A 57,671-nucleotide genomic window follows, 5' to 3' on the forward strand; every position below is an offset into this window, starting at 1 on the left:
CGTGCTCGGCAGCAAACGCTTCGCTGGATCTGTTCGAGCAGACTCCTTACGAAGTCGGCAACATCGAGACCATCCTTCGCGAAAGGTTGTTCGTGCTGCGAGACGTTGACAACGTTGCCGACGTGCGATGTTTTGGGGCGATCGGAGTCGTTCAGTTACGCGATCCGCCCAACATGCAAACGGTTCAGGACGAGTTGGTTCGGCGAGGTGTCTGGCTGCGTCCGTTTGGCGATTGCTTGTACACGACTCCGCCGTTGTGCATCGGCGATGAATCGTTGCATCAGGTCTGCGACGCGATGATTGAGGCAACCCACGCGGTCATGCCACAAAACAATTCGCGTGAAGTCAATCAGTTGCGGTAGCGTTCGTGACATTGATTGCAGGCCTGCTTGAGTCGAGCCATCGACTCGCGCAATTCCTGCCAGTCCTCTCGTTCGACTTGGGATTCCATGCCATGAACCAAACGAACGGAATCGTGCATCCACGGACGCATTTCTTCGTTGCAAACGCGGTGTGACTCTCGCAAAGCCTCTTGCAGCAACCGAACGTCGCTCACCTTCCATTCGTTGGTCTTCATCGAATCCGACAGGACTTCGTACTGCAACGATGTATCGACCATGTGAGAGGCCAGCGTGCTGATTTCGGCGACTTCGACCAACTTGGGCAGTTCAGCCGAAGTTGGTTGCGGTCGAAAGCCATCGACGTCTCGCCAAAGACCCGCGTACTGCGAACCGGTGCCCGCTTTTTTAAGAAGTTCGACGGCTTGTTTGCGGTCCAGCCAACCGGCCGACTGCGCGATCACGGCGGCCATCGCCGGCCCGCGGTGTTTGCCGTGATGGCAGTGCACGTACATGGGATCTTTGATCTGTTTGGTCAATGCTGCCGCGGCTTTGCAGGCATATTCGTGGACGCCGTCATACCCAATCGGAATGTGGATGTAACGCAGTCCGTATTTGCGAGCGATTTCGATCTCGGGGCGTTGTCCATCCACGCTGACGACGACCTTCAAACCCAACTTGGCGAGCTCAGCAAAAGCTTCCTCGCCGTCCGGCGCAGCACCAGACATCAGTTGCGGATGAATCTCGATTCGGTTCTCAAGAACGGATTCTTGTGACTTTGCTGGATCGTCGGCGATGGTGTGGACCGTGCCCACGAAAAATGCAAAGAGAAGGAATGCGACGAGCGTGCAAGACCAACCCAAAACCCGAATGATGCGACGTTGTGAATGAAACATGCGACATAGAATACCGCATTTTGAAACGCTGGTGAAAGCTTGCACATGCAAAGAGGAACGACGCTCCGATGACGCCTGAGAACGTGTGTCCTCAGGCGTCATCGGTGCGACTTGCGACGGATCGCTTACCGTTCTCTTCCGTTGATAGAAGCCATGGCGAGGCGGCTACTTTCAGTTCATCGGTCTTTTCGGCAAACAATTTGCTCGCTGTTTCAACGAGCAATCGAAAGCAGAGATGCCTATGACTTCATCAGTTCGATGGTGACGCTGTTTTCGCCTTCGCTGACAACCGCCTGGATATCGGTAGTCGTTTCGTTCCAGTACTTCTCTGGAACGGATTCGTCAATTTTGACGGCTTCGGGAGAACCTTCTTCCATCGGAACGGTCTTCGGCGCAAGGTACACGTTGTAGGTTCCGCTTGGAATGGGATCCTTGAGTGCGAATTGGCCTCCGTCACCAATATCCGTTCCGGCGGCTTGGCCGGTGGAAGAGTCCAAGAACATCACCGCGGCGTCATCGTATGGCTTGCCGTTCAAGCTGACGGTTCCTTCCACCGTGCCGACGGGAGGTGTGTCGCTGCATCCGAGTGAAAGTGTTGAAAGACAAGCTATTGCGGAAAGTAGAAATGTGGATCGGATCGACGTGAACGTTTTTTGAGTCATCTGAGGAATCGCTTTGCTTCGAAAAAGTTGAATTAGTTGATGGCGGTCGCGGGATCGCCGGTTGAGTCGACGAGTCCCGCGTGTCTTTCCGCCGGCTGAACATGTGTCATGCGAAAACTATTGCGGGAAGGTGGTGACTTCACCGTCGTAGCGGCAACACAGTTGTTTCAGCAGCAAGAAGTCGATCGAATCGGTTATGAATTGAACGCTCGCATCGCCCATCACCACATTGATTCCGCCGGTGTGCATGGAGTTGATCACGGTGTTGTTTCGGTACATGCGATCGGTCGCCCCCGTTTGCACGATCTGCGAGTTCGGCGCAAACCGAACGCAGGTTGTTCCGGTTTGCCAAAGGTCCCAGCTGCTCGGTCCGTCAACTGGGCGAGGGTGCCTCGAACCCATCCAACCGCCGTAGTAGTTGGATGTTCGATTGACTCCGTCGACCCAGCCGGATTGCTCGGCAATCATGATTGCGTTGGTCGTTCCGTCGACGACGTCTCGCATTTTGATTTTGCCGTTGGCGAACAACATTCCGTTGTTGGATGACCATCCGTGACCAAGGTCAGCGGTCCCTTTGTTAGGGTCACCGCCGGGAACAGGGCGAGCGGCACCTTGAATTCCGACATACATGACATTCATCGCACCTTCGGAATTGTTTGACACCGGTGCGTTCTCAAACATATCGATGGCGGACGAAGGGCACGCGTAAGTTGGCACGGCGAGATACTTCAGGATTTCGTTGCCGAGAAGTGCATCTGCACCGGCGGCTCCACCGGCCATGAAGTGGGATGAGTAGCTGAACTCAAGTTGTTCGTGGATGTTGCCTTGTTCGATGAATGGCAGAATCAACGCGCGCCAGTTCGATCCGCTGGCGGGCCATGCTTCTCGAAGGTTATAGGAACCAAGAGGAAAGCTTGACATCGTGTCGTGATAGTTGTGCATCGCTAAACCAAGTTGTTTCATGTTGTTCGAACAACTCATTCTTCTGGCGGCTTCTCTCGCAGATTGGACTGCGGGAAGAAGGAGTCCAACCAAGACACCGATGATCGCTATGACAACCAATAGCTCGACCAAGGTGAATCCAGAGTTTCCATGTTGCTTCTGACGCATCGACAATTCCTTAGGTGAGAGATTCGATGCCGTGATTGGACACGTGCAATCGAAACATAAGGTGAAGGAGGGAAGAATCCTTCCCGAAAGATCGCTTCGTCGAGTGAGTTTTGGACTCCGCCCATTCACTTGCACCACTCAGGCGAAGAGGTTGCGAAGGCAAAGGCAATGCCAAAGCACCACGGAGCTGGTCAGAACCAACGGAAGAGGTATGCGGCGGGAAGATGAGGCGCGGTGCGGACGCGCAATGCTGTCTCAGGGACCGTTAGCACTGAGCGGACAAGGAAGAAATCAAGCGTGTCGCGAATCGTTTGCTGCCTATGACATGCGCACGGTCGTAGCATGCGCGTCTTAATTGTGAGCAGCCCCCCGCATCGGTCGGATGCATCTGCACAGTATGCGTCAACGTCGTCGTCGGACGACTGAGTTGACTTGGCGTTTTGGGTAGATTGTGAACGCTTGTTTCAGACCATTAGGCTGCTTTGCCTGACATGTACAAGCAATCAAAGCGTTGACATTTCCACGTGCTTAGACTTGTCCAGTCGCGGCTGACTCAAACGCATCAAAGAGGCTCAGTTGGACGGACTTGGGACGCAATCGGTCACGCAGTCCAACGCTGTCCAGGCTGAGTGGTTCCGGATGACGATCGGCGGTGATCAGGAAAGGGCGAGCCTTTTTGTACGACACGCCGATTCGAATCAAATCTTCATCTCGGATGGAGTGGTGACGGCGTGTGTTGAGAATTCGTTTGACACCTCGTTCACCGATTCCCGGGACCCGCAGCAGCATCTCTCGCGACGCACGATTGACATCGATCGGGAACCGTTCGCGGTTGCGAAGTGCCCAGGCGAGTTTGGGGTCGATGTCCAAGTCCAGGTTTTGCGATTCCGGCGTGGTCAGTTCCGAAGCATCGAAACCGTAGAACCTCAGCAGCCAATCAGCTTGGTACAAACGATGTTCACGCACCAACGGAGGCGACATGCCCGGCAGGCGTGCATCCGCGTGCGGGATTGGGCTGTACGCCGAATAGTAGACCCGCCGCAATTGATGTGTACCGTACAGGACCGACGAAGTGTTCAAGATGTCTTGATCGGTCGAGTCGGTTGCACCAACGATCATTTGGGTGCTCTGACCCGCTGGCACAAACTGCGGCACACGCAAGCCTCGTTTGCGATCCGATGTGATCTCGTCCCGTTTGACTTTGATCCGATCCATCGATTGTTCGATCGCCGGACGCTTCTTTTCTGGAGCGAGCGTTTTCAAATCGCCGACGGTTGGCAGCTCGATGTTGATGCTCAATCGGTCGGCGTATTGTCCCGCCGTTTCGATCAAGTCATCCGCCGCGTTCGGAATGGTTTTCAAGTGGATGTAGCCGCGAAACAATTCTCGTTCGCGAAGAGTTTTTGCAACCTCGATCATTTGCCCCATGGTGTAGTCGGAGTCCTGAATGATTCCGCTGCTGAGAAACAAACCTTCGATGTAGTTGCGACGGTAGAAATCCATCGTCAGCTTGACGACTTGTTCCGGTGTGAACCGTGCGCGTGGGGTGTCGCTGCTGATTCGGTTGACACAGTACTGGCAATCGTAGATGCAGTAGTTCGTCAGCAATATTTTCAGCAAAGAAACACAGCGTCCGTCGGGTGTGTAGGAGTGGCAAATTCCCATGCCTTCGGTGCTGCCCAGGCCGCCCTTCGACTCTCGTTTGGATCCGCTGCTGGCGCAGGAAGCATCGTATTTTGCTGCGTCGGCGAGGATCGCCAGTTTTCCGTTGATGTCTGATGGTGACGGCATGAAGTCTCGCGTTGAGTGGATACCGCAGGATCGTTTCCGCGGCGGATTCCGTTGGCACGGCGAACTTGCAAACCCCGCGCCTGATGGTCAGGTCAAAAGTTGGTCTGATCAAATGTATCGGAGCGTCGAGAGTCGAACGCCGTCCATCCCGTAGAACCGTTAAAACCGGGCCGAGTTGACAGTTCGGGATGGTCGAAGTGGCGGTTTTTTCGAGAATCCTTTGACGCCGTCGAAAAGATTGGGTTTGCTGATGACTGGCCGCTGAAACTACGACGGCCGGTGCTCAACGAACAAGGATTCAATTTGTCTTTCTACGTCTTTTTGCTGGTCTTGGTATCGCTCTGCTGCGGTTCCGCCCCTGGTTGGTCGGAACCGTCGTTCCGGTCGGTGATGGCCAGCGTCGCGTTGGTGGCGGGATGGACAATCCTGTGTCACACGGCCGCTCGGATGATGGTTTTGCAGGTCAAGCGAGGACACATGCGAATTCGCGATGCGAGCCGGATGCTTGAGATTCAGCTGGACATTTTTCGCTGGCTGGGACTGCCCGTCGTGCTGACTTGCCTCGGTGCGTTTTCATTGGCCGCTTGGTCTCGCGAACAACCGATTCTGGAATCCAGCATGATGCTGCAATCCATCGTTTTGCTGATGCCTGGTATCACCATTCTGCTTGCGACCTGGTCCGCCGAGCATGTCTTCGGGGCTCGGTTGGGCCTGACTGACTCGTCTCTACGAAACTACTTTGTTTCGTTGTGGTCTGGACTTCGTGCCGGTCCCGTTTGGTTGATCATTCCAACCATGCTCTTTTTGTTGCTGGGTGATTTGGCAGAATGGAGCCAACCGATCGCGACGGGCAACGCGGTAGCAATCGGTATCGGCGTCGGCATCGCGGTGATCGCATTTGTGCTGCCGTGGATCGTTGGCCGAGTCATCCGGCAAGAAACAATGTCGACCACCGATCGCGAATCGATCACGTTGTGGCTCGACCGAGTCGGCGTAAAAACCGAAGGATGGACTGCGATGCGGATTGTCCGTTGGAACACAAACGGACGTGTCTTCAACGCGTTGGTGGCGGGTTTGTTTCGTCCCGGTCGGATGCTGCTGTTGTCCGATCGCGTGTTGGATGAATTGCCCCGTGGTCAGTTGTTGATGGTCGTCATGCACGAGGTCGCTCATGTGCGTCGCTGGCACGTTCCAATTCGGATGGCTGCTGTCGCTCCAGCATGGTTTGTTTCGATCTGGGTTGGATCCTTGTTCACAAATGAATCTTGGGGGGCAACCGTTGGCGGGCTGACTGGATTGTTGTTGACCGTGGGAACGTTGAGTGCCGTGGCGTATTTGACGGAATGGGACGCCGACGCGGTCGCTTGCAAGTTGGCTGTCAAAGCCGGCGGACAAGCTGAAGGGATGCCGGCGACGGAAGCCGAAGCAGCGGGAATGATGGCTGCGGCCTTGGGACGAGTCACGGCCGGACACCCCGCCGCACGTCGAGCGAGCTGGTTGCACCCCAGTTTGGCGATGCGAGTCAAACGGTTGGCCAAACCACCTCGCATGCATCTGATTTGATCGAAACTTGCTCGCATCTTCATGATGGTCGAGCTCAGATGGGGAAGGACTTGTAGAGGGCTTTGAGTTAGAATCGTGGTCCCCCACACGTTTCCCACCTGAAGAAGAGCCCCTTGCATGCGTTCCCGCCATCTTCTGTGTTTGTTCGTTGGACTGATGGTTTGGTCCAATTCGTTCGCACCCATCCCAGCCAACTCGGCAGACTCCGCCCGCCAGCCAAACATCCTGTTTGTTTTGTACGACGATCTTGGTTGGGGCGATTTGGGGTGCTACTACCAGAACGAATCCAAGCACGACAGGACGCACCAAACACCGCATTGGGATGCGATGGCGGCAGAAGGCTTGCAGATGCGGAACCACTACTGCCCGGCCCCCGTGTGTGCTCCCAGTCGCGCGTCGCTGCTGACCGGTGTGCATCAAGGCCATGCGTCGATCCGAGACAACCAGTTTGACAAAGCGTTGCCAGACGTTCCGACGGTCGCATCGGTGTTGAAAGACGCTGGTTACACGACGGCTCTCGTCGGAAAGTATGGCTTGCAAGGCGAAGGCAGCAGTGCCGCCAATTGGCCGGCGTATCCGACCAAGCGTGGGTTTGACGAGTTCTTTGGCTACGTGCGTCACCGCGACGGCCACAACCATTATCCCGCCGACAAATGGCCGATCGCCAATGGCGAAGCCCACGCCAACCCGGTTGAATTGTGGCACAACGACGACGAAATCTCATCGCAACTGAAGGGCTGCTACACGGCGGACTTGTTCACCGCGAAAACGAAAAAGTTCTTGGTTGAACACAAATCGCAATCGGCTGACGAACCGTTCTTCGTGTTCCTTTCCTACGACACACCTCACGCATCGATCCAGTATCCATCGGCGCCCTATCCAGAAGGCATGGGCGTCAACGGTGGCGTGCAGTGGCTCGGCGAGACCGACAGGATGATCAACACGGTCGGGCCGATTGATTCGTACAAGCACCCTGACTATGCCAACCAAGGTTGGACGGATGCCGAAGTACGCTTCGCGACCAGCGTCCGACGGCTCGACGACTTGATGGGCGACCTGCTGCAAACGCTTCGCGATTTGGAACTCGACGAAAACACCCTGGTGGTCTTCTCCAGCGACAACGGTCCGCACAGCGAATCGTATATCCAAAACGTGAATTACGACCCGACATCGTTTCAATCGTACGGTCCGTTTGATGGGATGAAGCGAGATTGTTACGAGGGTGGGATCCGTGTTCCGACCATCGCTTGGTGGCCCGGAACGATTGCAGCTGGAATCGATCAAAGCCCAAGCCAATTCCACGATTGGTTGACCACGTTTGCCGATTTGGCGGGAGCGACCGTTCCCGCCCGAGCAGACGGTGTTTCGCTGGTTCCCACGCTGTTGAAAGATGGCGAACAAGCGACGCCGACGACCTACGTTGAGTATTTCAACGGCGGCAAGACTCCGAACTACAAAGACTACGAGCCGTCTCGCCGGGGAGCGCGTCGCGGTCAAATGCAAGCGATCTTCATGGACGGCTACAAAGGAGTTCGGCACAACATTCAATCGCACTCGGATCCGTTTGAGATCTACGACGTCGCGAAAGATCCCGGCGAAGCCAACAACTTAGCCGGAACGTCTCCCGAAATGAAAAAGCTGCAACAACGGATGCGCGACCGCGTGCTTCAGCTTCGTTCAGCCAACGCGACCGCCGAGCGTCCCTACGACGGCGAACCCATTCCCGCGGACGATTCCCTGAATGCGGACGACGCGATGGTGGTCACGTATTGTCCAACCAAGACATCCTTTGTTTCGCGTTTGGACCCGGCACAATCGACCAAGGTGGATGTCGAAGGATTGGATCTCGCCGACGCAGTTCGCTCCGCCGGCAAAGGCAACGCACGCGTGCAAACGGTTTTGAATGTCGCGAAAACTGGGCGATACGAGTTGCGATTGACGGCGACCGGCGATGCTGTTTTGCGTTTGCACGACGCGGCTTTGATCGACACGACCGGTCAGGACAAGACGGATGCATCGGTGGAAGTCACACTGCAAGCCGGCACGCACCCGGTTGACATGATCGTCCGTTTGGCGGGCAATGATTCCGTTCCCGCATTGGAACTGAACGAGCTGCCAGACGCTCCGAAAAAGTCACGCAAACCAGCAAAGAAGAAAAGGAACTCCAAATGAATGCTCCCGCCGAACCACTTCGTTATGCAATTCTAGGAAGTGGTGCGGTGGGCGGTTTGTATGGAGCCATGCTGGCCCGATCCGGATGCGACGTGCACTTCTTGTTGCATTCGGATTTTGACCACGTACGGGAAAATGGGTTTCGAATCGACAGCGTGCTCGGCGACTTTGTTTTGGAGTCGCCTCAAGTCTACGATTCGGTTGAAACGATGCCGAAATGCGATGTTGTGATCATCGCGTTGAAGTCGACTCGCAATGCGTTGTTGGACGAGTGGCTACCGCAAGTGGTCGCTGACGACGGCGTGGTGTTGACGCTGCAAAACGGGTTGGATGTCGAAGCCGACGTGCGACGGACGGTTCCCGCCGGACGAGTTCTCGGTGGATGCTGTTTTTTGTGCAGCAACAAGGTCGGACCGGGGCACATCCATCACTTGGATTACGGGCGGATCGCGTTCGGTGCCTACCAGGAAACCGGTGTCGATCCATCGCGTGCCAATGAGGTGGGGCGCCGCATCGAGACGGACATGCAATCAGCGGGGATTGACGCGAATTGGAGCGACGATCTGGCCAAGACTCGCTGGCGAAAGTTGATGTGGAACATCCCTTTCAACGGATTGTCGGTGGTCCTCGATGCGTCGACGGATCGAATCATTGGATCTCAACCTGGGCGAGACTTGGCGAACCAACTGATTGCCGAAGTTCACGCCGGCGCCGCTGCTTGCGGCGTTGAGATTGATGAAAAGGCGATTCGGGCGACGATGGAACACACTGAGACGATGGTTCCGTACGACAGCAGCATGCGGTTAGACTTCTTGGCCAAACGCCCCATGGAAGTCGAAGCGATCTTTGGTAACCCGCTGCGAGCGATCGGAGAACGTGCGAGCGAGATTGCCCCGTCGATTTCAATGCTGTATCAGCAACTCGCGTTTTTCAACGAAGCGATTTGCCAAGACGCTTGAAGGTCAACCAAGAGCCTTCTTGGAGACCGCGATGCGTTTGCGATCCAGGTCAATCTCGAGGACTTTGACTTTGACCACGTCGCCGACCGAAACGACCTCGGAAGGATCGCTAACGAATTGGTTGGCCAACTGAGAGACGTGGATCAACCCGTCTTGGTGGACACCGAGGTCGATGAATGCGCCGAAGTGCGTCACGTTGGTGATGACGCCTTCCAGCACCATTCCTTCGCGAAGATCTTCCATCGATTGGACGGATTCATCGAACTGGGCGACTTTGAATTCGCTTCGAGGGTCGCGACCGGGTTTGCCAAGTTCCGCGATGATGTCACGGATGGTTGGAATGCCGAAGCGATCATCGACAAACGAATCAGGTTGCAGTTTCTGGCTGAGCGTCGCATTGCCAACGAGCGTTTTCACATCGGCATGCAATTGCTTGGCCATGCGGCTGACCAGCGTGTAGCTTTCGGGGTGCACGGCTGAATTGTCCAGCGGCTCATCACCGCCGCGAATTCGCAGAAAGCCGGCTGCTTGTTCGAATGCCTTCTTTCCAAGTTTGGGAACCTTCGTCAGTTCCTTACGGCTGCCGAAACGCCCGTTCGTGTCTCGGTATTGAACGATGTTCTCGGCCAATTTCGGTCCGATGCCGGCGACTCGTGACAACAATGGGACGCTGGCCATGTTGAGGTCCACGCCGACGTGGTTCACGCAGCTTTCGACGGTTCGATCAAGGCACTTGCGAAGCTGGGTTTGATTCACGTCGTGTTGGTACTGTCCGACACCGATCGATTTGGGGTCTGTTTTGACGAGCTCTGCCAGCGGATCTTGAAGGCGACGCGCGATGCTGATGGCGCCTCGAACGGTGACGTCCAAATCAGGGAACTCCTTCCCTGCCAGTTCGCTGGCCGAATAGATTGACGCCCCCGATTCGCTGACCATCACCTTGGTGACATCCAACTTGTGATCGCGAATCAATTGGCCGACAAAGGCATCGGTTTCTCTAGAGGCGGTGCCGTTGCCAATCGCAATCAGCTCAACATGGTGTTTCTGTATCAGGGCCAAAAGCTGCTTTGAGGCTCCGGCGGTGTCGGATTTGGGAGGCGTCGGATAGATCGTTGTGTTGGCCAGGAACTTTCCAGTGCCATCGACCACGGCGACTTTGCAACCAGTGCGAAAACCAGGGTCGATGCCGATCGTCACGCGAGGTCCGGCGGGAGGCGACATCAGCAGTTCGTGCAGATTCTTGCCAAACACATCGATGGCTTCTTCGTCGGCCTTCTCCTTCAACATTTGCAGCACGGTCGACTGCGTTGCCGGTTGAAGCAAGCGTTGAAAACAGTCTTCCGCGGCTGATTCAAGTTCTCGAGCGAATTCGAACGAGTGGTTTTGGATGAACGTGGATTTGACGTGCGAGATGGCACGGTCTTCCTCCATTTTCAGCCCGACACGCAGGATGCCTTCCGCTTCGCCACGCAACATTGCGAGCAATCGGTGACCGGGAATGCGAGCGGCTGATTCAGCACGATCCAGGTAGGCTTCGTATTTGTCCGCTTCGTCCTTCTTGCCGCGTTTGACCGCTGAAGTGATCTGCCCAAACTTGGTTCCCTTCTCGACCATCCACTCACGAACCGACGCATCTTCGCTCCATTGTTCAGCAACGATGTCGAGTGCGCCGGCCAGAGCCGCGTCGGTGTCGGCGACATCCAAATCTTGATTGACAAATCCTTGGAGTGTTTGCTGTTTCGATTGAGGCAGCTTGGTTTGTTTGAGAAGCAGATCAGCCAGCGGTTGAAGCCCTTTTTCGCGTGCGATCGTTGCTCGCGTGCGGCGTTTCGGTTTGTAGGGCAGGTACAAAGCCTCGAGTGATCGCAGATCCGTGCAGGCGTCAATCTGTTTGCGAAGCTCAGCGGTCAACGCACCTTGTTCTTCGATCGTTTTGAGAACGGTTGCCTTTCGAGCGAGCAGGGCATTGTGCTTTTCGAGAGCATCTTCGATCGCGCGCAGAGCGATTTCGTCCAAACCGCCGGTGACCTCTTTGCGATACCGGGCGATGAAGGGAATCGTGTTGCCGGCTTCGAGTAGCTCGATGACCGCGGCGACTTGTTTCTCTGGAAGATTCAGTTCACGAGCGATGGATTGCATAGGACGAATTGTCAGTGCTGCGAAAGGTTGCGAAGTCGATGGTGGATCGGTGAATCATGTCGGATGAAACGATCGAGCGGCAGTGATACTCAAGCGTGTCGTCGTTGTGCCATCTCAAAATGGTGTTTCACGGCGCGGCCGCTGATGGTTGTCTTTTCTAACAGCTCTTTGGTGATCGCGCGGATCGCTTCGAGGTTGGCTTCGTCGTTGAGAATGTGTTCTGTTTTGGAAAGCATGCGTTTGAGCAGTGTTTCATGCTGTCGCTGTGACGCGGCTCGTGTGCACAACCGTGCCGAGACCTCTCGCAAGTCCTGCGACGCACCCGCCGGGCAATAGACACCTGTGAAACGCGATTCGGAAACCATCCCGGCCAGCAAAACCAGCACGTCGTCTTCGAGTTGGTCCTTGCTGCCTTTGGATCGGCCCTTTTTGATTTCGCAGGTGCCAAGACGTGATCCACCGAACTGCAGCTTGCCGGGAGCAATGGTGACCTTTTGAATGCTTCGTCCGACGGCCATCGCCATCACCGCGTGGCCGGCTTCGTGATACGCGGTCGCGATGGTTTCTTTGGAAGCGGTGGGGGAGGGAGGTGATTCCCCGTTTTCGGTCGTGTCTTCGTTCGGTTTCATCGCGGCAGTATAGGTCAGTTGGGTTGCAGCAGCGATCACCTGATCATTGGCCTCATTCTTGCCATGGCCGCCGGAGCGAGGAGCTTTTCCCAGTGTTGTGAATTGAGTTTCAAACCAATGTACTGAGATGGGGTGTTCCGGAGGATTTGGGACGAACTTCCCTCGCGTTTTTCCGGGGCGACGTTGGTGGCAACGCCGGGATGCTCCGCTCTGTTAAAATGTGCGGTCCAGGGGATCTGCCACGTGCCGATTCCCCCGCGTCTGTTTGGTCGCTCCCATCCCCATCCCCACTCAGAAGATTGCCATGGAACGCCGTTCTTTTCTCGCCGCCAGTGCCGCTGCTGCCACCGTTGTTGCCACTCAATCAAATTCCGCTCAAGCAGCGAAAAACGACGACCTCGCCGCGTCGCCTTGATCGGATGCGGTTGGTACGGCAAATGTGATTTGCTGCAGCTGATCAACATCGAGCCTGTTGAAGTGGTGTCGTTGTGCGACGTCGATCAAAAGTTGCTGGATGAATGTGCCGATCTGATCGCCTCTCGACAGAAGTCCGGCAACCGCCCCGAAACATTCGCGAATTACGAAGACTTGCTCGCCAAGAAGAACATGGACATCGTCTTGGTTGACACGCCCGATCACTGGCACGCGCTGCCGATGATCGCCGCGGTTGAAGCAGGCGCCGACGTCTACGTGCAAAAGCCAACGGGTGTCGACACGCTCGAAAGCAAAGCGATGTTGGATGCGGCACGCCGGACCGGACGCGTTGTCCAAGTCGGCACCCAGCGCCGTAGTACGCCGCACTTAATTGATGCGAAGAAGAACGTTGTCGATGCAGGGTTGCTGGGCAACGTCGCTTTCGCCGAAGTCTGCTGCTATTACCACATGCGAGCCAATTCGAATCCACCTGCGATCGATCCGCCTCCGCATTTTGACTACGAAGCTTGGACAGGTCCGGCCCCAATGCGTCCCTACACCGAGCTGACTCATCCACGCAAATGGCGAGCGTTCATGGAATATGGAAACGGCATCGTCGGCGACATGTGTGTCCACATGTTGGACTTGGTACGTTGGCAATTGGATCTTGGTTGGCCCAAGCGAATCAGCAGCGTGGGTGGCATCATGGTGCAGAAGGACTCACTCGCCAACATCACGGACACACAAACGGCGACGTTTGACTTTGATGGCTTGGACGTGGTCTGGACGCACCGAAGTTGGGGCAGTGCTCCCGACCCCGAGTACCCGTGGGCGGCCAAAATCTACGGCGACAAAGGCACGTTGAAGTTGAGCGTGAATAAGTTTGAGTTTGAACCACGCGGTGGCGGCAAGAAATTGTCCGGCGAAGCGGTCATCGAGACTGACAAATACCCGACCGATGTCACCGACAAAGAGAAGTGGGCGTTGGAGCTGCACGTTGCCTCGGCAATTCGCGGTCACATGCGAGACTTTCTCGACGCGATTGATAACCGTTCCAAACCGGTTGCTGACATCGAACAAGGTCACATCAGCAGCGCGTCATGCTTCATGGCGAACGTGGCAATGGAACTCGGTCGAACACTTGAATTTGATCCGAAATCGCACACGATCGTGGGTGACGAGGAAGCGACCAAGGCGATCAAGCGACCTTACCGTGCACCGTACCAGCATCCTGCGGAGCGAGCATGATAAATCGGTGGTCTGGTTTTGAAGATTGATCGCCAATGTTTCTGACGAACAAGACGCAAGCTAAAGTTCGGTGGTTTGGCCGAGATAGGACGCGGGAATCGGTGGTTTAGCTCAGTCTGCTACCATCCATCGTGCTACCAGAAGACCAATGTTGTTTGTAAAGTTCCAGACCGATGTCGCTGTTCTTTGATTCACTTGTCCGACCATACACCGAACTCGTTTCCGGACGGTTCGGTGAAGTGGAAACGGCGGCCTCCGGGGAAGGAGAAGATGTCCTGGATCACGGCTCCACCCGACGTCTGGACTTTCGCCATCGTTGCTTCCAAATCATCGCTATAGAATACGACGAGCGCGGCGCCGTTCGACGTCAGCGATGATTTGTCGGACTGATAGAAACCACCGTCCAGTCCTGTCGATTTGTCGAACGCGGTGTATTCGGGGCCGTAGTCGGTGAACTTCCAACCAAAACAGGTTTCAAAGAAAGCCTTGGTTTTCGCCATGTCTTTGGCGGGGATCTCGATGTAGTTGATCGATTCGTGTTGGTTGCTCATGCGAAGTCCTCAGGCGTGGAAGGGAAACGACGCCGCAAACCTAGCAGGCGAATTGCCGACAGGGCACACCGGATTCATTCGACCTGCATCAAGTAAGCAATCAAGTCGGCCATCGCCTGCGGATCGAGTTGTTCTTCCAGGCCTTCCGGCATGATGGACATCCCGGTGCTTTGCAATCGTTCGATGTCGACTCGAAGCAGCGAATCTTTGGCCGATTCGGCACGCTGCAGCGTGATCGAAGTCGCTGATTCTTCGGTGATCATTCCTGTCAGCGTTCGTCCATCGACGTCCAAGGCAACATAGTTCAGATACTGAGGGTTCACCTCGCGGTTGGGATCCAAGACGTTGGTGAGGATGAAGTCGGCTCCGCGAGTTTTGACCGTCGCCAAATTCGGACCGATCTCATGACCGCGGTTTTCGAGTCGATGGCAATTGGCACAATGTTTCGAGAAGAGCTTGCTGCCACGAGCGACATCAGCTGACAATTGCAGTGACTCTTGGTAGGCCTGGACAACTTGTTCACGGTTCTTTGAACCGCTTGATTCGAGCAGCTCGGACGCGAGTCTCTGAGTCGATGAGTCGGTCGATTTGGCAGCGAGTTGCAAACGCGATCTGGAGACTTCGCTGAGAGGGATATCTGCCGATTCGATCGCGTTTAACAAACCAAGCAAACGGTCAGGCCGCGAAAACAGGATTTCACTGGCCGTTTCGCGAAGGCTGGGGCTGAGGCTGCTCCACTGCGACAACAAGGTTTCGGTGATGTCGCTGGAATCAAAACGGCCCCAAGTGATCATGGCCGCTCGTTGGATCGCGATGGGATGACGGCTGTCGATCAAGTTTGGCAAAACAGCTGACGCCCGAGACGCGGAGGCGTAACGCAAACTCTCAACCGCGCGGACGCGAACATCGACAGGTTCGGATTCATCGAGTGTGACTCGCTCAAGTCGTTCGAGCATCTCGCTCATCACGCGATCAATCTTGGTTAGCTCACCGGATTCTTCGAGTTGATGAAGCAGCGTGTCCTTTCGTGAGCGAGATTCCAGTAGCTTGCCGAGAATCGGAAGAGCAAAGTCGCCATTGTCGGGTGTCAGGTTCGACACCGCTGCGATCGCCATGCGGATATCGGTTGGACTGTTCTGCTGAGTGATCTGAGACGCCAAACGACCGACAAATTCGCTGAGTCGGTGATCGAACGGCGTTGTGAGTAGCTCGGCAAACAATTCACCAGCCCCGTCGGCAACGGAACTTTGCACCGCTGTTTGCATCCATCGGTCAGTGGGATTTCGGCGAATGATCTTGGCAAGCGTTTGCGTCTTCTCGAATCCGACGATCGATCCCGCGGTGAAAGCGAGCTGGTAGCGGACTTCAATCGATAAATCGTCGGTTCGTTCCGCGAGTTTGTTTCGCAAAGCTTCGCTGGACGGCAGTTTCTCCGTCAAGCGAATCGCTTGTTTTCGAATGGAAGGATGAGGATCGTTCAGTCTCGGAAGAATGGTTTGTTCATCGAGTTGTTCGAGACCGTCCAGGACTGCCAACGCGTGCAAGCGTCCCAGCGGTGTTTCGGGGTGGTTGGCGACCTGTTTTAGTTCGGCGATGCACTCCGATTGTCGTTCGAACAACAGACGGCTTGCCGTTTCGCGATGCCAGGCGTTGGGGTGAGCAAGCAGATCGACCAATTCGAAATCGCTTGCACGATTCAGATTCGGAGTTGGGCGATGTTGGAATTCATTTGGCACGAGTCGGTACAGACGGCCTCGATCGCGTCCCGAGGTCAGGTCCAAGTGCTGCTTGATTTCAGCAGGCAGACTTTTGGGGTGTTCAATGACTTCGCGACAAACATCGATGATGTGCAGCGAACCATCCGGCGCATTTGCGAACTGAGCCGGCCGGAACCAGATGTCGGTGGAGGTGACCAGTTCGCTGTTGGTGTCGACTCGTTTGCCGACCCATTTTAATCCGTTGGGATGGAGTCGTTTGCGATGGATGAGGTTGCTTCCCACATCGCCGATGATTGCCATACCTTGAAAAGCCTCAGGCCAAGCGTCTCCGCGCACAATTGTGACTCCGGTGGCACCGGTGAAGTAGCCCGCCGCTCGACCGCCACCTTCAATCGGGCCGCGTGCCTTGCCGCTGACTCGCAAACGCGTGCGGACAATCCGCCAAGGTTCCACGGGGCTGGTTCGAAACACTTCGGCCTGCGGTCCGTCTTCGGCAATCGACACTCTCGCTGCAGCGGGCTGCAACAGTGGATTGCGACCGATGTAGTGATCTTTGTACATGACCTGCTGAAGGTGATCGCTGTTGGACGACACAAATTTGCGACCCCAATCATCGAAACACATTCCGTGTTGAGCCGCACCGCTGGTCAGTTCAAATTCACCGGTCCGGGGATCCAACGCGATGTCACGGCCTCGAACATTGATCGCGTCCGATTCAGGTTGGCCCGGCCGCCGAATCATTCCGCCCGTGCTGCTGCACGCGATGTGAATACGATTGTCGAGTCCCCATCGAAACGAGTTCATGAGGCCCTGGACGTTAAATGTGCCGAATCCGGTTAAGACGGTGTCGCGCTGATCCGCTTTACCGTCGCCGTCCGTGTCCCGAAAATAATAGAGGTTGGGGGCATCACCGACGAACAGTCCACCGTCCCACGGGAACAAACCGGTCGGCCAAAGAAGCCCTTCCGCAAAGATGGTGCTCGAGTCATAGACTCCGTCTTGGTTCACGTCCCGCAAATGAGAAATTCGCGAGATGCCTTTGTCACGATCTTCGCTGTAGCCTCGCATTTCGCAAACGAAAAGCGATCCATCCGCGGCCCATTCCATGGCCACGGGGCTGGTCACCAACGGTTCACTGGCGATCAATTGGATTTGAAAACCATCGGCAACTTGGAATTCTTGTAGTGTTTCTGAGGGAGGAGTTGGTGGTACACGAGGAAGCTCGTCGGAGTAGTCATCCTGCGTGAATGCTGAAACGCTCACCAGCGAGAACGCGATGGAAAGGCTGGCGATGAACGTGCGAAGCAGCAAAGAACGATTGGCTAGCATCATCGTGTTTCAACCTCTACTGACGCCGAGGTTTCGGTCTCGACAGTTGGCTCTTCGACTGATTCTTCGGCGTTGACTTCCAGAAGCTCTCTCACGCCATCCATCAGGACACTTTCGACTTCGGGAGCCACCTTGGATGCACGCTGGCTCGTTTCGTAGCCGCCTTGTCCATAGGCTTCCTCGGTTCCGATGTATCCCGGCCCGTAGTCGCCGTACGCTGCCATAGCAATTTTCAAGTCTGGTCGCATTGCCTTCGCGGCCAATTGATATTCAACGAATAGCTCGCCTGGCATGTGCAACAGTCGAACGTCGGCGATCGACAGACAACTCAGTTCAACCTTGTGTCCGTTCTGGCAACGCAGCAGCCACGCCAAGTCATCGGGACTGCCCCAATAGTCGGTCGTGTTCCAATCACCCAACTTTTGTCGCAGTGTATCGGCGTCCAAGTGAGGAGCCGGTGGAAGCGAAACTGGTGTGAACGTCCAGTCAATATCATCTGTCGTGATGGCAAACTTCGTTGTGTTGTCGGCTGCCTCTTCCATCGCATCCGCGACACGATGAGCCAGCCTCATGCGGTTGGCAGGCGAACCATCGTTGTACTTGCCCGCGCCAATGTTTCCGCCGGCACCATTGAAATGAACGTGAAGCACATTGGGGCGTGCTTGCCCACGAATGAATCGAGCCAAGCCGGGGAAATCGGGGCTGGGGACACCCGTTCGATAATAGCTTTGAGGATGACACGCGTAGTGCGTGATCACCGCGAGGGCTTTGTCGCCATTGAAAAACGTCAGCGAAGTCAATTCGGGATCGATCGTTCCAACGGGAGCGGCGATCATCTTGGGATCACGGCAAGCGGTGTAACGAGTCGCGATGACCTTGCCCGTCTCGTCTTGTAGACGGCGGTTGGATGCGACGTCCTTCACTTCAGCCGATCCCCAACCCGCGTGCGTGACCTCGGTCGCTCCGTTGATTCCTTCCTTGACCGCATCGGACAATCGATTCAAGACTTCACGTGCGAGTGAACTGTCATATGGTCCCAGGTCAGACTTTCCCGCTTCGTTGACCAGCCGTTCAGCGGTGAAATCACAACGAGGTGCGTCGTGTTGATGAAGCGTGTGCACAGCGACTCGCTCGGGAGTTGTACCTGCGGCTGCCGCCAATCGACTGCGAAATTGGTCGTGTCCTTCGTTTCCAATCCCAATCCAATCGACCGCACACAGCACGATTGGATCATCAGCACCGAGAAGGACGATGCCGCGAGCCCGAAGTGTCATTTCCTCGACCCGTTTGACACGGTCGTAGGCCATCATCGAGCCGACCGTTGGCGTCGCATCGACGTCGAATTTCGCCAACCGAATTGTGGAAGCTTCGGTCACCGGGGTCGGTGCTTCGTCCTGTGCCGACACGTTGTTCGGAACGATTAACGCGGTCACTATCCAAGCGACCAGTACGTTGGCGACAAGGACGCTCAATGGAGGACGGGATGTCATGGTGGGTCTCCGGGCATGTCGCCACACTCGTAGAAAACCGACGAACTCCGCAGCGAGCTTTTCAACACAACTAAACTCAATTGAGATCGTGTGTGTGTTGAGGGTGCCAAACTGACGAGCTTCGTCGTTCCATTGAAGATGGATGGCGATCAGGGGTGGGACTTGAGGCGGGAGCCACCGCTCGAACAAATGGAGTTCCATTGCACCAGCGGGCTGGTCTTATAGTAGCAGATCGCATCCTATGAGATGGGGCGATGTACGCAACTTTGCGTTTGCCGAACGATTGCTCAGCCATGAAAGAAAGGTGCGTCACAAACGGAGGCAGCAGCGGCATTGATGATCGACGAATGCGAATGCAACGTCACCAAATGCGAAGGGGCGGCCAGATAGCCGCCCCGATGAGCAGTTGATGACAACTGCCTTTGGAATGAGTGAAGACTGACAAGCAGACTTGGCGCGTTGATATGGCGATGCCTCAACCAAGTCTGCTCGATCGTTCTTGGAACTTGATCAGATCAGTTTCGTTTTGCCTGGGATGGCGTAGCTAGGCTCAGGACGACTGCCGTCCCACTGCAAGTCTTTGGGGAAGAGATCCAGTTCTGATTCGTTGGCGACGAAGTCCCAAGTTACTTTCTTGCCGGTGTAAGCAGCCATGCGGCCCATGACGGCAGTCAGCGAACTCTTCGCGGTTTCGAGCAACTCGACGATTGGTTCGCCGCTTCGGATTGAATCGATCAAGTCCTTGTGCTCTTGGCGGTAGGCATCCGCGATGCTTCCTTCGAGCTTCAAAGTTTCCTTGCCGTTGCGGTCCAAGAAGGTTGATCCGCTGCTGCCGGCACCGATGACGGCGAAGCCCTTGGTTCCGCGAACTGTGCTGCCGTTTTCGGCGGTTGAACCAGGGATTTGGCGACACATGAACGAAACCGGACGCTCGTCGGAGTACATGTAGTCGATCGACATGCTGTCCCACATTTCGCTGTCGTCGGGACGGGTGAAGCGTCCGCCGGAACCGTAGGCGCTGACCGGTGGTCCTTGCATGACCCAGTTCATCAGGTCGATGTTGTGAACGGCTTGCTCCGCAATTTGGTCTCCGGACAACCAAATGAAGTGCATCCAGTTGTTGAGTTGGTATTGCGTGTCGCTGACGCCTTCGGCTCGGTTCTTGTACCAAATGCCTTGGCTGCAGTAACGCGAGGTCATGCCGATGATGTCACCAATCTCACCGTCGTGAATCCGTTTGACCGCTTCCATGTAGTTGGATTGGCGACGGTACTGGGTTCCGGTGACGATGGCCGTGCCGTTCTTCTCGGCTTCTTCGTGTGCGGCGACGCAGATCCGATATCCGGCGGGATCGACGCAGGAGGGTTTCTCAGCGAAGACATGTTTGCCGGCTTTGACAGCTTCGGCGATGTGAGATGGACGGAAGGCTGGTGAAGTCGTCAAGAACACAACTTCGACTTCAGGGTCTTCTAGAACCGCCTTGTAAGCATCCAAGCCTGAGTGAATGCGATCGTCGGCGACATTGATCTTGTCGCCGTGACGACGAGTCATTCCCTTGCGAAGTCGTTCCGCGTTGCCAGGATCCAAGTCCGCGATGGTGACCAGTTCGATGTTGTCGTTGATCGAGAACGAGTCGTTGACCGCACCCGTTCCACGTCCGCCCGCACCGACGATTCCGATTTTGATCTTGCGATTGGGATCAGCGGACGCGGCGTGAGTGTGAACCATTTGGCTGGCACCAACCGTTGCTGCCAACGCGGCGGAAGCGGAAGCACCGCGTCGCAGAACTTCGCGACGGGAGGTGGTTGGTTGATCAGAAGTGGTGCGGTTCAGCTTGTCATTCATATCAGGCTCACTCGGAAACAATCACAGGGAAGAACTGCGGGACGCAATTCGGAAGGTTGGAAATCAGGTGGGATGAAGGCGGAGAAGAATCTGGTGGGAGGGAAGTAATGCGAATGGGAATCGGACGAGGCCACCGGTCATCTTCGGGAGCAAATCAAGCTGTCTTGGTGACCTCGTCCATCCCATCCGATTGGTCCACAAAGTGGGCCAACCGAAGTTCAGTTTAGTTGGGGTTTCTGGATAGGCGGCGTTTGGTTGGATTGGCTGTTCGGGCGTTCGGTATGGTTTTGTTGCTGGAACCGGGGCTAACGCCCAAACGGCTGACTCGGTCGAGATGCTGGCCCGCTAAGTCGTGCGTCTAAGTACTAATGGTTTCGTTGGTTTCTAGTTCGATGGTTTTGCCCGTTCGGAAGGATTCGTCCGCAGCCGCGACAATTTTCATTGAGTTGACGGCGTCTTGCAGGTGGGCAGTCAAATCGTTGTCTTGTTGTATCGCGTCAAGGAAGAACTGTTGTTCTCGATGGCACAGACCGTCGTGATCGGGTTCGTCTTCCAGATGGATCCATTCGTCGTCGCGGGCGAAGTTGCCTTCCGCGTTCAACTTTCCATGGTGCAAACGAATGGACTCTGTTTTGGTGTGAGCATCCACGTTGTCGCTTTGTCCCGTTGAAGAGGCCGATTCAGCGACGATGGAAACCGAACCGTTTGGTCCGACAACGTCTTTCACGAAGAACGCGGTCTCGCTCATCATTGGCCCCCAACCGGCTTCGTACCAGCCAACTGAGCCATCTTCGAATGTGACCTGGAGTTGGCCGTAGTTGACCATGCCTTCGGGGAGTTCATCGGTCAGTCGCGCGCCGATTCCGGAAACTCGCACTGGACGCGAACCCGTCATTTGGCACATCACGTCGACGTAGTGAACACCGCAGTCGACGATGGGCGACACGGTCGACATCAATCGTTTGTGTGTTTCCCAAGTGGCACCCGATGATGATTGATTCAGGTTCATCCGCATCACCAACGGTTTGCCCAATGTGTGAGCGATCTCGATGAAACGGTTCCAACTCGGGTGATGTCGCAGGATGTAACCCACCACGACTTTGCGATTGGTCGCCAATGCGGTGGCCGCGATTTCTTCGGCGGCTTCGACGGAATCGGCCAAAGGCTTTTCAACAAACACGTGGCAGCCCGCTTCCAAAGCCGTTGTCACGAAGCGTGCGTGGGTGTCTGGCCAAGTCGAAACGCAAACGGCGTCTGGTTGGGTTGCCTGAAGTGCTTCGTCGAAGTCTTGATAGGTTGGGTAGTCGCTGCCGAGCTCTTCGTTCAGCTTTGCACCGGACTCTTTGGACCGAGTGCAGATGCCGACGATTTCAAACCCATCGATGGCTTGGTAGGCCAACGCATGAGACCGGCCCATGTTTCCGGCACCGACGCACAGGATGCGAACGCGTTCTTGGTTCGTAGCAGATTCACTCATCGGATTGTTTCTCCCAACGTGGCCGAGGACAAACAATCAGCCGCCGCGTCGTCGAGCAGGTATTGCACGTCGCCGTGTGTTTGCAAGTAGGTGGCAGGAATGGTGGAGCTGATCTGGCCCTCAATGGCTCGCTGGACGATGTCAGCTTTGTGTTCACCGAACGCGAGCAAGCGAATTCGGCGTGATTGCAGAATAGAATCGACTCCCATTGTGATCGCGAGCAGCGGAACATGCTCGATGCCGCCGAAGTCCTTGACCGCATCCAGACGAGTCAAATCATCCAGTTTGACCATTCGAGTCCGCGTGTCTCGCGTGGCACCCGGTTCATTGAATCCGATGTGCCCGGTGCGTCCGATCCCCAGCAATTGCAAATCAATTCCACCGGACGATGCGATCAGTTCGTCGTAATCTCGGCAGTACCCGGGAACCGCTTCCAACTCGATGGTTCCCTTGGGGATGTGAACGTTGGCACGGACAATGTCGATGTGATCGAACAGATGCTGATTCATGAAGCGAACGTAGCTTTGCGCCGCGTCCGGTTTGATCGGGTAGTACTCATCCAAATTGAATGTGACCACGTTGTGGAAGGACAATCCTTCTTCGCGGTGCATACGCACCAATTCGCGATAGACGCGAATGGGAGTTGATCCGGTGGCCAATCCCAAAACGCAGTTGCGATGTTGGGAGGCACGGTGACGAATTAAGGACCCAATTTCTCTCGCAACCCGTCGGCTGGCGTCACCGGCGCTTGCCATTCGCAGGACGGACAGCCCCGACGTGGATTGGGTTGGGTTGTTTAACGGCGAGGGACTTTCCAAAGTACTACTCATGAGTGTGTCGCTTGCAAAGCAGAGTTGGTCGAGTGAGAAGAGTGTTGGATCGGAAAGAGAGCCGAAAGTACGTCATCGCCTGGGTGCCCGTGCCCGCGATGTTGTACGAACGCTTCGGCGGCTCGCGTTCCGATGTCAGTGCCCCGCGTTTGGCTGTGTTCACGCATTGCGGTCAAGTATTCGTCGATCCCGTTGTGTGAACGCAACCATTCCAATTGGCTTTTGTGGCAAGCCAGCATCCGTGTTTTGGTTTCGAGTTGTTCGCTAATATCAACGAACGTTGTCGGTGTGATCGCATGACCCATTCGGTCTTGGCCATCGTGTCCGTCGGTGTAATACAAATAGGGAACTTGCGAACCTTTGATGACCGGTTCGGCAGAGGCATTCGGGGCGGCGTAAACAAAACTCGCCGCTCGTCCGAGTTGGCCGGTGATTTCATGATCGGCGTGGTAGTCCGACATTGGCATGGTGATCACCAACGTCGGTGCGATGCGCCGGAAAATGTCAATCGACTTTTGCAATGATTGGCGGTCGTAGACGAGGCGACCGTCCGGTTCGTTGAGTGTGTGGAAAGTTGCACCAATCAACTCGGCCGCGTTGGTGCCTTCGGCGAATCGAATGCGTGCGGTTTCATCAGGGCCATCGTTCATCGATCCGCAGTCACCCGCTGTGACGGAGACGATATGAACTTCCCAACCTGATTCCTGCAGACGAATCAGTGTGCCGCCACAAGAGATCTCCGCATCGTCGGGGTGGGCCATGAAGGCGAGCGCCACTTTTCGATCAGGAACGGAGGGACGGGTTGGCATAGCGGGGCGACTCACGGTTGGGGGATGCGATCTGTCGGGCGTCATTCTGCAGACTCTGGGGTGATGTTTCTCCACAATGATTGCCCTTTTGTGGTACTCTGTTTGCGCGGTCACGGGGCCGATTATGAAACTATGCGCATTTTTCCAGGAAGTAATACTTTCTGCGCGCGAGCGTCGCTGGCATGCCGGTGAATGGATCCAGCCGGCAATTTCCAGCGAACGGCTTCTCCAGCCATTCCATTGCAACGTTCTGACTGACTCGAACCATGGCGTGTTCATGAAAGCCTCTTACGAAAAGCTGGTTCCTAACGACGGCCAATCATTTCGATGTTTTGACCGTGCTTCGTTGCAGTCGCCAGTCAAATGGCACCGGCACCCCGAGGTTGAATTGACCTACATTCCGTCGGGCGTGGGTTCACGAATGGTGGGTGATCACATCGGCAGTTACACCGATCATGATTTGGTGTTGTTGGGATCTGAATTGCCGCACACGTGGGCATCCGACGAATACCGAGGCCAGGTTTACGATTTGCATTCCGCGATGGTGTTGCAATTTCATCCTGACTTCTTGGGGCCCGATTTCTTTCGACTCAACGAGATGGTTGATGTCCATCACCTGCTTCATCGCGCCAGTCGCGGGTTGTGGTTCCCGGCAAGGATGGCGGAATCGATCGGTAGCCAACTGATCGATTTGGAAAGACAGCGGGGAGCGAGACGTTTGGTAACGTTGCTTTCAATCTTGGATCAACTCGCAAGTTGCACCGACGCCGAGCCTCTAGCGTCGCATCTGTATCGGGCCAGCAACAACGAAGAAGTGGAGACTCGCATCCAGGTGATTTGTGACCACATCACGCACCATCTCACCGATCCCGAATTGACGCACAGCGAGTTAGCGGAACTGGCGGACATGAATGCATCCGCGTTCAGTCGGTTCTTCAAACAATCGACCGGGCGAACGGTGTCGGCGTATATCAATGAGTTGCGGATCGGGTTCGCTTGTCGATTGCTAACCGACACAGACGATTCGATTTTGTCGATCAGCCAGCAATCGGGCTATCAAAATTTGTCGAACTTCAATCGACGATTTCAGCAACACCGAAAGATGACACCTCGTGAGTACCGCAACCGAGTTCGAATCGCGGTTTGAGCGATCGATCTCAGTTGGAAGATTCTTCCTTCGAAATTGCTTGTGTCAGTTTGACCTTCATTTTCAGTGACTTTCGCCGCCACTTCGCCGCTTCTTCTTGGTCACCGCCTTTGAGGAAGGCGTCCGACACAACCATGAACGCTTCGGAGAGGATTTTGGGATCTTTCGGATCTTTGGCTTCCTGAATTCGACGCACAAAGTCATCCATTTTTTCGCGAACTTCCGGCAACGCACAGATCCTCTCTCCATCTCGCGTGGAACAGCCGAAGACGATTCCCGCCAGCTTGTCGTAGTCGCCGAGCAAGTCCGTTCCCTTGGGAACCAACCGCATCACGATTGAATTTTCGGAGTCGTTGGGGACTTCGATCTTGAAATTCCGGCGTCCGAGCACGATGGGGACCTCGTAGCGATCGTCGTCAACGTAAAGCTCCCAGGTGCCAACAGGCAATTTGATCCTTGCGATGCCATCCTTGTTGGTGTGGTCGACAAATGTCGATGGATAGCGAGGCTGGTTTTGTTGATTTTGGAAGTACGCGAGCAGGTCGGGATTTCCAAAGAAGTCCGCACTTCGCGTTAAAGGTGTGCCGTAAACTTGTGATCCCCAATTGGTCCACGAGACGTTTGGATAGGCGGTCACTTTCACGTCGCGAAGCGGTTTGTCGTCCAGGCTTTTCACCTGAACCCGGCATACATGCAATGATTCCATCTCCAAAGTGATCGGCGTGTCCAACGGCGGATCAAAGATGAAAGGGTGCCCGTGACGACTGTTCAGCTTTTGGGCTGCTTCCGGGGAACGGACTCGGTGATTTTCGGTTAGCCCGATAATTTGAATGGATTGATCTCTCGGCCAGCCTTCAATCAGAAAGGTCCCGTCGGCGTTGACTGGGACCCAAGATGACCAAGTCACCCGTTCCCGAGCTGACTTCGGCGGAACGGTCATCGCCAGCACACGGCCATCGACGACTGGACGCGGAACATTGTCTGCGAGTTTTCCGGAGACGGCCGTGGCGGAATGAAGCGCAACATCCATCGGCGTGTTTGCGCCAGGGGTGAGTTCGACTTCGAAAATTTCACTGAAGTGCGTGGGTTCCCCATCGACCAGACGAACCAAGAGAAAGTCGCATTCACCGGGGAACAGATTATCAACGCGGACTTGGTCGCCTTGGATCTCCCGGCGGAAACTATTTTCCAAAGAACCGATGTCGGAACGAAGGACTTGGATTTGGTCCATCGTGAAGTCGTTGTCTGGCTCGATGAGCGGCCGGAAAAGGATGCTTGCTGCAGGCTGCATTTCGATTTCAAACACGTCGTCGGACGGTACGTCCATGTGAATTGCATCTGCCAAACAGAATGACTCATGTCGAACATGCACAGACACTTGCAGTGTTCGCGATTTTTCGGCGACATCACGATAGAACGGGTAGGAGATGTTCGCGATTCCGTGCTTGTCCGTTCGGGCAGCTTCCGGCTTCATTTCGGAAGCGTCTTTGCCATTGCTGAGCCAATGACCGTGGCCCTGCGAGTACCGAAGTGCCCACGGAGTCACCACCGCACCTTCGATCGGATCGTCATTTGGATCGGTGACTTGAACAGCAATCGTTTGTGTCGTTTGTTCGCCCACGATGGTGAACAGATCGTTCTCTTCAGCGGAAAGCGAACAGCGGTCGGATACCGCAAACAACAATACAACGGCAGTTAGCAGCGATAATTTCATCACAAGTGGCCCTTGAAATTCGCGAGTTCAGGCGTCAATTCACATGCGATGCCTGCTGGAATTATAGGGGAGCCACTGACTCGATAGCGGAATTGCCGCGATCAGAAGAGATCTTTCTCCAGCCATCTCCAAGCCATGTACTGCATTCTGGGTAAATGGAACGGCCCTTTCCAAAGGTTACCTTTCAGTTCGCTGCTCAGGCTTCCGTCGCGGTGCAAGTATCCGAACCACTCGCCGTGTTTGTGATCGGGGAAGTGAGAGTAGGCCCAGTCGTGTGCCTGCCGGTGCCACTGCGCATATTTGTCTTCGCCGGTCAGCAGGTGAGCAAGAAGCGTTGCCAGGATGGTTTCGTTTTGCGGCCACCAGAACTTCATGTCGTGCCAGTACTCTTGCACGGGCAAACCTCGTACATCGACGAAGTACAGGATTCCACCGTGCTTCTCGTCCCAACCGCGGTTCCACATCCAGTCGAGCATTTGGCAGCCGGTTTCGATCAAGTTGGTGTCACCACGCAAGTGACCTTCCCACATGATGAACCAAGCTCCCTCGATCGCGTGTCCCGGATTGAGCGTGCGTCCGTCGAAATGATCCAGGAGCTGACCATCGACTCCCACCGTTTCCATCACGCACTCAATGTCTGGCTTGAGGTGAAATTCGCGGATGGTGGCGACACTGCGGTCAATCCAATGATCGGCATCCACCAATCCAATTGATTGCCGCAATTCTTGAGCGGTCGCGATGGTCATCATTGGGAATCCCATGCCTCGCGATGGCCGAGTCGCGGTAAATTTGGAGCTCGCTTCGACGCTGTTCAAATTGTGGTCGACAAACCGGTTGAAAGCCTGATTCGCTCGCTCGCGGTAGTGAGCTTCTCCGGTGGCCAAGGCGAGTTCGCCATAGGCGATTGCCGCGAAGCATTCCGAGTACGCATAACGTCGTTTTCGAATCGGTTGGCCGTCTTGGGTGACATGGAACCACATGCGGCCATCGGTCGAGTCGTAACAATGTTGGTCCAAGAACGCCGCGCCGCGGATAGCCAGTTGCAGCCATTCGTCCCGAGGCTCCACGTTGTTGTACAGTTCAGCGAACAACCATGTTGCTCGAGCTTGTTGCCAAACTCCTTTGTCCGTGTCGATGATGGTTCCATCGCGATTCAGCGAGGTGAAGAATCCACCGTCTTTGTAATCGATGCCGTGATTGCACCAGAATGGAATGGTGTCACGCAGCAACCCATCTCGGTACACATCGATCAATGCTTGACGTCGCTCAAGATCCACTGGTCAGCTCTCCACCGAAGCGACCGTTGCGGCGGACGCGGACGTGCCTAGCGTGTGAATGGTCAATCCTGCCAAGGAATCTGTTGGCGGTGACGTCAGCAGGCTGGCCAAATAACCCGATGCAAAACAACTCGTGATGCCACAGGTTGTGTAGAGATATCCGTTGACGTCGGTGAATCGCCAGAGTGTGAACATTGTTGCTGCGCCGATGGTTGCACCCACCATCGCTCCGATTGAATTCGCTCGCGTGGTCAATCCACCGAGCACGAAGAGTCCGCCCAAAACGCCCATGAACAGACCGATCACAACGATGAAGGTATCGAACAGGGATTTGATACTCGGGTCGACAAATACCAAACCAAGCAGTGTGCCCAAAACACCAAGTAAGAATGTCAGTGTGCGAGCGGCGATCAAGTAGCCGCGTTCGCTGCGACACAATCTCAGCGGTCGAAAGAAGTCCGTGACCAACGCCGTCGCGGTGGAGTTCATGCTGGTCGAAACAGTGGACTGAGCCGCCGCGAAAACTCCGGCGACGATGAGGCCCGCCAATCCGATTGGCATCTCGCGAGCGATGAACAACGGGAAGACTTGATCGGTCGTGATCGCCGGTGATAGCCGCTCGGGATGCGAGTGATAGAAACCATGAAGCGCTGTGCCGATTCCGAAGAAGAGGATCGTCGCGGGAATCGTGAGCACCGCATTGGTCCAAATTGATCGAGCGGCAAGCGACTGCGACGCCGTCGTCATGTAACGCTGAACGACGGCTTGATCGGCGGTGTAGGACGAAAGGTTTTGCCCGATCGCTCCTACCACGATGACCCACAATGCGATTTGCGCGTGCGTGGGGCTGAAGTGCAAATTCGCCAGTCGCATTTTGTCTGCGTCCATGGCATGGCCCCAACTGCCGCCAAAGCCGCCATCGGTCCCCATCAGCATCAAGACGATGGCCAAGAACGCGCCCCCGAGCAACACGACGGTTTGAATGGTATCGGTCCAGATCACAGCCTCGATTCCACCGAGCGTGCAGTAGGCAATGCTGAGTCCGCCCATCAGCAAGACGGCTTGTTGTGGCGTGAGCGGCGTTGCGACCGACAATGCGAGTCCCGTTAATGACATCACCACCGCCATCCGGAAAACGTGGAACAACGAGAAGCTGAGGCTGCCAAACCAACGAACCATTCGGTTGAATCGTTTCTCGAGGTACTCGTAGGCACTGGTCGCATCAATCCGGCGAAAAAATGGCATTGCTACATAGACAGCAATGAACGCGACCAGTGGAATCGTGAAATTGCCGATCGAGTATGTCCAGTCCTGGGCGTAGGATTTGGATGGGATTCCGGTGAAGGTCACCGAGCTGAGCATCGTTGCGAAGATGCTGCACCCGGCTGCCCACCATGGAATTTGGCTTCCGCCGCGAAAGTAGTCGTCGGTCGTTCGATTCCGGCGAGCGAAGTAAACTCCAACGCCCAACATGGAAATCAGGTAGGCAAACAAAACGATGTAGTTCAGCGTGCCAAAGCTGCGTTCCGATTCAGCGAGTTCGATTTGATAAACGGCCGGCGAGCGAACACGTGGTCGTACCTCACCCGATGCGACGATGACCGAATCGCCCCAGTGCACGGCTGTGGTCGTCACGTGGTTAGCAGGACTGGTCCCGGCTTCGGTCCAGGTGTCGGTGATCGTGTGATAGGCGAAAGTCTTCTTTGGGAAACCGGGATGGTCGTCTTTGAGCTGGTCGGCCTGGCCGAACAGGCTGCCGTCGTCGCCACCGAGCACCACAATGTGACTTTGTCCGATGTGAGTTGCCGTTCCTGCCATCACCGATTGCGGGACGTCGGCTTTCTGCTGCCAGGCGTTCGTGCTTGGGCGATACGCCCAATTGTCCGTCAAAAATTCAACGCTTGATTGCGATTGCCGGCGACCGCTGATGGAGTAGAGGCATGTTTCGTATCCATCATGCTGTGCCGCGGTCACATGCAAGGCACGCGGGGGGCCAGGGCAATCGGCCAGTCTGGCCCAGACAAGCGAAGCTGGATCATCTGATTGGCTCAGATCCAGCGCCCACAAATGGGATGTCGCGGTGGAGAGATCACTGCCGCTCTGTCCGCCGACGACGTAGACGGTTTTCCCAATGAGTTGAGCGGATGCATGGACGCAGGGTTCCGGCAAAGCGGGAAAGTCAATTCGCTCGATGAGCCGCGAAGATGGATCCCATCGCAGCAGATAGACGTCGCGGAAAGTGGCGTCGGAATCATTGCCTCCCAGACATAGCACACCGTGGTGAGCGGACTCGGATGAAGGAATTGAGACGGACGCCCCGTAGGCGGTCGGACTCGGCAACTTTCCCGCTTCGATCCATTGAGGGCCATCGTCCGTGCTGCTCTCTGAGGAACGAGGTAGAACATAGATCGAATCGTGCCAGACTTTGTCGCTTTCCCAAACCGGGGTCGGAAAATTGGCACCGCCAGCCACGATCAACGCGTCCCCATGCACTCCTACAAACGGGCCCGCCACACCGAGGGAATTGGGGATCGGAGGGAGTTCGCTCCATTTTAACCACTCGTCCCTTTCCGTTTGAGCGTGTGAGATCGCTGGCGAAATTGCCAGCATCCAAGTCGCGATGGAAATGGCCAGCAAATTCAGCGTGATGGACCGTGGATGCTGGAGTCGGACGCGAGGACGCAGCGGGCGATGTCCGATCATGCGTCACTTGGCTTGCTAGAGTCTTCACTCCATTGGAAGAAACCGATCTGTTCGAGCGATTCTCGCAACGATGCAACCTGCGATTGCGAAAGTGATTCCAATGGCAATCGGCATGGACCAACGTCGAGGCCTTGCATCGCCAAGATCGCCTTCATCGCAGGATGGAACGGGTAGCGGCCGATGGTGCAGATCATCTCGATGGATTTGGATTGCCACTGGCGAGCGGATTCCAATTGCCCGCTGGCCAATGCCAATGTCATTTTTCGATAGATATTTGCGGCCAAGTTGTATGTGCTGCCGATCGCGGCGCGGGCTCCGGTTGCGGTCGCGCCCAACAACATCTCGTCACAGCCCCAAACGACGTCAAACTTTCGGTTGGAAAGTTCCAGGCAACGTTGAAACTCGAACAATTTCGTGTCGGTGTATTTCAGTCCGACGAGCGTTGGGATGGCTTCATCCGCTTGAGTGAGGAAGTCCACCATGTCGATGCTGGATCCCGTCAGCATCGGAATGTGGTAGTAGTAAAAAGGAGTTTCCGGCGCCGCCGACGCCAACTCTTGCATGCAGAGAGTGAGTGACTGCACGTTGGCAACTTTGAAATACGATGGGCAAGTCGCTGAGATCGCATCGGCGCCAATTTGCTGGGCATGTTTGGCCAGTCCTTGTGCCTCACGCAAACTGTTGTGCCCGACCTGAACGATCACCGGAACTCGACCGGCGGTCGCATCAACAAAGGCCGAGGCCACCAGTTGGCGTTCTCGCGTGGTGAGAGACATTCCTTCGCCGGTGCTGCCGCAGACGTACAGTCCGGAGACACCGTCGTTTAGCAGTTTCTCGACCATGGCGGGGACAACATCTAGATTGAGATCGCCGCACGCTTTCATTGGGGTGTAGGTCGCGGCGATCAATCCCGATAGCTTTCGGCCGGACATCCGCTGCATCATCAGAGATTCATCGACCATCAGTTCTCCTCCTTGTCAGTGGCATCCGAACCGTTTTGCGATCCCGAGCGTTCCAGTTCGCTCAACGAGATCGCGGTGAAGCTGATCGTTTTGTAGTTGTCTCGTTCGAAGAGGACACCGATGCGACCGTCCTGCATTCGCGTCAAACAAGAGTAGGCGAAACCGCCGGCGTAGATGTTCGTTTGATCAGGCCAAGTTTGACCCTCGTCGTAGCTGACACGAAGAACGCCGTTTTCGCGTTTGGTTTGAGACGCCGGGTTGGCGAACAAGATTCGACTTTTGCCTTCCGACGGCCACGAGTAGCGAAGGATCGATGCTTGGCAGGTGGGCTCAATCAACGTCTGATCGATCTGAAGTTTTGACCACGTTTGCCCGCCGTCGTCGCTAACGGTGACCTTGCGATGTTTCGTTGAGCCCTTGCCTTGCGTTCGGGCGTTTAGCATCACACGACCGTCCGCAAGTTCGACCATTTGGACTTCGTTGGCGTGGCCTTTGCCGTCGCCGGGAGCCACGTCGCCGATGTTCCAAGTTTGGCCGTCGTCGTCGCTATACGCTGCGTAGACTCGCCAATCGTTGTACGGACCTTGGTTGAACGGCATGATGATTCGGCCCTTGTGGGAACCATTCCGCAGGATGATTCCGATGCCTGGACCCGCGGCGACGCTCGTCACATTCTTTTCGCGTTTGACTTGCTTTGAAACGTCATGCGGTGCGGACCAAGTTTGCCCATCGTCGTCGCTCGTCTGGACAAACGTAAAGTACGATTCAGCTCCGAAGCCATCTGACGCTTTGTGTTCGCCGAGCTTGCTGCGTTGATACATCAACAAGACACGGCCGGAATCAAGCACAACGGCTTGAGGGTTGTTCAAGGACAGTTTGCCTTGATCGTTCATCAGAACAACGTCGCTCCAGGTGGAACCGTTGTCGGTTGAACGCTTCATGATCATATCATTGTCGGAATGATCTCCGCCTTGCCGACCTTCGGCAAAAGCGAGCAAGGTTCCGTCGTTGGTGGTGACCAGCGAAGGAATGCGAATCGCGGGATATCCGTCTTGTTTGGGAACAAAGACATCGACGATCTCGCGATGTCCGGTGGCGTGATTGCCAGCTCGGGCGTCGATCGGCAACATCGCGACAAGAAAGCAGCTTGCCGCAAAAAGGAACAGGATTGCCGAGACGAATGGACGGCTGACTCTGCGATGAGGCGGATCGGATAGCAGGCGGGACACAACGAACTCCGTTGAGATCAAAGGTGTGTTTGAGTGGGTAGGGCGGCGAGTGAGCCGTGAGTGTGGATGGGCTTTATAGCACGACGCCGACAGGTGGGGTGCTGCCGTCGGATCGACCGCTGCGTTGTGATTTGAAAATCTTGGGGCCCTCGCGGTGGGTCTGCGTGACATCGGCAAATGATCGGGTCATACTGTTGCGATGAAATCAAGCAAACTTTCAATCCGTCGAATCACGGCCCTTCCCTTTTTCGCGATCGGTACGCTTTGCGCTGTGCTGGTCGGGCCGGCGATGATCGTTTGGAGCAATCAGCCAAACGAGTTGGCCGGCGTTGATCCAAAGGCAACGCAGCATGCGGAGAAGGTAATTCCGCTTGTCGCACCTGAGACGATGTTGCATCGTCGGCCGGTCGCGGTCGTCGCGATGGGCTCTGGCCGTGCCGTCGTCGCGAATCGCCGGAGCGGGACGCTCAGCTTCGTTGACACGGAGTCCTTGCAAGTGAAATCAGAGTATCAACTCGGCGGGCATCCAACCGATGTGGTTCGATCCGGCCAAAGTTTGCTCGTGACCGAACAAGAGGGGCGACTCACTGCGGTTGAGGTCAAGGACGGTGAACCTCGCTTGCAATGGCAAGTCGCGATGCCCAATGAACCGGCGACGGTTCGAGTATCGAGTGACGGCGAGTGGTGCTCGGTTTGCTCGACTTGGGCGAGACGGGTCACCATTGTGAGTTTGCCGAAAGCGATTGGGCAATCACCAGAGGTCTTGGCTAACGTTGAGCTGCCTTTTTCACCACGTGAACAATTGTTGCTCCCGGAGCAAGCTCGGTTGTTGGTTGCTGATGCCTTTGGGCCTCGTGTCGCCGTCATTCGTTTGGATGACTTTCAGGTCGAGTCCATCCGTGAGATACCCGGCAACAACATTCGCGGGCTGACGCTTGGGCGAGGTGGCGAGAACGTCTATGTGACTCACGAGTTGATCAACGAGATCGCACCGCCGCGAAGCAGTGAGATCATTTGGGGGTCGATGGTTTCGGATGCGACGCGTGAAATATCCATCCAATCGATCGTTGATCCCACAGCGAGTCTCATGAGCGGCAGTCGTTTCATTGCTGTTGGTAACAACACGCGAGGTGCCGGTGACCCCAATGAGGCTTTGATGCGACACGATGGTCGATTGCTGGTGACGATCGGCGGACTTGGGCAGCTCGGTGTGGTTGAACCCGATGGCATCGGTGTCACCCGTATCCCGACGGGCAAACGTCCGGTAGCGATCGCGAAGATCTCGGCGGATCGATTCTTGGTTGCCAATGAAATGTCCGACACGCTGACCCGGATCGATTTTCATTTCGATGCGAGCGTAGTCAGGAAGCAACCGAAAGTGAGTGGTGAATCATCGCAAGACGAGACACCGTATTCGGAGCCTGAGTCATACGACGAGCAGGAATACAGTTCGAGTGAGTATGAAAAGAAGAGCTACCGGACCGAAGATTATGACACCAGCGACTACGATTTGGATCGCGACGACGGCGAGTCTGAGGATGCGGGGTATGAGAGCGAATCCTATCGAGCTTCCGATGATCCGGAGGCCGAACCGGTGCTGGCCGTGCGAAAGATCGCGAGCTACCAAATCGGTCCGGACGCATCTGATGGAGTCGGTGCGTTGTTTGCGACTGCGGCGACAATGAACCTCGGCATTGCACCAGAGCTGGAGCCGGCTGATCGTGGCGAGGCTCTGTTCTTCGACGCCAGTCTCTCGCGAGGTGGTTGGTACAGCTGTCACAGTTGTCATACCGATGGGCACACCAGTGGATCCTTGGCCGACACGCTCAGCGACGGAGGCGAGGGGGCGCCGAAGCGAGTCTTGTCGCTTCGAGGCGTCGGGCAAACCGGACCATGGGCTTGGATTGGCGACAAGTCGGAGATCGACGAACAAGTCAAACAAACGCTTCGGTTGACCATGCAAGGAAGAAGGTTGAACGATCGCGACGTTTCTGATTTGGTCGCATTCCTAAAATCAATTCCGCCACCGCCTGCCGCTGCTACATCTGGATCGGAGGCGGATCGACTGCTCATTGAGAAGGGGCGGCACTTGTTCGAAACATTGGATTGTGTCGCTTGCCACTCAGGACACGTGTTCACATCCGAGGCCACCTATGACGTCGGGCTGGACGACGAACGAGGGACGAAGGAGTTCAATCCACCATCTCTGCGCGGCGTAGGTCATCTCAATGGACTGTTCCATGACCTGCGTGCGTCATCCTTGGAACAAGTCGTCGGCGAATTCCGGCACCAATTGCCGAGAGACCTTTCCGATGAGGAGCAGTTGCGACTCATTCGCTATCTGCAAAGTCTGTAGAAGCGACTGGTCATACTCCTACTAAAAGGCAAACACCCCACCCTCGGACTGCAGTTTTCAGTCATTCGAAGGCCCAACTGAATCTCGCATCCAAACTGGATTTGCATGCGAGATATTGGCAGCGGTACTCGCATGCGTTTGGCAAGCGTTGCACCTAAAATGGGATTTCTCTATGAGGGCTATCGAGTTGAACTGAGTCGAATTGATGCTTGTTCACCTGTACGCCGGTCCATAGACGCATCATTCGACAATCATCAATCCTTGAAGCAAAAATTGGAAAGATTGCTTCAGCGACTCGAATGCTGATCTGCGGCGCTGTAGAATGAGCGGGTGAATTGCTGCGATCCGCAATTCGCTTGTCATGTCGTTGCATTGGTTCGCAGGCTCGGCAGTTGTTCGCTTTCAAGGCGGATGCGCTGGGGTGCCTGTCGCAGTGCAATCTCCACTGGGGATAGCACGACGCGCCTCACGGTGCTAATTGCGGCATAGCAGTTCGGATTGAGACGGCGAAGAAGACTGCGAAACCGAAGGAATGATTGACTATTTAGTGTGTGTGGCTGTGTCGTGAATCTGAAGCTTGGAGCTTGCAAAACCTATCCACGTAGGATGTTCTCGTCGGAACATTAAATGGGCGGGATGACACAGAAACAGTGTTTGTAAACGAAGCCTTGGTTGAGGCGGCAACCAAGGTGAGTGAACGTTAGGCGAGTGATCTGATGACATCGAATTCGAAAGACTCCAAACGCGTTCAGTCCGATCAAAGAATCGATGTTGCTCATCAACCCGTCGTGAATCTCGGAAGTGCTCTTGATGAGTTTGAGATTGGTTTCGTTCGTCTTGAGACCGCCACGACAGTCGTGCAAGATATCAACAGAACTCTCGCGAAAATGATTGGTCGCGAAGGAAGCGATCTCATTCAAAAGCCATTCTCCCGATGGGTCGATGAGGAACAACGGTCAGGATTCATTGAACTCGTCGAAAGGCTTCGGCAAAGCTCGAATAAGAGTGTCGTGGGAGTGTTCCCCGTGTCAAATAGCAACAACACGAAGGTTTGGTTGCGGTACACATTCGTTGCAAATCAAGTTGGTGATCAACACTGCGATATCGTCAATGTGACGGCGATCGATGTAACTCAAGCGAAAAATACCGAAGAAGAGTTGCGATTGGCAAATGACCGATTTAATTCGGCCCAAGCAAATTCTCGAGTCGGCAGTTGGGAGTGGGTGGAGGGTGAACAAGTCGCGTGGTGGTCAAAGCAGCTGTATGATCTGCACGGCATGGATCCATCGCTAGGACCACCCACTTTTGAAGAGTTCATTGAGCTGGTCAATCCAGATGATCGCGAGAAGATAGTCGAGGTCAATCGTCCGCCGTTCGTTGAAGGCGATGTACGCCGGTTTGAGTTTTCGAGCAATCCTGCCTTCGGCCCCATACGGCATTTCGCTGCCACCGTTTGGTTGACCAGCGTCAACGGAAAGATGGTTCGTCGAGGGACGACTCAGGACATCACCCAGCCTGTTGCGTTGCGGTCGGCTCTTCAGAAGAGTGAAGAACAGTATCGCGAAATGGTGTTGACCAATGCGGAAGGCAATGCGGTCCTTAATCTCGATGGGAGGCTGCTGCAGGTCGACCGGAGGTTTGCGTCGATGCTAGGTCAAGAGGTGGATGGAATCATAGGCTTGAATCTCTGCCAATTGGCGGAGGCTGAAAGCGCGAAGCTGATCGAAGACCGAATGCTTCATCGAAACAAATCGGAAGCCCACGAGGTCAGGCTTGCTCACAAAAACGGTCACCTTGTGTGGTTGTTGCTGGCTTGTGAGCCGTTAGTCAACGACTCGGATCAGTTCATCGGAATTCAAGCTCACGCGGTCGACATCACGCATCGCAAGCATGTGGAGACATTGACCAACTTGGCGGCCGAAGCCAAAGAGAAGTTGAAGCGTTTGACCATTCGCGAACGTCAGGTTCTTGAGCAGATCGTTGAGGGACGGATGAACAAGGTCATCGCGAACCGCTTGGAGATCAGCGAGAAGACCGTCGAGCGCCACCGTTCGAACTTGATGAAGAAGCTCGATGCACACAGTGTCGCCGAGCTTGTCAAACTATCCATGACCGCTGAAATCATGACAGCAACCTAACATTTTTTCAGTCGAGTTATGCTGCGATGTCAGGCGTTCAACGATCGATGCCATGACGGTGGACATATCCAGTTGGGCTTCCATCCGAACAGAAAGTTCTGTCCATAAAGCAGGCAAGCTCGGCCAGCATCCCTGGTGACTCTCCTTTGCCCCAAGGCGAGTCGAGTGGATGCTGACCGAGCTTTGCTCTTTGCCCCATAACAGTATCGATCAAAAAGACTTCATAGGTGGGAATGTTTCCGGAAATTGAGGGGCATCCCCATCCGGGTGAGCAAACTGAGCGTTCAAGGTGGCGTAATTTAATTTCTTCTGGGGTGAAGATCGATCTTTGTAGAGGTGTGAGCGTTTGGTTGCCAATCGTGAGCCACCCATTTGGGAGAAACCTATGTTTCAACTGACTGCTGACATTGCTGCCGATTCAGCGAATAGGAAGAGTTGCCAGCCAACGATTTCGGAGCTGCGCGAATACGGAGATGCCGCTTGTTGTTCTGGCCGTCTGGTGGGAACCAAGTCGCCATTGGCGATCGGCGTTATAGCGCAAACCTCGCCTGCCAAGGATGAAGTGTCATGTAGCAACTACGCGACAAGAGAGATGGCGTCGCGACGTGACATCGTCGATCGCAATGGCTGCAAGGTGCAAAGGCTATAGAGTTGCACTGCGAAGTCAGCGGGGAACCGCATCGCGAGGGGCAGATCGCGAAGACGGTTGAAGTTGGTGGTGCGTGAGGCCGCTGTTTGCGAACTACTGCTTCATCACGATGCCGAAGCTGAGGAAGTCAGCCGACAATCGGTTTGAAATTGATGATCCGGGAACAGCACCCACACCGGGCAGAATGACCGCCCCCGTACGAGTGTTTTCGAAGTAGTGCGACCATGCGACGTTCACGGCGACTTTCTCATTGAGCTTGTACGAACCGCCCATGCTCAGCACATGTTCGTAGATCAAAGGCGATGCCATATTGAAGAATGATTCGCTCTCTCGGATTGGATTTTGGTTGTAGCTGTAACCACCACGAAGGACCAATCGTTCGCCAACCGAGCGTTGTGCTCCTAATGCGAGAGCGAAGACGCTGCTCCAGTCCAAACCGCCCAGCTTTCCGGTTCCGTCGTAAGTAGCGTCATCACCGAAACCGTCCGCGTTCGCATAGTCAAAGTAGCGGATATCCGCCGCGAAAAGCCATTGGTCGAAACCGGTGTAGCCCGTTCCCAGTGATAACACTGAGGGCAGGTCGATATCAGCGGTTAGAGTTCTCGGCAATCCATTCTCGTCCGCTCCGGTGAACTCGAAGGTCTCCATCCACGCTTTGCTTTTGTAGGACGCGCCCAATTGCCATTCCGGCGTCATCAAAAAGTAGGTGCCGAGCTGAAAGCCACCGCCCCAGTGGTAGTGGGTCGCGCGACCAGACGAATATGTATTGTCTCCATTCACTGAATCGAAGACGAAGGGTTCAATACCGATTTGGCCGGTCGTGACCAATGGTCCAGCCGCAAACGACATCCGTTCGGTGACGGCCATCGACAAAACCGGTGCGATCTGCAGGAAAGATGCTTCTGACGTGATTTGTCCGAGTCCGGTCGGTTGTGGGGCGAGAACCGGGTTGGTCGTGCTAGCAGGAAGACTGGTTTTGAAACCAGCCACTGAGTTGACCCCCAAACCGAACGTGAAGCGTGGATCCTGCAGGCGGTGGGTCCAGGCGAAGTTAGGTACTGGAAACGTTCCCGGATCCGCATCTGTTGAACCAGTCGTACCGCCGACAGTGGAAGTCACATTGTGTTCGGCGAACAACAGGTCAACGCCGACTTCCAATTCTGTATTCTCCATGCCGCTGATCGAGGCTGGATTCCAGTACATCGCGCTGAGTGCGCTGATGGGAGCGGCCGTGGAAGCGCCGCCCATGCTGCGGTTGACTGGCCCCGCGGACGATATGTACACGCCTTGCGAATACGTCAGATTCGCCATCGAGGTAACCAGCAGCATTGCTACGAGCGAAAGAAGTCTCTTGTCCATTCGAATTGCCCCAACGATTGATCATTGCATCTGTCGACTGACCGAACATCTCGGTACCTTCGATCAGATCGGTTCAATCGTTACGACTGGCCTGAAATTCCGTGCAGACCGCTACAGTTTCACAGTGTGCTCAGAAAACAGCCCCCCTGCGTGACCAGGCACCGTAGTGTTCGCAAGACCGGTCGTCAGTTGCTGAATCAAACATCCGCGAGCCGGCGAAACGTTCACAACAGTTCCGTTTGTTTCCGCGAAGTCTCATTTGGAGCGTCTACTTTGATCCAACGGCAAATTGATAGGTTGCCAGAACGGGATCATCCAACCCGAGGTATTCCCCAACGGTGGTGGTCTTGGTTTGCGGTAGATCGCAGGTCAGGAAGAAGTCGGTAGGCGAATTGCTGCCGAAGATAAATCGTTCGCCCAATTCTTCCATCCCGTCCGTGAATTTCTTGATGTCCGGTGAAGGCACGGTTCCTTCCACGACGTTTTCGCGAACGAGATCGCACCACAGCAAGCTGTTGGGATGTTGCAACAAAGAAGCCATGTCGCGGAGGATTTGCCGATTCTCCTCGCGGGTAAAATACATCGAACAACCCTCGAAGACGACGGCGGTCGGACGTTTGGGATCAAATTGTGGGTTCTGGAGCAAGAGTTGCGAGATCTTGTCGACTTTGAAGTCAGCCGACATCGAATGCCGCCTCACACCTGCATCGGGTTTCATCTCCGCGATGACTCGGTCACGTTCCTCGAGCATCTCCGGCAGATCCAATTCGAAGAACGTGGGGCGTCCCAGCTCTTCATTCATGCGGAACGGGCGCATGTCCAAGCCAACGCCAAGGATGACCACCTGTTCGATGTTCTCAACGCTTCGAAGCGTTTCATCGATGTGCCGAGTGCGTGCGAGGACCATGTCCTTCAATTGCGGCAGCACTCCGTTGAGCCGGTTGGCGAGCAATTCGCCGTGAGGACCGGCGGCCTGCCGTTCGTGACTTTGATCCACTCGAATGTTCTTGCTCTCCGATGACGCGCGAAGGCCAGCGATCATTCGAGCGGAGGCTTTTAGCTTTTGTTTGAAGATCGGTGAGATACGAGGGTTGGACTTGGTCGGTTTCAATTGAATAGATGGTTGTGCGAAATATCTCATGTCTGCTTCCGCGACCAGTTCACCATTCGAGGTGAAGACGACCGGCAGAGTGACGAGAACGCGTTTTCCACTGAAGTAGCGCTGTTGGACCGTCCGGGCAATGTTCGCCGGGATATCGCACGTTGCCTTCAGGTGACCCGTGCTCGGGTTGCGATACTTCACATCCATTGCGGCCAACCACAAAGACGCCGATTCCTCGTCGCTGCATCGATGGATACCGGCCAATGGTACTCCACGCAAAAGTGTTGTCAGTGCAAGACCGCCGGTGTAATCCGCAGACAAAGAGATCAAAGCGGCTTGGTGTGTTCCGTGTTGATTGGTGGATGCTTTTGTTAAAGGCAACACTGATTCACAGCCGCCTTCTGTCACGGATGTGACCTTCCACTGCACCGCTTTCAGAACTGGGATGGCGCTGTGCAAGAGTTCCGTCATCAACTCAGGATTCACTCGTTGCTCATAATCTTCTTCCCAGCTAACCGCTGGCTTTCCATCCACTGATGTAAGCATGTTCTCTCCAAGTGAGCCTACTAGAGCAGCAAGAACGCGTGTTCACCCAAGAACACTGAATCCAATCACCTTGAAAGAATCGGGAACTTTGCCAAACGTTCTTTTGGGTTGGCTCGCATCCACATCGCCTCGTGACGAGATGGTTATACCAATGGTACGGACACTATTGAGACTTTTTGCGAAGTCAAGTCGAATATTCTGCTCATTTCATTGGTTCGCTAAGAGTAGCACGGATCTGCGCGGTACTGTTGCACAGGCAAAGTCTAGCCATTGCGTAAGGACGTTGGATTGCCCAAAGAAGCCCAGTGACCAAGGCCCCGAGGTCATGATCGCTTCATCGCAGCAACGCTCTCAACTATCCTATCGAGGCGAATGTGAGTTCTCTTCCACCGAACCTACCTAGTGCAGCAAACACCGAGCGGTACAACGTCCAAAAGAAGTTGTCCAATGCTTCTGTTGTTTCCTGCTTCTCCGCAATCGACACGACAACGGGTGGAAAGGTTATCCTCCGCGAGGTCCCAAAAGTCTTCTTTCAAGAACGCGGTTTTCATCGCTTCAAAACGGAATCGCGACTCACCTCAGGTATTCACTGCGAAACTTATTCGCGGCCCATCGACTTCATGGTCGGCGAAACTCATTTGCGAGTTGTCTACCCATTCGTGGAAGGTGTCAGTCTAGCGAGACGGTTCCGAGAACGTCCGCTGACAGCATCCGAAGCAATGTATCTCGCGAAGGATTTGCTCGAAGCGCTCGAGCAAATACATCGGATTGGATGCATCCATCGGGATATACGCCCATCCAATATCATTGTGCGTGACGACGCACGTTCGGTTCTATGTGGTTACGTCCCGCTGTGGTGCCCGGAACTGTTTGGGAAAGACGACTTGTTGGCTCGCGAGTGCGCGACTTACACGTCGCCGGAATTGTCCGGAATCATCGATCACGATATCAGTGAAACCTCGGATCTCTATTCAGTAGGGCACGTTCTGTATGCTGCTTTGACCGGGGCCCCGGCTTTTGCCGGCGACGTCAGCGAAATTTTGTACCGGCACATGACCGCGGATCCGGACAGCGGGTGCTACCCAGACGAGACACCATCGGTCGTCATCGCACTGGTAGAAAAACTCATTCGGAAAGAACCACGCGATCGTTATCAAAGTGCGTCCGCTGTCCTTGATGACGTGAAGACGATTCTTCATCAATTGGAGATGGGTGGCGTGGCAGATGACTTCGTCATCGGGAACACTGACAAGCGGACTGTACTAATTGACCCTGCCTTCGTGGGGAGAGAAGAGCACGTCCGGACGCTTGAGAAGTCGTTGGACAATGTCCTGGATGGACGCTCCGAACGCGTGTTGCTGCGAAGCGAATCGGGCATGGGGAAGACCCGATTGCTAAACGAAGTCTCGCGATTGGCTTCGCGCAAGCGATTCTTGGTTCTGCGTGGACGATCGCTGCCGGATGCAAACCAGCAGCCTTCGGCAATTTGGTTGCAAGCGATGGATCAGTTAGTCAAACAGTTGACCAACGACCACGACATGCTGGAACGGACCCGCGAAAGAATGGAGCCGTATCGTCAGGAAGTCACGACTGCTATGCCGGCATTGGCGAAGGCCTTTGGGTGGGGGAACGCAAAGCTTTCAGGACCGGATGAATTCGGGCAAGGACGAGTGGTATCCGCGTACCGAACCCTGTTCACGGAATTGGGGACACCTGAAACGAGCGTGATGATTACGCTCGATGATTGTCAGTGGATGGACGATCAATCCTTTCGCATTCTCCAAGCCATTTGTGAATGCCCCGCCCGACACATCTTTCTTTTCGCGGTGACCCGGCCCGACGAAGGATTGTGCAATCGACTCAACGACGATCTGAGTTTTCCTATCAAACTCGAACTCGGACCGCTTACCGATCAAGCGGTTCAGCAACTTGCCGAATCGATGGCAGGACGTTTGCCGACCGAAGCGATCGAGGTGGTTCAGCGTTTTGCCGGTGGAAGTCCCTTTATGGCATCCGCGATTGTGCGCGGGTTAGTCGAGTCCAGTGCGCTTCGTCCATCTGACACGTGTTGGGTGATTGATGATGCAAAATTGTCGAGTTTCCACGCCGCTGATGACGCCAGCGAGATCTTGGTTGATCGTCTGACACGACTTCCCGCTGAAACTCGCGAGTTGTTGACCGCCGCGGCGGTGATCGGTCGAGACTTCAATTTGGAAGTTGCGGCCGAGTTGGTAGGGATCCGGCTCGCCGATGCGCACCGTGCTATTCATCCGGCTCGTGTTCAGCGACTGGTTTGGAGCCGGCCCGACCGTGTGCTTGCTTTCGTGCACGACAAAATCCGTGAATCAATTCTGGAGGAATTGACCGCCGAACGTATTCGGTCGATGCACGGTCAGATCGGTCAGTACTACGTCGAAAACGAACCTCTCGAGTTTTTCAAGCTGGCCTATCACTTCGATGCCGCTGAGTTGCACGAACAGGCATTGCCATTCGCGTTGAGAGCCGCGGAAATTGCCAGAAACAGCTTCTCGCTCGTCAGTGCGGAAGAACAATTGCGGATTGCGACGCGCGCGATTTGTCACGCCGATCGATCCAAGCAACACCACATCGAAATGATGATGAGCGATGTGTTGATGCTGCAGGGCGAGTATGACAAGTCGGAAGCGTGGCTCGACCTGGCTTACGAAAGCGCCGAGACGGGTACGGACAACGCTCGCGTGCTTCTGAAACGAGGCGAACTGCACTTCAAACGAGGGAGTAAAAACTTAGCGGTTGAGTGCTTTGAAGCGTCTTTGCGACAACTGAACCAACCGGTTTGCAACAACCGGCTTTCTTTGATGGCACGTATTGCGCTGGAGGGGGCTCGTCAGATTCGCAACTCTGTGCTGCCCTGCTTCATCGGACGCCAATGCGGTCAGCCGTCCGAAGAAGAACAAATGTCGCTGTCGTTGTACAGCCAAATCGCGCATGCCTATTGGTACACGCGTGACAAATACTACACCCTGTGGGCTCACTTGCGTTCCATGAACGCTGCGGAACGCTTTCAGCCAACTCGATATATGGCGCAATCGTATTCCGAGCACGCGCCGGTGATGACGTTGCTGCGATGGGAGAAACGCGGTGTCGAATACGCGCGACGGTCGCTCGAGATCCGCAAGGCATTCAGTGACGTTTGGGGACAGGGCCAAACTCGCAACTTCCTCAGCATTTTGTTGCTGTCGTTTTCACGATACGAACAGTGTGTGGAACAGGCCGGCCAAGCAGTGAAAATGCTCGAGCGGACAGGTGACTACTGGGAAGTGCACATCGCTCGCTATCAGCTTGCGGCATCGCTCTATCGACTGGGGCGGCACAAAGAGGCGCTTGAGCAATCACGCATCAACTTTGAATCCGCGATCAAACGAGGCGACTATCAAGCGACGGGCAATATCATTGACGTGTGGGCTCGTTCGACCAACGGAGACATTCCTGAAGAGATCATCGAGAACGAATTGGCCCGAGACTTGGCTGATTCCCAAAGAATGAGCCAGGTACTACTGGCGAAGGGCGTTCGCGAATTCTATCAGGAAGATTTTGCTGAAGCGGTTGAGTCGTTCTCAAGAGCGATCTCCGTCGCGGAAGACACGCGTGTCTCCAACACCTACGTCAGTCCCGCTTACCCGTGGCTCTGCTCCGCAATGCGGCGACAGTTGGAAACCTCGGTACCGCGAAGCACTCGGCGTCGTCGGAAATCGGTTTGCGAGTTGGGACGTGCCACGAAGAAGGCCCTCAAAGTTAGCAAACAGTTCACCAACGAAGTCCCTCACGCGTATCGCGAACGCGGTGCGTATCTGGCCTTGGCCGGAAAACTTCGTGCGTCTCAGGCTTGCTTCCAGAAGAGCTTGCAGGTTGCGGAGGCTCAAGGAGCGGTTGTCGCTCACGCGAAAACGATCATCTTGTTCGCCGAATACGCAGCCGAGTTCGGTTGGCCGATCGATAGCGATGCAATCGAAGAAGCCCGTGGGACATTGTCGCAATTGGAATGCAGCGACTACGACGTCAACGAAGGCGGATCGCTTTCGTTGGTCAATCGATTCGACTCGTTGCTAGCCTCTGGCAGACGAATCGCGACAAGTGTTCTGCCGGAGCAGATCTATCAAGAGGTTCGTCGTGCGGCGACGAAAATTCTTCGCGGCGAGCAGGTCTTCCTGATCACCCGGACAGAGGATCAAAGATTACGTACCGTTCCGGCCGGCATGCCGTTTGATCCCGCGATTGTGAATGAAGTCGATCGGACTCGGCAAACCGTCGTTACCGACGTGGAGAACGCCATTTCTGATGGAATTGCGACGACCAAACAAGGCACGTTCTTGTGCAGTCCGGTGGACGTCAATCATCAGACCATTTCGTACCTCTACGTCAGCAATGAACGGTTTAGCAATCTCTACGATGACGATGAAATCCGTATTGCCGACTATTTGACATCCGCGGCGGGAGCTGCGATGGAGAAGGCGAATAGTTTTCAACAGCTTCAAGATCTGAACCTGAACCTGGAGAAGAAGGTTCTCGAGCGGACAGAATCGGTTGTCCGGCACTCGAAAGAACTTGAATTGACTGCTCAGCAGTTGACCGCGACCAAAGAGAAGCTAGAAGTTGCGAAAACGGCGGCTGAAGAAGCTAACCATGCAAAAAGTGAATTTTTGGCCAGGATGAGCCATGAAATTCGCACGCCGATCACCGGCATCTTGGGATTCACCGAGTTGCTGTTGCGTGGTGTGGTCACCGACGACGCGGAACGCGAATCGCATTTGCAAACCATTCACTCCAATGGCTTTCATTTGCTTCATCTGCTCAACGATATCTTGGATATTTCCAAGATCGAAGCGGACAAGATTGAGACCGAGCGGGTGCTGTGCAATCCAAGCTGGATGGTCCAAGACGTCATCGCGTCGTTGCGTTCCAAAGCGATTGAAAAAGAGATTTCCCTTGAAATTCGCGTCGATAGTGATTTCCCCGAAGAGATTTACAGCGATCCGACGCGACTGCGCCAAATTCTCACGAACCTCACCAGCAATGCGATCAAGTTCACCAACCAAGGTGGCGTGACGATCGCGATCAGTGCCGTTGGTTCGGGTGACGCAGGCAGCAAGATGAAGATTGTCGTGGAAGACTCCGGAATCGGCATGACGAAGGAGCAGACCGCCTTCATCTTTGAACCATTCAAGCAAGCGGATGTTTCAACCACGCGGGAATATGGTGGCACCGGATTGGGCCTTTCCATCAGCAAGCGTTTGGCGGAGGCGCTCGACGGAACGTTGGAAGTCGAAAGCAAGCGAGGTGTCGGAACGCAAATGATTTTGGACTTTAACATCGAGTGCTCGTCGGGTGTTCGAATGCTGAGTCCTGCTGAAGTTCTGTTGCCCAGCAATGGTGTCAAAGACAATCAGTTCGACGTGGTTGATTTGACGGGGGTCCGTGTGCTGGTGGTGGATGACTGTGAAACGAATCGACGTTTGTTGTCATTGTTGTTGCAAGACGCGGGAGCCGTAGTTGAAATTCGTTGCAATGGCCAAGACGCCGTCGATACACTGCGAAGCGATCCATCGATGGTCGACATCGTTCTCATGGACATGCAAATGCCGGTGATGGACGGATACACCGCGACGTCGGCATTGCGGTCGAAGGGGTACCAGACACCAATCGTTGCACTCACCGCGAATGCGATGACCGGTGACGAAATACGTTGTCGCGAAGCGGGGTGCACGGACTACCAGACGAAACCGCTTGATCTCAACTCGCTGCTTCGGTGCGTGGCTCGACATACAGATGGCAAGAAACACGACGCATTGACGGTTGCTGCCGGCGAAGAAGCATTAGCATTCAAAGAGGAAGCAATGCCATTGGTTGAAATGGATTCACAGCCGCAAGTGGAAGGCGAACCGCTTTTTAAATCGAGTGGGGGTATCTCACCTGAACATCTGGAAGCCAAAGTTGGTTCGATCGAGGAACAAGAACCATTGGATGACGAAGATGATTCGAAGAAGGAAAAGATCTTCAATTACGATTGGCTGCATGAGTTTGCTTGCGACTTGATTGACCAACTCGACGAAACGTTGCCGAGCATCATCAACGCTTACGATCGCGGTGATTTGGAGCAAGTTGGCAAGCACTTGCATCGGATTCGTGGCTCCGGCGGAACAGTCGGTTTGCAGCAACTATCCGAAATTGCTGCCCAAGGGGAATCAGCGATCGAGGTGTCCGAATGGGAAACGCTGCGAAATACACTAACTGAGTTGCAGAGCTTCGTCAGTGAAGCGCTCCAGGAAAAGAATGCGTCTTCGGAAATTGCTTCAAACGATCCGGCCGACGCCTCCGCCGACATCGGTGGCTAGTCCTGGATCGATACGTAGCGACAATCACTGTTCAAAGTCTCGGCGATTGAGGTAGATTGTCTTGTTGATTTTGATATCGCAACCAATCAGGCATCGATCCCAGTTGTGTCACCTGGACGGACTTGCTTCTACTGCCAAATTTGTTCGCGAGTTCGTCGCAAGGTACGCCACCGGCGTGCATGCCTTGCCCACTTCCCGAGCCGAAGGCGGAATGAAACGTGAGTGTGCTGAACGACCGATCATCGTCTGCGGTCGTGTGCGAGTCGACACAACGAACCTTGCAACGCTCGAGCGGCGGCAAGCTCAGCCTATGCTTCGCGATGATGGCACTTGCGGCATTGCTCGGATGCAACCGATCGAAGAACAACGTTGTCGAAACAGATGATTCACCGGTCGTTCAAGCTGACTCCACCGCTGATACCACGCGTCCAGGTGTCGATGACAACGACACGCGAGTGACTCTGACGGCTTCACAATTGAGGCCGGTGATCGAACTGGAAGAAGGTTTCGTTGCTTCGGGAACCTGCCTGCAATGTCACGCCGACGAACACCAATCGTGGCACGCGTCGTTTCATCGAACGATGACACAGGTTGTCAGCGTCGAGACAGCCCCGAATGCCATCGCGGACGGCGATGTTGTCGTTCAAGGCAAACGATACCTGTTCGAGCAAAGTGGCAATTCGTTCTTTGTGACCTACTCGGATCCGTTTCGAGGTGGCATGACGATGCGTCGTGAGCTGTTGATGATGACAGGCTCGCATCACATGCACGTGTTTTGGCACGAATCAGACCGTCACGGAACTCCAGCTCAACTCGATATCGTCTATCTGATCGAAGAAGACCGTTGGATTCCCCGAGACTCGAGTTTTCTTCAGCCTCCGGATCATCATGCTGGGTTGGAGCTTGGAACCTGGAATCGGACATGCAGCCGGTGTCATTCAACGCACCCGCGAGAGCGTTTCAACGCTGATGCCCAGGATTGGAGCACTCGTGTTGCGGAGTTTGGGATCGCTTGCGAAGCCTGTCACGGCGAAGGTCGCGGGCACGTGCTTCGACATGCCAATCCAGAGAACGATCCAGCGTTGAGTCAAGTTTTGACGGAGTCGGAGATTGACGCCGAGACGAAGTCGGATGATTTGATCGTGAATCCCGCGAAGCTTTCCAAGCAAGCATCAGCGGATGTTTGCGGCCAATGCCACAGCGTTTTCACGCCGGACTACGAAGTCGTCGCGTTGAAGGACTACGAGCAGAACGGCAACCCGTTCCGACCGGGAGATCTGTTGGACGATCTCGGGTTTTCGAAGGTCGTCCGAGCGTCAGCGGAGCATCGAGAATCGGAGGCGTTTCAGCAGTGGTCCCAAATGGAAGACGTCGGCGGTGCATTCTGGGCAGATGGAATGCCTCGGATTGCTGGGCGAGAGTACAACGGGTTGATCGAGTCGGCTTGTTTCCAGCACGGCGAGATGACTTGTTTGTCCTGCCACAAAATGCATCCGGCGACAGGGGACGACAAGGATGCAACGCCTCAATTGACTGAGTGGCGAAACGATCAGTTGGGCTCGGGCATGGCGGGTGATGACGCGTGCCTGCAGTGTCACTCGGAGATGGGCGATCAGATTGAGATGCACACGCATCACGCGGCAGGATCTCATGGCAGTCGTTGCATGAATTGCCACATGCCTCACACCACCTATGGATTGCTCAAGACCATTCGCAGCCACCAGATTTCCAGTCCATCGATCGCAGAGAGCCGACTCACGGACCGCGCGAATGCGTGTTCCTTGTGTCACCTCGATCGCGGCTTTGATTGGGTGTCCGGACACTTGCATGATTGGTATGGGCAGGAGATTCCAGAACGCACAAAATCCGAGTCCGATGTTGATTTGTCGACATCCGCGTTGCACTTGCTCAGCGGCGATGCGGCTCAGCGTGCGGTGCAGGTTGCAGCGATGGGATGGAAGCCGGCGCAGGAAGCATCAGGAACTGAGTGGATGGAACCCTATCTGCTTCTTGCGCTGAACGATCCTTACGACGCGATTCGCATTGTCGCGGAGAAGTCGTTGCGTACGCTTCCCAATCGTATTTCAAAACCAATGGATGCGATGGCACCTGTTGGGGAACGTATGGAGGCTTTCAATGATGCGATTGAAGCGATCGACGAGAGTTTGAAGATGGAACCTAGGCCTTCGGTTCTAATCAACGAAGAAGGGCGATTCGATTTTCTGCGAGCCAGAGAGTTCCTCGAACGTAGGAACCATCGTCCGATTCATTTGCGAGAATGATTCTGGCGTGACCATGAGACGGTCGATTCTTGTTCGATCACCAAGTAACGATGGTTGAGTGGAACGTTCTCAATGATTTGCTCAGTCCCCGAGGGCCACTGGATGGTGACCGTGCACGGGCCAACTGAATTGCCCAGTCCAAAATCGAGTGCGGCTTCGTTGCTGGTCAAGAATCCTCCGTTGATCACCCAGTTGGTCCAGCGATTCGCACCAGATTGAACCTCGACAGTGGCTCCAACTGCGTCGCGTTCGCTGGTCGTTCCAACCAATTCCAACTGCAGCCAGGATTGCTGGTCGGATTCGTTTCTCAACAGCTCCATCGGTTGATCCAAGTGGTTGCCCACGACATCCGGCATTCCATCTTGGTCCCAGTCCAACACCGCGAGAGCGCGGCCGAGAGTCGGTTGCGACCAAAATTGATCTGTCGATGACAAGCCGGCGTTGGATGGACTGGAGACCAGCTCGAAGTGATCGTCGTGTCCTTGATAGAGTTGCGGCGACATTCGAAAGGGGACGCCTCGGTGCGTGTGATTCACAATGTGTCCGTTGAGAACCATTAGGTCAGGACGTCCGTCGCGATCAAAGTCGGCAGCTTGCGTTCCCCAACCCACCGTTGATTTGCTGGATTCGCGAATTTTCCAGGGGCGACTGGAGTGTCGAAAGATCGCATCGTCACCTTGAAGGTACAGGTCGGCTTCTTGGTCCCAGTAGTTGGTGACGTGCAGGTCGGGGAGACCGTTTCGGTCAAAGTCAGCAAGCGTGAGTCCCATCGATCCATGTCGACCACCTTGCTGGCTCGTCGCGATGCCCGAGAGGTAAGCCGTTTCTTCCGCTTCCCATTTATAGGATTTCGTTTGGCCGATGTTTTCGGGTGTTAGCTGCGAACTGTTGGCTGCGTTTGATTGTCGATTCTGCCAGAAGAAATTCGCATCCCCGTCATTGGCGATGTAGACATCGTTTCCGGATTGGGCATTGAGATTACCGATGATCACCGCGAAACCGTGACCGGCGATTGAATCAGACGCGACCGCACGATCGGCTTCTGTTGACGAATGAATGGATTGGAATTCGCCAGTGGAATTGAGCGATAACCACCGATCCGCGGCGGGTTTGAATCGACTCGGGCCGCAGGCATCGTTGTCCGGCACGCAGGGAATATCGAATGCGGACGGATCATCGATGTAATTCACCTCAATCAACTCAGGCAAATGATTGCCGTCCAGGTCTCCGCAGGCAATTGAGGTTGTCCATTGATCGTTGCCGACGCTGTGTAGCTCGCCACGCGAGAACGTTCCGTCACCGTTGTTGAGAAGAATGACGTTCTGACCAATGTTTGCGATCAACAAATCCGGGAAACCATCCTGGTTGGTATCTGCGACCGTGATACCTTGACCGTAACCGTTGTCAGCGGAATGCGACGCTGCTGTGACATCCGCGACTGAGGTGGATGAAAGATTTCGGAACAGTTGGTTCGATTTGCCTGACTGCCGAGTGAGTGCATCTTCGCCGGCTTGTGCACAGTACAGATCCGGCCAACCATCGCGATCAAAGTCGATGACTCCGATGCCGCCGCCAGTTTGTTGATGCAAGTAAAATTCGTTGTCGGCTTGATCGTCGCCATTATCGTATTGAAAGTGAAGCTTCAGGTCCGAAGTGATGCCTCGGAAGCGGATGGGTGCGGGAACGGATGAAAGCTTGCTCTGTTCGGGCGATGTCGCTTGATCATTCGCAGGCAACGCGTCGTCGCGAAAGTCTGGCATTGGCCAATTTGAAAGCTTTGCTTTCGACCAGGGGACGGTTGAGTCGGCGTATGACTCATTGGTTACGGATTGCTCTTTCAATCGATTTCGTTTGAGGTCCAGAGCAGCTTTGTCGCTTGGTTGATTGCCGGTTTTGGCAACTGCGATTTGCTGCCACGCGATCGATTGCCATGGACGTCCCAGTTTGTCCAGCAAACTAGCCATTTCGCGATATTGGGCTGGCGTGCCGGAGGCCAATCCAAAGATTTTTGCCAGTTCCGAAGTTCGTTCCAGCATCTCAAAATGCCGCATGGTTTCGTCAGCCCCGTCGGTTTCTCCGATCTGACGAAACGATCGAGCCATCGAGACCAGCGAATTGCGGTCGGTCGGATCAAGCTGAAGAGCCTCGCCAAAACAACGAATCGCGGCTGGATGTTCTTCTCGATTCTGTGCGAGTTGCCCAATCGCGTACCAATATTCGGGTTCAGACGTGATGCCTGGGGGCAAGTCCTGCCGCCACTTTGCGACGGCGTCGAAATTCCCTAGGTCGGCGAGTGTCCGGCCTTGGAAAGCGGCGATCGCTGTGGAATTTGGATATTCCTGTCGAAGCTTCTCAAGTGATTCGCTGGCTTCCGACAGTTCGCCTTGGTCTCGCTGTCTTCTCGCGAGCGACAACTGTGCAAGTGTTGGTTTTGAGAAGTCTGGGGCGGGCAGGGTTTCATCAACGAACGCATCGCCCAGCGTGATCATTGAGAAAAGCTCCCGTTCACTGGCTTGGCCTTCGCGGATCACTGGTTGCAGAACTCGACTGGCGGCAACTCGATGACCTGACTGATTCAAAATTTCGACCAGACGATGACGGACTCGAGCGTCATCCGGTCGATCCTGCAAGCGACTTTGCAATAGATCGATGGCGGCTTCGTACGCATCGGCTTCGAGGTAAAAGCCAGCTGCCACCAAGGATGCCGTGGTCGCGCGGTCTTGGCTTTCAAATGGGATCGAAGCGAGCAGCTCCGCCGCGGCGACGTTGTTGCCCATCCGGTGCTGGATCTCAGCCTTCAGCCGCAATACCTCTTGATTGTCCGGATTGCTGATCAGAAGTGGCCCAATGATCTCGCTTGCACGCTCAACTGAGCCGAGTTCGAGTTCCTTCTTAGCGAATGCGATTTGCTCGTCCGTGTCCAAATCGTTCGTCTGCTTGGCGGCTTCTTTGAGTTGCTGTCGCTTTCGAAGCTTGTCAAAGTCGGATGGCTCGGAGCTGCAACCGGCAATTTGCAGGCACAACGCAAACAGAAGGATCGCTTTCGTTGGTCTGCCTTGAAACCTCGGTTCATTGCACATGCTTGTTCATCGGAATCGGCTGAGCAATTCCCTCCGTCAACAGGTAATCGCGGCCCGCTTCGAGTTCGCTAAATGACTGGCTGAGCCCCGAAGGCCATTGCACAACGATCTCGGCGTTGTTTGCTTCAGCGGGCAACGCGAATGAGAGCCTTCGTTCGTTGCTGCCCATGTAGCCATCTCCGGCGGTGAGTTGGAGCGTCCGTTTGTCGCCAGCTGATTGGACCTCAACAGTGGTCCCAATGGCGTCTCGGTGGCCCGATGTTGCTTGGAACCGCAGCCCTATCGATTCTGAGGCAACTTCGGATTCATTGATCAGCAAGGCGACGGGTTCGTAAAGATGCGTGATCAGCACGTCCGTTCGTCCATCCAGGTTTGCATCGAGAGTCACCAACGCTCGGCCGAGGTGCTCGCGTTCGAAGTAGTCCCCAAGGGAACCGTTTGGTTGTTCCTGCCAGCGGCCGGATTCCAATCTGGTGAACAGCTGCGGGGGCATCTCGTAGCCGATGTCAGTGCGGCCCGTGTCGCTGACGTGGCCATTGGTAACCAACAGTTCCATGGCTCCGTCCGAATTGAAATCAGTCCACGTCGTTCCAAAACCGAGCTGGTCCAAGGAAGGTTCGTACAGTCCAACCGCGTGCGTTCGGTCTTCCCAAAGGCCGGGGGCAACTTGCTCGTAGTAAGTGTTGTGTTCTTCGGCGAAATGGGTGAGGAAGAAGTCGAGGTCGCCGTCGCCATCGGGATCACCGGCAGCCATCCCCATCGACGCCTGCGAATTGGACTGCCCGCTCATTGCCAAACCGCGAACGGTGCCGAGGTCCGTCAGTCGTGTTGCGGCTGCGGTGGAGTCGTCACTTGCAACGCTAGACGTCGACCACAGATGATTGACGGACATGTCGTTCGCAATGAACAGGTCGAGCCCCGGCGTTTCATCGAGTTGTCCCGCGATGATGCCGAGTCCTCTGCCGATGCTGGTCGGCTGCATCCAATCACGGCTGACGTTTTTGAATTGGCCAGTTCCATTGTTCTTCCAAATTCGGTCGGCACTGGCTTCGAATTTCAGAGGCGGGCAGCTAGCCAATTTGCCCGTCGCGTCGCTTCGGCACGGTGTTTCGTAGGGGGCTTTGCCGCCGCAATAGTTGACCTCGAACAAGTCCGCATTCCCATCGCCATCCATGTCAGCGATGACCGCGGAAGTGGTCCATTCGTTTCCGACCAAATTCATTTCTTCCGTTACATCGCTGAAGGTGCCGTCGCCGTTGTTTCGGTAAAGACGATTGCGGCCGATGTTCGCATCAAACAGATCTGGAAAGCCGTCGTTGTTGTAGTCACCTGACGTGATCCCTTGAGCGAAACCAGTGTCGGCGTAACCGCTAGCCGATGTCGCATCAAAGAATTGACCGTCTATGTTTCGAAACACACGATTGGGGCTTGAGTTGCTTTGCATCGGCGCACCGTCAAGGTTGGCGATCGCAACGTCGGGCCATCCGTTCAAGTCAAAGTCGAGTACCGCGGCGCCACCACCGGTGCTTTGATAGATCCAGTGCCCTTCCTTTTCCGCCTCGGGTGCCAGAGAAACGGTGTGCAGCAAACCTCTTTGCTTTGCCTGTTCGGCAAATCGAACCGGCGATTCTCCCATTCGGTTCGCGATTGTGCGAGCGTTTCGAACATCGGCGTCCCACGTGACCAAGGGCATGTCGCTGATGTCGATTGAACTCGCCACGAGACTAGCTTCGGTTTGCCACGGAGAATCCGGACGCAAACGAGCTCGTATCGCGAGGTGGGCTTGATCGATGGTGCCGACTGGATCTTCCGGTAGCGATTTCGCGAGGCTGGTCCACGCTTCCGCTTCCCATATCCTGCCCAAGTCAACCATTTGGTAGGCGACCCGCAGAGCGGCGATTTGTGATTTTGAATTGCGTTCAAGAAACGTCTTGACCGCGTCATTCAATCCGGCAATTTGGTCGAATCGTTTTGCCACACGGTTTGATTCATCCTCGCGGCCGATTTGCCGCAGGCTGGCCTGTAACTGCGAGAGCGTCGGTCCGTGATTTGATTGATGCAACCGCGACGCTTCGGTAAAAGCGCGAACTGCGGCGGTATGATCACCGGTGTGGTTCGACCACATGCCAGCGGCGGTCCAGTACTCCGGCAGAGTCTCCAGGGCCGCGGGTTTGTTCGTTGCCCACTCGACCAGATCCTTTCGCCGGCTGGAGTCGCTTGGATCAGCGATGGCCAACGAAACCAATGCGCGACCTTGCAGTGCCCAAGCCGGGAGGAAATCAGGATGCCTCTTCAATACGGCTGGCAGACGCTTCGAAACTGCTGACCAATCTTGCTTTTCGGCGTCTAGTTTCGCGAGGGCGTAATGGGGGCGAAGGTCTTCTGGAGCACGATCCAGGAGCTTGCGGCAGAATTCCGGATCGGGTTGAACGCGATCAGGGTTGGCCAAAACGATCAGGCTTTCTTCGTCTCGAAGGTTGTGCTGGATCAACCACTGCAATGGTTTGACCGCGTCATGGTTGAGGCCGAGTACTGTGACGAGCCCCGCCAAGTCGTACCGCGGACGTTCCAGGTCGGGGTGAGCTGAGATGTTCTGCTTCAGAATTTCGACCGATTCATAGGCGTTCGCGGTCGCCATCAGATTTTTCGCCAGTTTGTCCAGCAACGCGTAGCCGGGTTGCGGCGTTTGCTCGACCGCGTCGCGATACCACTGAATGGCTTGCGGGGTATCGCCCTGGCGAGAGGCGATGTCACCCGCCAGTTCCATCGCTTTGGTGTCGGATGGATTCGCTAGCAGGTGTTCGCGAAGGGAACGTTGTGCGTTCGGGAAGTCGCCGATGCGAACCGATTTCACCGCCTCGCGGTAATGAATACCGGGTGCCGCAACGTTATTCGCGGGAGGCTTGGCCGGTTCAGAACGAGCTGCCGAAGGAGTGGAGTCTGCTTCACCCCCCGACCCACTGCATCCCAGGAGAAGGCAACACGCGAGGCAGTTGCCAAAAAGGTTGAGGACAAGATAGGTTCGACTCACTTTGGACTCAGAGATACCGAGTTGAATGGGGCGGGCGGAAACGAGGCTCAGGCAGAGAAACGACGCCTCGACTTTCACCAATTGCCACGATGCTGAAACGCGATGTTGCAACGCGGGGATGAGGCCGCTTTGCAGGACGCGATTTGCAATCGGCACTGCGTTTGAGCTGCGATACTTCTTAAGATAGCGGATTGGCCGCCGCTGACACGCCACCTCGACATTCCTTTTGCACGACACAAACTGATGAAGTTTACCTTGGTTCGATTCGACAGCACGTTCTCGCGTCAATCACTTATCGTTGTCTTGGGAATCGCATTGTCCTTCGTGGGCGGATGTGGTGGTTCGGGGAAGGAAAAAGATTCGCCAACCAGTCAGTCGCCGATTGCTGCTTCGACGAACGAACCGGCTCCCCAAACCGCACCCGAGCCAGTTGCGGAGCCTCCTCGAGTCGACACGGCCAAAGAGTTTGACGAGTTGCTTCGGACTGCAAAGTTTGCCGAAGCCGAATCCCTGTTGAAGAGTGCAATCGAGCAGAATCCGGATGACATCACTGCACGTCGATTGATGGCTCAAATGCTGAGTGCTCAAGGGCGACGCATCGAGGCTAGTTATCACGTCCGACACCTGATTCGCTTGCGAGTGATCCAGCACTACGAGTTGCTTAGTCTGATTGATCTGAGCGGACCTTTTGGGCTGGTGAACTACGGTCAGATGCCGGGCATGGAACCAGATACCTTGTTCGGTTTGGGGGAAGCTCGGCGGGTCTATTTTTCGCCCCGTGCTGACGTGGACGAGGTTCTATCCATGCTGATGAAAGTTCGTCGCCAACACCCCGATCACTCAACCGTGGTGGCGCTTACCGGTCGTGTTTTGGCCGAAAACGCGAGGTGGAGTGAATTGCAAGAGTGGATTTCGGAACTGCCTGAGGACGTGAAAAAGGTTGGACCGGTCACTGCGAGTGATGACGGCATCGCTGGAGTGAATCGGCCAATGACTTTGCGAGACGAGCCGGAATTTTGGATCGCGATTGGGTTGTGGCTGGATCACGGCGGATTGCATGAGGAAGCCGTCAATGCATGGACCGAGACGCTTCGGCGCGATCCAACCAATCGAGCGGCACTTCGTTTGATTGTCTCCACGACGGAGAAACATCTGCCGGAGAGCTCCCGCTGGAGCAAGGAGCTTCCGCGACTGCGTCAGTGGATTGGGGATCTCGACAAAGTCTTTCGTTTGGCGAGAGATGCTGACGCCAAACAAGCGGCTTGGATTGCTGAACGCATGCAAAGTTGGTTTCGACCTTGGGAGTCGTCGGCTTGGACGATGAGGGTAGCTCAACTCACCAACCGAGTCCCGTCCGTCGTGCCGGAGCTCGATCAGCGCCGCGAATCGCTGTTGGCGTGGGAAAATCAAGCGACGGAATTTCAGACCCAACAAGCCCGACTGAAGCGTTCGATGGGCTTTACGCCAAACCCGTTCGAAATGCCGGCGTTGAACGAATCAATCGCGATGGATGGTGCAACCGATGATTCGTCGCGGCCTCCGCTCGTGTTTCAGGACGTTGCTGCAGAGCTGGGGATCGACACTGAGTTCACGACGGGATATCCAGCGGATGGCAAAGAGTTCTATCTTCATCAAGCCAACGGCGTCGGGCTCGCCGCCTTGGATTACGACCTGGATGGTCGTTGTGACACCTATTTCGCTCGTGCGGGAGGTGACCCGAACAAGCTGAACTCCCTACAAAACCAGCTTTACCGC

Annotated in this window: 34 protein-coding genes (1 of these 34 running past the window's edge); 12 read left to right on the forward strand and 22 right to left on the reverse strand. The window is 55.1% G+C overall.

Annotated elements, in window-relative coordinates:
- Nucleotides 1-362: aminotransferase class III-fold pyridoxal phosphate-dependent enzyme (locus RE6C_RS11895; RefSeq protein WP_039961854.1), on the forward strand; the 362-nt coding region annotated here is incomplete at its 5' end.
- Here the strand turns inward: RE6C_RS11895 and RE6C_RS11900 are convergent.
- From RE6C_RS11900 to RE6C_RS11915, 4 genes are all read right to left on the reverse strand, one after another.
- On the reverse strand, nt 350-1,234 hold the full coding sequence (locus tag RE6C_RS11900; protein WP_039961855.1) for a protein-tyrosine phosphatase family protein: 885 nt from the start codon (nt 1,232-1,234) through the stop codon (nt 350-352). The two genes, RE6C_RS11895 and RE6C_RS11900, sit on opposite strands and share 13 nt — an antisense overlap.
- 239 nt (nt 1,235-1,473) lie before the next feature.
- On the reverse strand, nt 1,474-1,896 hold the full coding sequence (locus RE6C_RS11905; protein ID WP_008656876.1) for a carboxypeptidase regulatory-like domain-containing protein: 423 nt from the start codon (nt 1,894-1,896) through the stop codon (nt 1,474-1,476).
- A gap of 117 nt (nt 1,897-2,013) precedes the next feature.
- On the reverse strand, nt 2,014-3,006 hold the full coding sequence (locus RE6C_RS11910; protein WP_039961857.1) for a DUF1559 family PulG-like putative transporter: 993 nt from the start codon (nt 3,004-3,006) through the stop codon (nt 2,014-2,016).
- Nucleotides 3,007-3,534: 528 nt separating this feature from the next.
- Nucleotides 3,535-4,797 carry a putative DNA modification/repair radical SAM protein gene (locus RE6C_RS11915; protein WP_008656881.1) on the reverse strand — a complete coding sequence of 421 codons (1,263 nt, stop codon included), beginning with the start codon at nt 4,795-4,797 and terminating at the stop codon, nt 3,535-3,537.
- 279 nt (nt 4,798-5,076) lie between these two features.
- Between RE6C_RS11915 and RE6C_RS11920 the strand changes: the two genes are divergently transcribed.
- The 3 genes from RE6C_RS11920 to RE6C_RS11930 all read left to right on the forward strand — a co-directional run bounded on the left by RE6C_RS11920 (nt 5,077) and on the right by RE6C_RS11930 (nt 9,491).
- The gene (locus RE6C_RS11920; RefSeq protein WP_008656883.1) at nt 5,077-6,360 is read left to right on the forward strand and encodes a M48 family metalloprotease; all 1,284 of its coding nucleotides are present in this window, start codon (nt 5,077-5,079) and stop codon (nt 6,358-6,360) included.
- 117 nt (nt 6,361-6,477) lie between these two features.
- Nucleotides 6,478-8,532 carry an arylsulfatase gene (locus tag RE6C_RS11925; protein ID WP_008656885.1) on the forward strand — a complete coding sequence of 685 codons (2,055 nt, stop codon included), beginning with the start codon at nt 6,478-6,480 and terminating at the stop codon, nt 8,530-8,532.
- Nucleotides 8,529-9,491, forward strand: a complete 963-nt coding sequence (locus RE6C_RS11930; protein ID WP_008656888.1) for a putative 2-dehydropantoate 2-reductase — start codon at nt 8,529-8,531, stop codon at nt 9,489-9,491. The genes RE6C_RS11925 and RE6C_RS11930 overlap by 4 nt, the downstream gene beginning before the upstream one ends.
- A 3-nt stretch (nt 9,492-9,494) precedes the next feature.
- Here RE6C_RS11930 and RE6C_RS11935 read toward each other — a convergent pair whose 3' ends face one another.
- Both RE6C_RS11935 and RE6C_RS11940 read right to left on the reverse strand, forming a co-directional pair.
- Nucleotides 9,495-11,630, reverse strand: coding sequence for a Tex family protein (locus RE6C_RS11935; protein ID WP_008656890.1), 2,136 nt, complete (start codon nt 11,628-11,630; stop codon nt 9,495-9,497).
- Between the two features lie 89 nt (nt 11,631-11,719).
- On the reverse strand, nt 11,720-12,298 hold the full coding sequence (locus RE6C_RS11940; RefSeq protein WP_008656894.1) for an ATP-dependent metallopeptidase FtsH/Yme1/Tma family protein: 579 nt from the start codon (nt 12,296-12,298) through the stop codon (nt 11,720-11,722).
- A 265-nt stretch (nt 12,299-12,563) separates the two neighbouring features.
- Between RE6C_RS11940 and RE6C_RS32845 the strand changes: the two genes are divergently transcribed.
- The gene (locus RE6C_RS32845; protein WP_236618141.1) at nt 12,564-12,674 is read left to right on the forward strand and encodes a twin-arginine translocation signal domain-containing protein; all 111 of its coding nucleotides are present in this window, start codon (nt 12,564-12,566) and stop codon (nt 12,672-12,674) included.
- A 29-nt stretch (nt 12,675-12,703) separates the two neighbouring features.
- Complete coding sequence (locus RE6C_RS11945) at nt 12,704-13,921, forward strand: Gfo/Idh/MocA family protein (RefSeq protein WP_236618142.1); 1,218 nt, start codon at nt 12,704-12,706, stop codon at nt 13,919-13,921.
- 191 nt (nt 13,922-14,112) lie between these two features.
- On the opposite strand, the gene RE6C_RS11950 is transcribed toward RE6C_RS11945, so the two are convergent.
- The 7 genes from RE6C_RS11950 to RE6C_RS11985 form a co-directional block, all read right to left on the reverse strand.
- Nucleotides 14,113-14,472, reverse strand: coding sequence for a VOC family protein (locus tag RE6C_RS11950; RefSeq protein ID WP_008656897.1), 360 nt, complete (start codon nt 14,470-14,472; stop codon nt 14,113-14,115).
- Nucleotides 14,473-14,546: 74 nt separating this feature from the next.
- Nucleotides 14,547-17,522: a PVC-type heme-binding CxxCH protein gene (locus RE6C_RS11955; protein WP_008656898.1), complete on the reverse strand. Its 2,976-nt coding sequence runs from the start codon at nt 17,520-17,522 to the stop codon at nt 14,547-14,549.
- Nucleotides 17,519-18,952, reverse strand: a complete 1,434-nt coding sequence (locus RE6C_RS11960; RefSeq protein ID WP_008656899.1) for a hypothetical protein — start codon at nt 18,950-18,952, stop codon at nt 17,519-17,521. Before RE6C_RS11960 ends, RE6C_RS11955 begins: the two co-directional genes overlap by 4 nt.
- Nucleotides 18,953-19,519: 567 nt before the next feature.
- Nucleotides 19,520-20,854 (reverse strand): Gfo/Idh/MocA family protein, encoded by a 1,335-nt coding sequence (locus tag RE6C_RS11970; RefSeq protein ID WP_008656902.1) that lies wholly within the window; start codon nt 20,852-20,854, stop codon nt 19,520-19,522.
- Nucleotides 20,855-21,212: 358 nt separating this feature from the next.
- A complete protein-coding gene (locus tag RE6C_RS11975) occupies nt 21,213-22,331 on the reverse strand; it encodes a Gfo/Idh/MocA family protein (protein ID WP_008656903.1) in 1,119 nt (372 codons plus the stop codon).
- The gene (gene nagB / locus RE6C_RS11980) at nt 22,328-23,161 is read right to left on the reverse strand and encodes a glucosamine-6-phosphate deaminase (RefSeq protein WP_236618144.1); all 834 of its coding nucleotides are present in this window, start codon (nt 23,159-23,161) and stop codon (nt 22,328-22,330) included. The genes RE6C_RS11975 and nagB overlap by 4 nt, the downstream gene beginning before the upstream one ends.
- Entirely contained in the window at nt 23,158-23,970 is an 813-nt protein-coding gene (locus RE6C_RS11985) for a PIG-L deacetylase family protein (protein WP_008656906.1), read from the reverse strand. Before RE6C_RS11985 ends, nagB begins: the two co-directional genes overlap by 4 nt.
- A gap of 277 nt (nt 23,971-24,247) precedes the next feature.
- Between RE6C_RS11985 and RE6C_RS11990 the strand changes: the two genes are divergently transcribed.
- Nucleotides 24,248-25,117 carry an AraC family transcriptional regulator gene (locus tag RE6C_RS11990; protein ID WP_039961859.1) on the forward strand — a complete coding sequence of 290 codons (870 nt, stop codon included), beginning with the start codon at nt 24,248-24,250 and terminating at the stop codon, nt 25,115-25,117.
- A 10-nt stretch (nt 25,118-25,127) separates the two neighbouring features.
- On the opposite strand, the gene RE6C_RS11995 is transcribed toward RE6C_RS11990, so the two are convergent.
- The 5 genes from RE6C_RS11995 to RE6C_RS12015 form a co-directional block, all read right to left on the reverse strand.
- Entirely contained in the window at nt 25,128-26,831 is a 1,704-nt protein-coding gene (locus tag RE6C_RS11995) for an Ig-like domain-containing protein (RefSeq protein WP_236618145.1), read from the reverse strand.
- 101 nt (nt 26,832-26,932) lie between these two features.
- Entirely contained in the window at nt 26,933-28,108 is a 1,176-nt protein-coding gene (locus tag RE6C_RS12000) for an AGE family epimerase/isomerase (protein ID WP_008656912.1), read from the reverse strand.
- A 3-nt stretch (nt 28,109-28,111) separates the two neighbouring features.
- Complete coding sequence (locus RE6C_RS12005) at nt 28,112-30,811, reverse strand: sodium:solute symporter family protein (RefSeq protein ID WP_008656913.1); 2,700 nt, start codon at nt 30,809-30,811, stop codon at nt 28,112-28,114.
- A complete protein-coding gene (locus RE6C_RS12010; protein ID WP_008656914.1) occupies nt 30,808-31,773 on the reverse strand; it encodes an N-acetylneuraminate lyase in 966 nt (321 codons plus the stop codon). Before RE6C_RS12010 ends, RE6C_RS12005 begins: the two co-directional genes overlap by 4 nt.
- Nucleotides 31,773-33,002 carry a sialidase family protein gene (locus tag RE6C_RS12015; protein WP_008656915.1) on the reverse strand — a complete coding sequence of 410 codons (1,230 nt, stop codon included), beginning with the start codon at nt 33,000-33,002 and terminating at the stop codon, nt 31,773-31,775. The genes RE6C_RS12010 and RE6C_RS12015 overlap by 1 nt, the downstream gene beginning before the upstream one ends.
- Before the next feature lie 199 nt (nt 33,003-33,201).
- On the opposite strand from RE6C_RS12015, the gene RE6C_RS12020 reads away from it, so the two are divergent.
- The gene (locus RE6C_RS12020) at nt 33,202-35,358 is read left to right on the forward strand and encodes a cytochrome c peroxidase (protein WP_008656916.1); all 2,157 of its coding nucleotides are present in this window, start codon (nt 33,202-33,204) and stop codon (nt 35,356-35,358) included.
- 716 nt (nt 35,359-36,074) lie between these two features.
- A complete protein-coding gene (locus tag RE6C_RS12030) occupies nt 36,075-37,496 on the forward strand; it encodes a PAS domain S-box protein (RefSeq protein ID WP_008656918.1) in 1,422 nt (473 codons plus the stop codon).
- Nucleotides 37,497-38,238: 742 nt separating this feature from the next.
- Here RE6C_RS12030 and RE6C_RS12040 read toward each other — a convergent pair.
- Nucleotides 38,239-39,504, reverse strand: coding sequence for an OmpP1/FadL family transporter (locus RE6C_RS12040; protein ID WP_039961863.1), 1,266 nt, complete (start codon nt 39,502-39,504; stop codon nt 38,239-38,241).
- A 268-nt stretch (nt 39,505-39,772) separates the two neighbouring features.
- Nucleotides 39,773-41,140 (reverse strand): SAM-dependent methyltransferase, encoded by a 1,368-nt coding sequence (locus RE6C_RS12045; protein ID WP_008656923.1) that lies wholly within the window; start codon nt 41,138-41,140, stop codon nt 39,773-39,775.
- Nucleotides 41,141-41,526: 386 nt separating this feature from the next.
- On the opposite strand from RE6C_RS12045, the gene RE6C_RS12050 reads away from it, so the two are divergent.
- Together RE6C_RS12050 and RE6C_RS12055 are read left to right on the forward strand one after the other, a co-directional pair.
- Complete coding sequence (locus tag RE6C_RS12050; RefSeq protein WP_081605632.1) at nt 41,527-47,523, forward strand: hybrid sensor histidine kinase/response regulator; 5,997 nt, start codon at nt 41,527-41,529, stop codon at nt 47,521-47,523.
- A gap of 218 nt (nt 47,524-47,741) precedes the next feature.
- Nucleotides 47,742-49,805 (forward strand): hypothetical protein, encoded by a 2,064-nt coding sequence (locus tag RE6C_RS12055; RefSeq protein WP_236618147.1) that lies wholly within the window; start codon nt 47,742-47,744, stop codon nt 49,803-49,805.
- Here RE6C_RS12055 and RE6C_RS12060 read toward each other — a convergent pair.
- Together RE6C_RS12060 and RE6C_RS12065 are read right to left on the reverse strand one after the other, a co-directional pair.
- Complete coding sequence (locus RE6C_RS12060) at nt 49,790-52,885, reverse strand: FG-GAP-like repeat-containing protein (protein WP_008656926.1); 3,096 nt, start codon at nt 52,883-52,885, stop codon at nt 49,790-49,792. The two genes, RE6C_RS12055 and RE6C_RS12060, sit on opposite strands and share 16 nt — an antisense overlap.
- Nucleotides 52,875-55,739, reverse strand: coding sequence for a CRTAC1 family protein (locus RE6C_RS12065; RefSeq protein WP_236618148.1), 2,865 nt, complete (start codon nt 55,737-55,739; stop codon nt 52,875-52,877). Before RE6C_RS12065 ends, RE6C_RS12060 begins: the two co-directional genes overlap by 11 nt.
- 420 nt (nt 55,740-56,159) lie before the next feature.
- Here RE6C_RS12065 and RE6C_RS12070 point away from each other — a divergent pair, with 420 nt between their 5' ends.
- Nucleotides 56,160-57,671, forward strand: partial view of an FG-GAP-like repeat-containing protein gene (locus RE6C_RS12070; RefSeq protein WP_008656928.1) — the 5' portion only. Its footprint extends 1,449 nt past the window's final position; the window shows 1,512 of its 2,961 coding nt (coding positions 1-1,512); it begins with the start codon at nt 56,160-56,162; its stop codon lies beyond the right edge, outside the window.

The organism is Rhodopirellula europaea 6C, assembly GCF_000338295.1.
Taxonomy (GTDB): domain Bacteria; phylum Planctomycetota; class Planctomycetia; order Pirellulales; family Pirellulaceae; genus Rhodopirellula; species Rhodopirellula europaea.

What these genes read in the sequence shown, in the direction of transcription:
- RE6C_RS11900 (WP_039961855.1), bottom strand. Translation starts at nt 1,234, where the DNA reads ATGTTTCATTCACAACGTCGCATCATTCGGGTTTTGGGTTGGTCTTGC.
- RE6C_RS11905 (WP_008656876.1), bottom strand. Translation starts at nt 1,896, where the DNA reads ATGACTCAAAAAACGTTCACGTCGATCCGATCCACATTTCTACTTTCC.
- RE6C_RS11910 (WP_039961857.1), bottom strand. Translation starts at nt 3,006, where the DNA reads ATGCGTCAGAAGCAACATGGAAACTCTGGATTCACCTTGGTCGAGCTA.
- RE6C_RS11915 (WP_008656881.1), bottom strand. Translation starts at nt 4,797, where the DNA reads ATGCCGTCACCATCAGACATCAACGGAAAACTGGCGATCCTCGCCGAC.
- RE6C_RS11925 (WP_008656885.1), top strand. Translation starts at nt 6,478, where the DNA reads ATGCGTTCCCGCCATCTTCTGTGTTTGTTCGTTGGACTGATGGTTTGG.
- RE6C_RS11930 (WP_008656888.1), top strand. Translation starts at nt 8,529, where the DNA reads ATGAATGCTCCCGCCGAACCACTTCGTTATGCAATTCTAGGAAGTGGT.
- RE6C_RS11935 (WP_008656890.1), bottom strand. Translation starts at nt 11,630, where the DNA reads ATGCAATCCATCGCTCGTGAACTGAATCTTCCAGAGAAACAAGTCGCC.
- RE6C_RS32845 (WP_236618141.1), top strand. Translation starts at nt 12,564, where the DNA reads ATGGAACGCCGTTCTTTTCTCGCCGCCAGTGCCGCTGCTGCCACCGTT.
- RE6C_RS11950 (WP_008656897.1), bottom strand. Translation starts at nt 14,472, where the DNA reads ATGAGCAACCAACACGAATCGATCAACTACATCGAGATCCCCGCCAAA.
- RE6C_RS11955 (WP_008656898.1), bottom strand. Translation starts at nt 17,522, where the DNA reads ATGATGCTAGCCAATCGTTCTTTGCTGCTTCGCACGTTCATCGCCAGC.
- RE6C_RS11970 (WP_008656902.1), bottom strand. Translation starts at nt 20,854, where the DNA reads ATGAATGACAAGCTGAACCGCACCACTTCTGATCAACCAACCACCTCC.
- RE6C_RS11975 (WP_008656903.1), bottom strand. Translation starts at nt 22,331, where the DNA reads ATGAGTGAATCTGCTACGAACCAAGAACGCGTTCGCATCCTGTGCGTC.
- nagB (WP_236618144.1), bottom strand. Translation starts at nt 23,161, where the DNA reads ATGAGTAGTACTTTGGAAAGTCCCTCGCCGTTAAACAACCCAACCCAA.
- RE6C_RS11985 (WP_008656906.1), bottom strand. Translation starts at nt 23,970, where the DNA reads ATGCCAACCCGTCCCTCCGTTCCTGATCGAAAAGTGGCGCTCGCCTTC.
- RE6C_RS11990 (WP_039961859.1), top strand. Translation starts at nt 24,248, where the DNA reads ATGAAAGCCTCTTACGAAAAGCTGGTTCCTAACGACGGCCAATCATTT.
- RE6C_RS11995 (WP_236618145.1), bottom strand. Translation starts at nt 26,831, where the DNA reads ATGAAATTATCGCTGCTAACTGCCGTTGTATTGTTGTTTGCGGTATCC.
- RE6C_RS12005 (WP_008656913.1), bottom strand. Translation starts at nt 30,811, where the DNA reads ATGATCGGACATCGCCCGCTGCGTCCTCGCGTCCGACTCCAGCATCCA.
- RE6C_RS12010 (WP_008656914.1), bottom strand. Translation starts at nt 31,773, where the DNA reads ATGGTCGATGAATCTCTGATGATGCAGCGGATGTCCGGCCGAAAGCTA.
- RE6C_RS12020 (WP_008656916.1), top strand. Translation starts at nt 33,202, where the DNA reads ATGAAATCAAGCAAACTTTCAATCCGTCGAATCACGGCCCTTCCCTTT.
- RE6C_RS12030 (WP_008656918.1), top strand. Translation starts at nt 36,075, where the DNA reads ATGACATCGAATTCGAAAGACTCCAAACGCGTTCAGTCCGATCAAAGA.
- RE6C_RS12040 (WP_039961863.1), bottom strand. Translation starts at nt 39,504, where the DNA reads ATGGACAAGAGACTTCTTTCGCTCGTAGCAATGCTGCTGGTTACCTCG.
- RE6C_RS12060 (WP_008656926.1), bottom strand. Translation starts at nt 52,885, where the DNA reads ATGTGCAATGAACCGAGGTTTCAAGGCAGACCAACGAAAGCGATCCTT.